The sequence below is a fragment of the Glaciecola sp. 1036 genome, assembly GCF_050306235.1.
GTDB lineage: Bacteria > Pseudomonadota > Gammaproteobacteria > Enterobacterales > Alteromonadaceae > Glaciecola.
This window is the reverse complement of record NZ_JBLWFH010000002.1, coordinates 461,371-518,419: the sequence shown is the minus strand read 5'-3', so window position 1 is coordinate 518,419 and position 57,049 is coordinate 461,371. Positions and strand designations below refer to the sequence as shown.

Below are 57,049 nucleotides of genomic sequence, written 5' to 3'. Positions count from 1 at the left end.
ACTCTTCTTCTTCAGACGAAATAGCCTTCACGTAACCGGATTCTCTTAATGTATCTTTTAAGATTTGATTGGAGATAACATCAAGCTTTTTTTGTTTCTCACCTTGTACGTTTTCAGAAAGTGTAGACCCTAACACTCCCGCTAATGCACCCTGACTCACCCGGAAAGATATTTCTTTACAAGCAGCCAACAATGTCCTTATAAGCAGTATTAATTCTAATGGCGCGCCATCCTGTTGTAATTGAGAGTTTAGCCGTTTCATGTAAGCAAGGGTCCTTTTATTTGTTAAAGATATTGAAACTCTGATTGTAAACATCCAAAACAAATTTCACAATGCAACCTTTGTTTTATCTGGATGTCCTAAGCCATTGTAGCCGTCTGAGCAATTTAATGAAATGAGTTATTCGGCTTACATATAACCTTCTGATACACTTCAGCTATAAAATTATGAATGAGAAAAAGAACAACAACATGACACACGTGCATATTTTAGGGATTTGCGGCACTTTTATGGGCGGCATTGCAGCTATTGCTAAAAGTTTGGGCTACAAAGTCACCGGATCTGATCGAAATGTGTATCCACCAATGAGTACTCAGCTTGAACAATTGGGCATTGAATTATCGGAGGGATACGATACTTCTCAATTTTCGCCTGAACCTGATATGGTAATTATTGGCAATGCCATGGCCAGAGGAAATCCTGCGGTAGAATATGTACTAAGTAGAAATCTACCCTATACCAGTGGTCCGCAATGGTTACTAGATCACCTGCTCAAAGACCGCTGGGTACTAGCCGTTGCAGGTACTCATGGTAAAACCACCACCACAAGCATGCTAGCTTGGATACTTGAAGAAGTGGGACTAAAACCGGGGTTTTTAATCGGTGGTGTACCTGAAAACTTCGGGATTTCAGCGCGTATTGGTGAAACGCCTTTTTTTGTCATCGAAGCCGACGAGTATGACAGTGCTTTTTTTGATAAGCGCTCCAAGTTTGTCCATTACCGACCTCGGACATTGGTGTTGAATAATCTCGAATTTGATCATGCAGACATTTTCGATAATCTTGATGCCATCAAACGTCAATTTCACCACTGTGTGCGCACAGTACCGGCAAATGGTTTAGTGATTTCTCGAGCCGCAGATGTAAACGTTGAAGCAGTCTTAGAAATGGGTTGTTGGAGCGAAAAACAATTTATCGGCGATGCTAAAAAAGCAGCATGGCAGGCATACCCTTCTAAATCAGATTGCAGTGTGTTCGATGTGCATCATATGCACCAATTCGCAGGCACAGTAAACTGGTCAATCATAGGTGAGCATAATATGCATAATGCTCTCATGGCTATCGCCGCGGCTCACCATGCTGGCGTTTCTGTTTCAGATGCGATTAACGCGCTTTCAAGTTTCAAAAACGTAAAACGTCGAATGGAAATTAAGGGCGTAGCAAATGGCATTACTGTCTATGACGATTTTGCACACCACCCTACGGCTATACAGACCACAATAGCAGGCTTACGCAATAAAGTGGGTAATCAAAAAATTGTCGCGGTATTAGAACCTAGATCCAATACTATGCGTATGGGTGTACATAAAAATCAGCTGTCACAATCTTGGCAACTTGCTGACGAAGTACACATTATGGAGCCTAAAAATCTCGATTGGTCACTGAATGATGCCGTAGATAACAGTGTAGCTCCGGTAGAAATTCACAGTAATACAGATGATATTGTGGCGACTTTAGTACCTAGATTGCAACCAGGAGACCACGTGCTTATTATGAGCAATGGTGGATTTGAAGGCATTCACGGTAAACTATTAACTGCTTTGGAGAATGCATAGTTATGGCTACATCTATAACGCTGGCAATCACAGGTGCTTCTGGGTCTCCTTATGCCCTAAGGTTGTTAAAAGCTCTAGTCGCCGCTGACTTCCATGTTTTTGTGTTAATTTCTTCTGCGGCCAAGGTTGTTCTTGCCACAGAAGAAAATATTAAGCTCCCCTCACAACCAGAACAAGCACAAACTTTCCTATGCGAGCTTACAAAAGCAAAACCTGATCAAATAACCTTGTGTGGAAAAGAGGAATGGTTTTCCCCCGTAGCTTCTGGTTCCGCCGCACCAAAACAAATGATCGTATGTCCATGCTCGACAGGTACTTTATCCGCCATCGCCTGTGGTGCCAGTGATAATTTGATTGAACGCGCCGCAGATGTGGTTATTAAAGAAAAAGGACAACTGATTTTAGTCCCCAGGGAAATGCCTTTTTCCAGTATTCATTTAGAGAACATGCTAAAACTGTCAAATATTGGAGTTACTATAATGCCAGCGGCTCCCGGGTTTTATCATCAACCTAAAAGTATTGACGATTTGGTTAACTTTGTCGTCGCCAGAATTTTAGATCATTTGAATATTGATCAAGGGTTAGTAGAGCGATGGGGCTATAAGCCAGCGAATAACTAACAGGAAACCTAAAAAGCATGAAAACCAGAATTTTATTACCGGCATTACTTCTATTAGTTACTTCTCAACAAGTGATGGCATGGGGATTAACCGGTCACAGAGTGACTGGCAAGATAGCGGAAAACTATCTAACACCTGAAGCCAAAGCTATGGTGCAACAAATATTACCGAACGAAAGCTTGGCGGAAGCGTCAACCTATGCCGATGATGAAAGATCAAATCCTGCAGAATTCTGGCAAAAAACAGCTAATCCTTTTCATTACGTTACCGTACCACCGGATACTCTTTATGGTGAAAGCGAAATTCCCGCTGAGGGAGATGCGGTAACAGCTTTAGCTATGTTTACCAAGACACTAAAAAAACCTACGTCTACCCTAGAAGAAAAGCAATTAGCATTACGCTTTATTATTCATCTGATTGGTGATTTGCACCAACCCTTGCATGCAGGGAATGGCTCAGACAGAGGCGGTAATGACGTCAAGTTAGAATTTTTCTGGAACAAAACCAATCTTCACAGTGTATGGGATTCAGGCATGATTGGTCGACTAGATTTATCTTATACCGAACTTAGTGAGTGGCTAATTGCCAAAATTAGTGAACAAGACGTAGTTGCTTGGACAACAGCCGATCCTTTAGTTTACATAAAAGAAAGCACTGAAATCCGTGACACTATTTATCCAGAGGGTGATCAGATATCTTGGCAATATCTCTATGACCATCGCCCGACGGTTAAACACAGACTGCAACAAGCTGGTGTGCGCATTGCAGCTTATTTAAATACTCTAGCTGCCAAATAAACTTTTTGGCAGCACGTTAATATTTTATCAGTCCGCGTCTATTGAAAGTGGTTCTGGTGATAACACTATACCTGTGCCATCTGCATAAACGAAATCTTCAGGTAAGAAGGTCACCCCAGCAAAGTTAACCGCAACATCTAGGTCACCAACTTCTCTGGCATCAGCGGCACAAGGAATAGAATTAACGGCATGTACGCCAATATCAAATTCCTCTAATAAATCAATTTCACGCACAGCGCCGTAGCATATAATGCCTTCCCAGCCATTTTCTAATGCAAGCTGCACGTTATCAGCGTCTAATAAGGCCCGTCTAACAGAACCACCGCCGTCGATTAATAGCACCTTACCTTGTCCATCTGTCGCAAGTACTTTGTCAACAAGTCCTCTATCTTCAAAGCACTTAATAGTAGTAACTTCCCCCGCATAGGAATAGCGACCACCATAACTGGTAAAAATAGGTTCGAGTACATCTATTCTATCGGCAAACAAATCACATAACTCAGATGTGTTATATTCCATAGCATGAAATCCAAAAGTTATTTAGCGCCCGTATACCCTAGTCCAAATTCATATCAAGCTCAATGACGGAAGTCAAAAATCCATGATTTTTTTGAAAAATACGAGTTTTGATACATTGTCATAATGTTTTCATAAATCTGTCGCGTTATTTTAATACTTACTGCTTAATCTTTGCTCAAATGCACAAAAGATGACAGGTAGAATATGAAGCGCCTTGCACATCTGGATCAACAGCTGTTTCAATGGATTGCTAAACAAACTACAAATCAGTATCAAACTTCTGTTATGAGACTATTTAAAACCGTCTCCAAAACAGGGGATGGTCACCTGTATTTTGTGCTCGCCGCTATTCTTTATTATTTAGATACTGAGCACGGTACAGTATTTTTTTATACTGCACTACTGGCATATAGTCTAGAAGTGCCCATCTACCTAATTTTAAAACATTGTTTTAAACGTCGACGACCTTGTGATCTGTTTACTAACTTCTCCTCTGTAATAGTACCTTCTGATAAATTTAGCTTACCTTCGGGTCATACTGCAGCGGCTTTCCTAATGGCTACAGTAATTGCTCACTTTTATCCTGCGTTGGGTTTAGTGGCATATGTGTGGGCTAGTTTAGTCGGGCTTTCACGCATTGTTCTGCGCGTACATTTCCCATTGGATGTGCTAATTGGCATGGCATTAGGCGTCACATTTGCTCTTACAAGCATTAGTATTTTAGGATAGTAGATGCGCATATTGTACGGTATTCAAGGTACCGGTAACGGACATATCACTCGCGCTCGCCATATGGCAAAGGGCTTTGACGAACGTGATGATGTGGTTGTCGACTATTTTTTTAGTGGACGACAACAAAATGGCTACTTTGATATGCAAGTATTCGGTGACTATCAAATGGGTCGTGGTCTAACCTTTGTCACTCAAAATGGTAAAATTCATTACAGTAAGACCCTTACTCAAAATAACCTTTTTACCCTAATCAAAGAAATCAAAACCATGATGGTGAATGATTACGATTTAGTGGTAAACGATTTTGAACCCATAACGGCTTGGGCTGCTAAATTAGCGGGCATACCGTCAATGTCTGTTTCTCATCAAGCAGCTTTTATGCATCAAGTTCCAAAGCATAAACAGGGGCTACTAGATAAGGTCATTACCAATTACTTTGCACCAACAAGCCATTGTTTGGGTACCCATTGGTACCATTTTGGCTATGATATTATCCCGCCTTTCGTGTCTGCAGATCTGTGCACGCATCAAACCACCAATGCATTAGATAATACCCTTTTGGTGTATTTACCCTTTGAAAATACGCAGTTAGTGCGTGAACAATTACATATTCTCAGTGAGTATTCTTTCAATTGTTATCATCCAGAAATAAAACAGCCCGAACAAGACAGAAATATTAATTGGCAACCTTTATCTAGTGAAAATTTTAAACGAGATTTAAAGAAATCCAGTGGGGTTATCAGTAATTGTGGCTTCGAACTTTCCACTGAATGCTTAAGCTTAGGTAAACCACTTTTAGTTAAACCCTTAGATCGTCAATATGAACAACTATCTAATGCCTATACCCTTAAAGAAATTGGTGCATCTCAGGTTATTCACTCTCTGGAAGCTGAAAATATTGATGAGTGGTTGCAACAACGTGAAGGGGTAAGAATACAATACCCCACCAATTGTCGATTACTCATCGATTGGATTGCTAACGGCAATTGGCAAGATAAAAAAGAGATTTGTTCGACATTATGGCAGCAAGTCACTTTTCCCTTGCCTATGAAAAGGAAACTTGAGGGAATCTAGGATTAATGCTTAGTCAATGTTTAACCGCATCGCCTTTAGGAATCTTATAAATCGACAAATGCTTTCGCTTTTGAATCTTTTTCAGAAATTGTATAGCCACCCACTGAAGGCCAATTTATATTTAAATCGGGATCATCATATCGAATGGAGCCTTCGTCAGAGGGATCGTAATAATCTGTACATTTATATTCGAAATCTGCGAAATCTGATAAAACGACAAATCCATGAGCAAACCCCGGCGGTACCCAGAATTGCTTTTTATTTTTGCCAGTTAACAAAACGCCTTCCCATTGTCCGAAAGTAGGAGAATCTTTGCGAATATCTACAGCAACATCAAAGACTTCCCCACTAACTACTCTGACTAATTTTCCTTGGGGTTTAGTAATTTGAAAATGTAGCCCTCTTAAAACACCTTTACCGGAACGAGAATGATTATCTTGTACAAACTTCAAATCGATACCGACTTGCTCTCGATACCTATCTTCTTGAAATGTTTCAACAAAAAAACCTCTTTCGTCTCCAAATACCTGGGGTTCGATAATTTTTAGATCTTTTATACTAGTTTCAATGACTTTCATAAATTGCTCGAATAATGTTTTAAGTTTTTTAGCGCCAACCTCCAATCACTAGGATATACATTAAAAGTATTTCGGATTTTACGGTTATTCAGTCTTGCATTAAGTGGTCTTTTCGCTGCTGTGGGATACTGGTCACTTTTTATGGCTCCCAATTTAGGAATTTGGTCTAGAACACCTTGTTTGTTCGCTTCGTCAAAAATGGTACCAGCAAAGTCATACCAACTAACATAGGGCTCACCTGAAAAATGATAAATTCCCCAATCATTAAACCCTTTTTCAACTACTTTATTTGCTACTAGATGAATGGCTTCGGCTAAATGTCCTGCATATGTTGGGCCACCAAATTGGTCGGCAACAATATTTAATGATGTATGGGATTGACCAAGTTTCAACATAGTCTTTACGAAGTTGCTACCGTATTCTGAAAATACCCAAGCAGTTCTAAGGATAATATATTTCGCTGTAATCTCTTGAATACTGATTTCGCCTTGCAGTTTCGAAAGACCATACTGACTGATAGGTGAAGGTAAATCAGTTTCTTTATACAGACTTTCTGAATCACCTGAAAACACATAATCAGTTGAGACATGTATCAAAGTGGCGTCATATTCATTAGCAGCCTCAGCGAGTAATGCTGGACCTGTATGATTAATTAAATCTGCTAGCTCAAATTCTTCCTCAGCTTTATCCACTGCAGTATACGCGGCAGCATTAACAATGACATCGGGGCGTATTTGTTCTATTGTAGTAAACAACAAATCTTTGTTTGTGATATCCAAACTATGTTTGTTAAAACCGTGCAACTCAACATTGTGAGGTATAACTTCAGCAATCTTTCTACCTAATTGTCCATCCCCTCCAGTTAAGAGCATTTTAATAGGTCTAGTCATTTTTTAAGTAAACCCATTAAATATTGACCATACTCATTTTTCATCATTGGGCTCGCTAACACTTCCAATTCTGAGTTTGTTAACCAACCATTTCGCCAAGCAATCTCTTCCAAGCAAGCTACCTTTAGTCCCTGAATATGTTGAACCGTCCTAACAAAAGAAGACGCATCCTGCATACTGTCATGGGTTCCTGTATCTAACCAAGCAAATCCCCTACCTAATATCTCTACATGGAGTTTATCTTGGTTTAAATAAATTTGATTTAAATCGGTTATCTCAAGTTCACCTCTAGCGGAGGGTTTTAGTGATTTTGCCATTGAAATCACGTCATTATCGTAGAAATACAACCCAGTTACTGCATAATCAGATTTAGGCTTTAAAGGCTTTTCTTCAATTGATATTGCTTTTTTATTTTTATCAAATTCTACGATTCCAAACCTTTCCGGATCCTTCACAGCATAACCAAAGACTGTGGCCCCTGAGGTTCTATTAATTGCAGATTGAAGAGTAGAGGAAAACGACTGGCCGTAATGAATATTGTCGCCAAGTACAAGGCACACATTATCGTCCTGTATAAAGTCCTCCCCTATAATAAACGCTTGAGCTAAGCCGTCAGGACTTGGCTGTTCAGCATAGCTAAAATGAATCCCAAATTGACTACCATCCCCCAGCAATCTTTGAAAAGCAAGCTTATCTTCTGGTGTGGTGATAATTAAAATCTCACGTATACCGGCTAACAAAAGCGTCGCTATTGGATAATAGATCATAGGTTTATCGTAAACGGGAATGAGTTGTTTCGATACTGCTCTTGTAATGGGAAATAAACGCGTCCCAGATCCTCCAGCCAGCACTATACCTTTACACTTGCTCAAATCAGCCTCCTTGTCCTAATCGTTCCATTTGATACTTAGAATTTAAAATGTCTTGCCACCATTGTGTATTATTTAAATACCAGACGACGGTTTTCTTTAATCCCGTTTCGAAAGATTCTTCTGGCGTCCAACCAAGATCTTTTTGAATTTTGCTAGCGTCAATGGCATAACGTTGGTCATGACCGGGTCGATCATTGACATAGGTAATCAAATCTCTATAGAAATTAACCCCTTGAGGTTTATTAGGTCGCAGTTCTTCTAACAATTCACAAATTTTCAACACTACTTCGATATTTTCTTTTTCGTTATGCCCACCTATATTGTAGGTTTGGCCAACTTCTCCTTCACAAACTACTCTGTATAGTGCTCGGGCATGATCTTCAACAAATAACCAATCCCTTATTTGTTTGCCGTCGCCATATACAGGCAAAGGTTTACCATGGATAGCGTTTAATATTATCAGTGGTATTAACTTTTCTGGAAAATGAAATGGGCCGTAATTATTTGAACAGTTAGTGACTAAAACAGGTAGATTAAACGTTCGATGCCAAGCTCTAACTAAATGGTCAGAACTTGCTTTACTGGCTGAATAGGGGCTACTGGGATCATAAGGCGTTGTTTCTGTAAAAAAGTCATCTTTACCAACCAGATCACCAAACACTTCATCCGTCGAAATATGGTGGAAACGAAAGAGTGCCTTTTCGTCATCAGAGAGTTCTGAGTAGTAGGTTCTAGCAGCTTCGAGGAGTGTGTAAGTGCCAACTATATTTGTTGAAATAAAATCAGCAGGACCGTCGATAGATCTATCAACATGGCTTTCGGCAGCCAAGTGCATGACTACATGTGGGCGAAAACTCTGAAATATTTTGTTAACTGCCTCATTGTCACAAATGTCAATTAGCGCGAATGAGTATCTTGAACTATGCTCTATACTTTGCAGAGAAGCCAAATTACCTGCATAGGTGAGCTTATCAATATTGCACACCTCATCCTTGGTGTTCAAAATAATGTGTCTCACAACTGCTGAACCAATAAATCCAGCTCCTCCAGTAATTAAAACTCTCATAATTTCCCTATCTATTTTTACATAAACTGCGTACTAACCCATTATTACATCGATAAATAAAGAATTTCTATACTGAATGTCTTAAAATTGAACAATTAATATCTCAAACTATCGCTCTTTTTGCGATTATATTTAACTTTCATTAAGGCGCAATGTGTTCATCTTATAGTTGGACTTCAAAATATTAAACTTTTGCATTGGGTAAATGCATAACTATTTACAACATCACCGCGGCCCCCCCGATCTGTTTTTTGATTATCAGCGTAACTATCAACAGCTCGCAAACGTTAAAAGTGTAGAAAAGTAAAGTTCTTATCTACACCATATTATTTTCAATTAGGTAGAAGGAGCTTTGCCATGCAAGCGAATTTTGTAAAAGGTGTTTCGTTATTTTTAATGCTTTTGATGTTAGGTGCTTGTGCCTCATCTGGTGATGGTACGCCAGCACAAAAGCGCCAAGCTATTTTAGACATGCAGGAAGAAGTTTTGGCCAAACTTTATCAGAAAAAAGCAGCGGCGAGACAAGAGATTGCGGCGTCTCCAGGCTATGCCACATTTTCTAATGCGAATTTAAATATATTTTTCATAGCAGCAGGGACAGGCTATGGTGTAGTAAATAATCAAACTACTGGGCAGAAAACCTACATGAATATGGCCGAAGGTGGAGTTGGTCTGGGCATTGGTGCTAAAGATTACCGTATTGTTATGGTTTTTCACACCGAAGAAGCAATGAACGATTTTGTCGAAAATGGCTGGACGTTTGGTGGCAATGCTGACGCATCTGCAAAAGCAGCTGACAAAGGTAAATCTATTGAAGGTGAAGCATATTATGGTGGTGTCACTGTTTATACATTTACCGAAACAGGTCTTGCTTTACAAGCGACTGTAAAAGGTACTAAATTCTGGCCTGATTCAGAACTCAACTAATTCAAATCTAACCCAACCATCATATTCTGCGCTCGGTTATTGTCTAGAAAGCAATTCGGCGCAGAATTTTTTATTCTAATCAAAGCATAGCGCTTGCATTTTCGTTGTTTGACGTGCATCTTTAGGGCATTCGTAAATCGAGAAAATTACATTGTTATGCAGTTAAAAAAACGGCTAATAGGCATTCTATTGTTAAGTGCTTTATCAGCCTGTGGACAACGTGGTCCGCTATATTTGCCCGATGAGGCACCGAGTAATCAAGAACAGACACCAGAATCAACACCCGAGCAGGAGGAGCAGTAATGGACTTTTTTAATGTAAAGGACCAAACCCTGTATGCGGAGTCTGTGGCTGTTACTGATATAGCAAATGAATTTGGCACGCCAACCTATGTGTATTCAAGAGCTACCCTTGAGCGCCACTGGAAAGCGTTTGACGATGCAGTGAGTAATCACAAACATTTAATTTGTTATGCAGTTAAAGCAAATTCGAACATAGGTGTTCTTTCTGTTCTTGCAAAATTAGGATCTGGTTTTGACATTGTTTCAGGAGGCGAACTTGCTCGCGTTTTAGCCGCTGGCGGTGATCCTCTCAAAGTAGTTTTTTCTGGCGTTGGTAAAACCGCAGACGAAATCAAATTTGCATTAGAACAAGACATTTTTTGTTTTAACGTGGAATCGATTCCTGAATTAGAACGCATCAATCAGGTAGCAAAATCTTTAGATAAAGTAGCGCCTATTTCTTTGCGTATTAACCCTGATGTTGATGCTAAAACACACCCTTATATTTCAACTGGGCTTAAAGCTAACAAGTTTGGCATTGCCCACGAAGATGCTATCGAAACTTATAAAACCGCCCATCAGATGTCACACCTTGAAGTGAAAGGCATGGACTGTCACATAGGTTCGCAATTAACAGAGCTATCACCTTTTGTAGACGCGTTAAATAAGCTGTTAAAACTCATTGATGACCTAGCTGTCCAAGGCATAAAAATAGCGCATTTAGACGTCGGTGGCGGGCTTGGTGTTACCTATAGTGGAGAAAAACCTCCTCACCCACAAGAATATGCCGAAGCTATGGCTAAATGCCTAAAAGGTCGAGAACATCTGACCCTGATTTTTGAGCCGGGAAGAGCAATAGCAGCAAACGCAGGAATTCTAATCACCAAAGTGGAATTTCTTAAACAAGGGGTTGAGAAAAATTTTGCCATTGTAGATGCTGCCATGAACGATTTGATCCGCCCTGCCCTTTATAGTGCTTGGCAAAAAATTGAAGAAGTCAATAAAGCATCTGAAGCCGAACCTGCAGTATACGACATAGTCGGGCCCGTTTGTGAAACAGGTGACTTCTTAGGGAAAGACAGAGAGCTGCGTATTCAACCCAATGATTTACTTGCGGTAAGAAGCGCTGGTGCCTACGGTTTTGTTATGGCCAGCAACTACAATACTCGATGCCGCCCCGCTGAAGTTATGGTTGACGGAGAGATTAGTAGATTGGTTCGAGCTCGTGAACGCGTTGAACAATTGTTTGAAAATGAGTTTAAGGTCGAAGACTAATGGCCCAACAACAACGTCAAAAACAAGCAAAAAAATCCACTATTCAGTTTAGTAAAATGCATGGACTTGGGAACGATTTTGTTGTCATTGATAACGTGACCCAAAATGTATTTTTTTCGAAAGAAAAAATTATTCAGTTAGCAGATCGGCATTTCGGCATTGGCTTTGACCAGCTATTATTGGTTGAACCTCCTTATGACCCTGACCAAGATTTTCACTATCGAATATTTAATGCAGACGGCTCAGAAGTGTCCCAATGCGGAAATGGCGCCAGATGTTTTGCTCGATTTGTGAAAAATAATGGTTTGATTAACAAAAATAAAATCGTGGTCAGTACTAAAGCCGGTCGCATGGTGTTGTATATCGAAAGAGATGGTTTAGTAACGGTCAATATGGGCAAACCAAATTTTGAACCGACAGAAGTACCGTTTAAAGCTCAAAAGGAAGAAAATACCTATATTATTCGCGACAATGACCAAACGTTTTTCTGTGGTGTCGTTAGCATGGGTAACCCACACTGTGTGCTTAGTGTGGACGATTTGAACAACTTTGATGTCAAAGGTGTAGGCACTATTCTAGGTCAACATGAACGGTTTCCCGAAGGCGTCAATGTGGGGTTCATGCAGATAATTGATCGTTCAAATATTAAATTAAGAGTTTTCGAACGAGGCGCAGGTGAAACTCTCGCATGTGGCAGTGGGGCTTGCGCAGCAGTCGCCATTGGTCAGAAGCAAGGTCACCTTGATGAGGAAGTTAACGTTGAATTACTCGGTGGAAAGCTTAAAATTAAATGGCAAGGTAAAGATACAAATTTAAAAATGTCTGGCCCCGCTGAACATGTTTATGATGGACAATTTCAACTATGAGTAACAACGCATCTTTAGATAAAACACTACTAGAAAAAGCAGGAATTGATGCTCAAGATGTTGCGGATTATTTGGTCGCACATCCGGATTTCTTTCTACGTCATAAAGATGTGCTCGCTGATATGCAAATTCATCATCAAAATCAGGGCATAGTGTCATTAACCCAGATTCAGCTTGAACAATACAGAGACAAAGTTAAGCATCAGAAGAAACAGCTAGAATCTTTGATTCACAATGCCAAACGCAATGAAGTGATATACACCACTTATGCAGATTTAAATTTCGCTATATCTAAATGTCAGCAACTAGCTGAACTCGAAAGTGTTTTGCAACAGCATTTATGCGAAAAGCTGGGCATGTTGGAAGTCAATTTAGTGCTCCTAAATGATAATGAGCGATTACCGGAATTGCCGCAAAAGAGTCTATTAGAGAAAAAATTGTCCAACAAAGGCTATTATTTTGGTCGCTTAGGTAAACATGAAAAGCAAATGTTGTTCAATCAGGACGAATTAGGCTCTGTGGCACTAATACGTATTGGTGACAATCCAGCCATTGCAGTCTTAGCTATCGCCAGTGACGATCCTGTGCACTTTACCCCTGAAATGGATACTACATTGTTACAATATTTAAATGAGTTTTTGGCATTTCATTTAGATCGCATTTTGAACAATAGCCAATAATTTGGAAGCCTAGCCGCATGCATACAGTCGACGAAGAAGCATTGGAACATCGCCCGATTTATGCTTCGGTGGTCGACTTCATCACTGAACTACGGATTCAACGACAACTATCTGCACACACAGTAAATAATTACCAACGACAGTTAGTGGCAACAATTGAGTTGTTAGATCTTCAAACAGTGGAAGAGTTAACTGTAGCTAAAATCAAAAAATTAATTCAACAATGTAGTTTAAGTGGTCTCGCTTCGCGCAGTATCAATTTACGCTTAACTGTGATTCGAAATTTTTGCCAACATCTTGTAAGTAAAGGTTTACTTACCAATAACCCTGCAAAATCTGTTAAATCTATCAAACAAAACAAACCTTTACCCAAGCAACTGAATGTTGACGAAATGGCTGCTTTACTGGATTTTGAAGGTGACGAATTTTTAGTCGCCAGAGACAAAGCTATTTTTGAATTATTGTACGGTTGTGGAATACGGCTTTCAGAACTTACCGGATTAAATGTAAAAGACATTCTAGATTCTGGTGATTTAAGTGTGGTCGGTAAAGGCAATAAACAAAGGCGAATTCCAATTGGTGACAAGGCAAGAACTGCTCTGAAAAATTACCTTAAAGTACGCCAAGCTTACAACCCAGACACTGATCCTGAAGCCTTATTTGTCAGCAAACAGCGCAATCGATTATCCAACCGTCAAGTTGCGAATCGATTATCCCATTGGGCTAAACAGCAAACTCTTTACCAAAAGATAAGTCCTCATACATTGCGTCATTCATTCGCCACTCATGTATTAGAATCCAGTAACGATTTACGCGGCGTACAAGAATTATTAGGCCACGCTAATTTGTCGACCACGCAAGTTTATACACATTTAAACTTCCAACATCTGGCGCAGGTATATGATAAGGCCCATCCAAGAGCGAAAAAGAAGTGATAGTTTACAAATCTCTGCCCCGTATTAGCGCCATTACCTTTGATATTGACGATACTTTCTATGACAACACACCGATTATTCGAGCGGCAGAAAAATCGTTATCCAATCACATAGAGAAAACCTATCCTGCAGCGTCTGCACTAAACAAACCCGATTGGCTAAGGTTTAAAAAGGATGCTCTAGCATCCGATCCGAGTTTACAACACGATATGGGCTCCCAAAGAAAGGCCGTTTTAACCAAGGCTTTTATGCATATTCAAATGAGTCCTGAACTTATTCCAAACGCAGTAGAAGATTGCTTTACTACTTTTTATAACAAGCGAAGTGATTTTTCAGTACGCCAAGAAATAGTTGATGTACTCTCCGCGCTTGCACAACATTTTTCATTAGTTGCTATCACAAATGGTAACGTTGATTGCGAAGCTATTGGCATCAGTAACTACTTTAAACATGTTTTACATGCGGGTAAGGATGGTCGCATGAAACCAAACCCAGACATGTTTGATAAAGCCAGTAATCTTTTAGCCGTGCCACCAGCAAATATTTTGCATGTAGGTGACAATTTAGAAAAGGATGTAAAGGGTGCAATTAATGCAGGCTACAGCTCAGCTTGGTATGCAGATGATCGAAAGATGCTAATCAGCAACGAAGTACTAACAGTGTTGCCACACATTCAACTTAGATCCCTCAGCGACCTGATTCAACTTATACCTAGTTAAAAACTGCTATTGTCTGCCCGAATAATCAATGAGTCCGCTCGTTGGGTTAATTCAAGGTAACGCAAAGCGCTCATACCCAACAGAATTTCATCTTGTGGCATACCTGGATTAATTGCAGCCTCAACGTTTCGCAGAGTAATATCTCCAAGACTAAGTTCAGATATCACGGTTCGAGCGACAGTCACCGTACCATTTGCTGTTTGGGCTTGAAAACGTTGCCCTGGCACCAATCCTAGTTCATCCGCCAAATGGGAACCTACGGTAACCGAAGTTGCTCCTGTGTCGAGTAAGAAAGTGACTTCTTTGCCGTTAATCGTGCCATTGCTGACATAATGACCATAACGATTTGCTTTTAGTGTTACTTCCGCGCTGTTACCCGATACTACGGTAGTGGGATTTTGATTGGGATTATACTGACTGTCTAACATGCCCGAAAAATACATAATTAACAGGCCAAAAATAACCACCCAAGCAGCTATAAACATGCCCTTTCCCATCTTGCTTACTTCATCTTGCATTCTGTTTCAATTCCTCTCTAATTCGCAATGCGACCTAACTTCATACGTAAGTTCTTAATTTAATGACCATGAATGTCGTATTGGGTAGTGAACTCCCTGTTTTCCTGATACCGATTCAAAAAGATGCATCATGGAAAATTTACATTCAAAGCTAGGATCAATTAAAGCGCACGGCGGATTATTTTTAACTTTTCTTACCAAGGTTACATGTGGTCTGTATTCGCCCTGACGCACGTCTATATTGCAACTTCTAGCTACGCCGCTCAGGCGCTTGGCTAAGGCCTCTAATTCAGCGGTTACAGTTTTTGTTCCCAAAAACAATATCTGTGGCTTTGACCAAAAACCAAGGGTATCTAAGATTATTTCTACTTTGGGTAACTGCAGATTATCAATGCCTAAGATTAAATTTTCCAGTTGCCTTGGTTCCACACTACCCAAAAATGCTAATGTAATATGAAAATTGGCTGCTGGCACTACTTTAGGAAATTCAGGTAAGACTTTATGACGCCAATGATCAATTTGCATTTTTGTGCTTGGTGCTAAATCTAAGCCTAAAAATAAACGCATCCATTTCTCCCGATTTGTTTCGCATTGATCACAGTATGAAAAAATTCTCAGTGTTTCAACTTCTCACTGAAAACACTAGTTACATTCTTTGATTGTAGTTTTTAGGATAAGTTGCGATAGTTACATTCGACAGAATAATCCAATAAAAGAGTATAAAATGAAAAAATTGATCGCTATCTGCGCTCTCCTTTTAAGCTGGCATTTACAAGCGCAAGTTGCCTTAGATTATCAAACCCCTCCCGAGGAAATTAATAATCTTGTGGATGTCAAATTAGCGCCCGCAACTTTGATCGACGATAAACGCGAATACATGGTCTTACTCTATCGTAATACCTACAAGTCTATCGCAGAATTATCAGAAAAAGAGATGCGTCTCGCAGGTTTACGCATTAATCCTAAAACCAATATTGGAAGCCGCGTAACATTTTATAACGATGTGCAAATTCAAAAAGTAGGTGAAAGTAAAGCAATCGATGTTAAGGGCTTACCAGAAACACCTAGGTTGACTAATTTTAGATGGTCACCTGACCAACGTTATATAGCATTGACCAACACAACATCAACCGGCACTGAGCTTTGGTTGCTTGATATTCATAACGCTAAAGCCAAGCGACTGTTAAAACAAGCCGATATCAATGCAAATATGGGAGACACCATTAATTGGTTTGCCGACAGTAAAGCATTATTAGTTAAACGTATTCCAGCTAAAAAACAGGGATTGATTGACACTGCTGAGTCAGTTCCTCAAGGCCCAACAATCTCCGTAAGCGATGGTAAGAAAGCGCAAAACCGCACTTATCAAGATTTGTTGAAAAATAAAGATGATGAATTTAATTTTGAGCAACTTGCACTTTCAGAATTACATCGCGTTACGCTTAAAGGTAAAAGCAGTAAATGGTTAGATGTGGGAATGTATGGTGATGTCAGTGTGTCTCCTGATGGGGAATATGTGTTGGTCACCCAATATAAAAAGCCTTTTTCTTACTTGGTACCTTACCGACGTTTTCCTCACGATATAAACGCTTACACCAAAAATGCAAAAATGGTCAGTACCATTGAATCTGTGCCACTTCTTGAAGATTTACCCAAAGGCTTTATGGCTACCCGCCAAGGAAAACGCAATATTCAGTGGCGACAAGATATGCCAGCAACATTGGCTTATGCAGTAGCTCTGGACGAGGGCGATCCTGAAAAGCAAGTTGATTACCGAGATGAGTTTTTTATTCTTGAAGCACCTTTCAATCAAGCACCCACTAGTTTGTTTAAAACCATTAATCGGTTTTACAGCGTGACTTGGGGTAACGACAACAATGCCATAGCCTATGATTATTGGTGGAATACCCGTAATACCAAAACTTATTGGTTTGATCCTTCAACGCCTGAAACCCCGGTAAAAGTCATTAATGACCGTAATTATCAAGACAGATACAGTGATCCTGGTAATTTTGTTACTTCACCCAATAATTTTGGTCGTGATGTTCTAGCAATGAAAGATGAAAATCTGTTTCTACTTGGAGATGGATATTCTGAAAAAGGCCAATTTCCCTTTGTCGATAAATTCAATTTGGACAGTGGTGAAACAACAAGGTTATATCAATCAAGCTATTCCGATAAAATTGAAAATCTGAATGATTTTGATGTTGAAAATCAGCAATTGTTGGTGCGAATTGAATCTAAGAACGAATATCCTAATTACTACTTCCGTAATCTAGAAAAAGGTACCCTAGTACAATTAACCGATTTTGAGAATCCGTTTGAAAGCCTAGAAAGCGTTAAAAAAGAAGTGATATCTTATCAACGCGAAGATGGCTTAGACCTATCGGCTACCTTGTATTTGCCGTTGGATTATGAAGAAGGTAAGCGTTATCCAATGATATTGTGGGCTTATCCTCGCGAATATAAAGATAAATCAAGTGCTGGCCAAAACACACAAAATCCAAACGAATTTACTTATCCATTTTGGGGGTCGCCTATTTATTGGGTAACTCGTGGATACGTTGTACTGGATGACGCTTCATTTCCTATCGTCGGTGAAGGTGACGAGGAGCCCAATGATAGCTTTAGAACCCAGTTAGTTGCCAACGCCAAAGCCGCTATTGATACTCTAGATCAACGAGGAATTATTGATCCCGAGCGTGTAGCGGTTGGAGGACATAGTTATGGCGCTTTCATGGTTGCAAATTTGCTCAGCCATTCAGATTTATTTGCCGCAGGCATAGCCCGAAGCGGTGCTTATAACCGTACCTTGACCCCCTTTGGTTTCCAATCTGAAGAGAGAACCTATTGGGAAGCCCCCGAAGTCTATTACAGCATGTCTCCTTTCATGCATGCGGATAAAATGAAAACGCCTTTACTATTGATTCATGGCGAAGCAGACAATAATTCTGGCACTTATCCACTGCAAAGTGAGCGTTACTTTAATGCTCTTAAAGGATTGGGTGCAACAGCACGTTTGGTGATGCTACCAAAAGAATCCCATGGCTATAGAGCCAAAGAAAGTATCTTACACCTGTTATGGGAACAAGATGCTTGGTTGGAAAAATATGTGAAGAACAAGGACAAAAAGGACGATTAAATTTGAGCTATAAAGTCCCTGATGTAGCCAATGAAATACTATTTGAAGAGAAAAAAAGTAAATTTCATGGCTATGCCAGTTTAGCTAAATCGCGCGCTGAGGCACTTAATGCAGTGTCTCTCTGCCAACAGAAATATCCAGACGCCCGACATCATTGTTGGGCGTATTTGTTGGGCGATCCTAAACAGCCTAAAAGTGTCGCAATGTCAGACGATGGCGAACCCTCTGGCACAGCGGGAAAACCCATTTTAAATGTGCTCCAACACAATGACGTGGGTGATATCGTTATTGTTGTAAGCCGATATTTTGGTGGCATCAAATTGGGTGCCGGCGGCCTAGTGCGCGCCTATTCGAACACTGCAAACCAAGTACTACTGAGTTTATCTACCGCCAACTTTGTGGCCACAGAACTCACAAAAGTCGAGGTGGATTTTAGTCATGAAAATGATCTTCGCCACTGGTTACAACAACATAATTGTGAAATTGATCAGGTAAATTATTCATCTAAAGTACAAATCGCAGCGTATATACCTGTAGATTTAGTTAAGGAGTTCAATGCTTTTGCCCAGTTTCACCACCGATAGAAATCTTTTATTCAAATTCCTTTGTTTGGTCACTTTAATTGTTTTAGCTTTATCACTCTCATCTTGTGCAAACAATGATTGGCAAACAGCCTCCAGAGAGCCCGCTGGAATCGCACCAGATCCAGAGAAAGTGAAAGATGCAGTGATCGAATTCTATGCCGCAGATGCCTTTAGTTGGCGTGGTTGGTTCGCGATGCATACTTGGGTTGCAATTAAGCGAAAGAATGCAGAAGAATACAAGGTCTATGAAGTAGTAGGCTGGCGAGTTGATCGAGGATTGCCAGCGTTGCGGGAATATACGACGAAATATCCAGATAGATATTGGTATGGTGCAAAACCAGAAAAGTTTGTATCAATCATAGGTAAAGATGCAGAAATTTTATTACCTCAGATTGAAAAATATGCCGCAGAGTATCCTTGGGCCAATGAATATACCCTAGTACCCGGCCCAAATAGCAATACTTTCCCTGCTTGGTTGGGTTTGAAAATTCCCGCCTTAGCCGTAGATATGCCGTTTAGTGCTATCGGTAGTGGCTACGCAGATTCAGAAGAATAAATGGAGAAAATTTAAAAATGTCGAATGATACTTATACCCCACCTAAAATTTGGACGTGGGATAAAGCCAGCGGTGGAAAATTTGCTAATATCAATCGCCCCATATCAGGCAGTACTCATGAACAAGAACTGCCCAAAGGAGAGCATAAGTTTCAACTTTATTCTTTGGCGACCCCTAACGGTGTAAAAGCCACCATTATGTTTGAAGAGCTATTAGAATTAGGCATTTCAGAAGCTGAATATGACGCCTGGCTAATCAATATCTCCGAAGGTGATCAATTTGGTTCTGGTTTTGTTAGCGCCAATCCGAATTCTAAAATTCCAGCATTGTTTGATTACACATCAGGAACAGCTGTAAGAGTGTTTGAATCAGGTAGCATTTTAATGCACCTGGCAGAAAAATTTGGTCAATTTTTGCCTACTTCAGGGCCTCCGCGAACAGAAACTATAAACTGGTTAATGTGGCAAATGGGCAGTGCTCCCTTCCTAGGTGGCGGATTCGGACACTTTTATGCTTATGCACCAGAAAAATATGAATACCCGATAAATCGATATGCCATGGAAGTAAAACGCCAACTTGATGTGTTAGATAAACAACTTGCGAATAACGAATTTATCGCCGGTGATCATTACAGCATAGCGGATATGGCGATTTGGCCATGGTACGGTCTAATGGCCCAAAGTAAGCTGTACGAAGCAGGTGAATTTTTACAAGTTCAGGAATATACTCATCTTAAACGCTGGACCGATCAACTAGCCGCTCGACCTGGCGTCAAACGCGGAAAGCTGGTGAATAAAATATGGGGCGATGATGAGTTTCAACTTAAAGAGCGACATAGCGCAAAAGACTTTGAAGGCAAGGTCTAGTTCGATACAATTGAATACGCTGGTGATCACCAGCGTTGGCTTTGCGAGTAACCCAATATGAAGTTAATTTTAATTCCAATCAGCTTGTTGTTTTTATTTGCATGCTCGCAAAATACCGAAACATCCAAAAAACCTTTAAGCGTTGACGAAAAAGATTTAGCGCTATACTGGATAGCCGACAACAACGGCCACTTCCTCATAGACCGTAACGCATTATCAAATATAAGCTCGCCCGGCTGGGTTGAAGTCAGCTATGTCATAGACGAACAGGGCAACGTGCAGGAATTAACGTTAATTGCGTCTGATGAAAAACAGCAATGGAATAGTATCGCATTACAGGGCATCGAATCTTTGCACTATCAAGCAACCGAACAAAACCCCGAGCAACGGCAGGTTCAAGTTACTCGCAAATTAGTCTTTAACATGGCGTCGAAGTAGTTTTCCGCTATCCCTAGAGAACTATTCGTAATCCGTTGCTTAGCAGGGGATAGCGGCATTCGCCGCTATGACGTTTGGTATGATATTTCGTCTCCCCGTGTGAAACAGCCGTCATCCCGTGCGAATCAATCGTCATCCCGTGCGAAATAGCCGTCATCCCGTGCTCGACACGGGAACTCCCAACAAGACATTAGCAAATTACAAATTACGTGCCGTACCTGAAACCGACACCGGACTACCTTTCTCATCGGATAAACTTACATGGATGATAGACGGAGCACCCATATCTTCTCCTTGGCGAATAGTAAACTTGCCACCATGAGGCCAATCTATGTCTCGCAGGTAGCCAGCAAAAGCTGCCGCTGCTGCGCCAGTTGCGGGATCTTCCAATACGCCACCCGAGGCAAACGCATTACGCACTATAAATTCTTGGGGATTTTCTATGTAGACCAACATCACAGTTACAAGTCCTAACTTATCCATTAACAACTTACCCGCTTGCAACGAATAATCTATATTGGCTAGTGTACTTCTGTCGTTAAGTGCAAGCACAATATGGTTAGATCCACCGTGAATAAAAGCAGGGGATAATGTTTCTGATAAATCAGTCGTTGTAAGAGAGAATAATGCTAAAACTTCAGTCAATTCTTGTTCAGTGACATTTCGACTGTTAGTCGGGGGAGAGGTTAGCGTGGCAGTAATTCCACTTGACGTTTTTTCAGTAGTAACCGAAATTTGTGCATCGTTGATGGTCAGCTGATATTCACCAGGACCAGCTTCTTCACCGAGCGCCGCGCCCAATGCAATAGTAGCATGACCACAAAAAGGCACTTCAGATTCAGGCGAGAAATACCTTACCCGCCACGCAGATTTATCTTCGTTTATCGGATATGCAAATGCAGTCTCGGAATATCCTACCTCGGCAGCAATCTTGCGCATACTCGCTTCATCAAGCGCTTCTTTACCTAAAACCACACCGGCGGGGTTACCTCCTTCCGCTCCATTACTAAATGCTGCTACACGTTGTACGTTCATCGCCTGTCCTCAAAAAAGTAAATAACTTAACAAGTTGACCTACGCAGAGTATCTAAACTTTCAAAAAGTTAAAAACATTGCTTCTATTTGCACCAGTTAGGAACAAAATCTTGATTTTAATTGAACCAAATTGGACCAGTTGGTCTGCTTTTTATTTGGTTTTTAAATTAAGCTATTGATTTATATTGAATTTAAATTTTGGCTTGTTTTGTGCGTGATTAATTTTTACTCGCATCACTTAGTAAACAAAGTAATGCAAAAAAATTCCTGACTAGATTACATTCAAAATAAGCGAGGAAGTATATGGATATAGGTGTATTTATTCCCATCGGTAACAATGGTTGGCTAATTTCCAAAACTTCACCTCAATACAAACCCACTTTCGACCTGAACAAAGAAATAGTCATCAAAGCAGAAGAATACGGCTTAGATTTTGCGCTTTCTATGATCAAGTTACGTGGTTTTGGCGGTGAAACCGAGTTTTGGGATTACAATTTAGAGTCATTTACCTTAATGGCAGGACTTGCCGCGGTTACTTCAAAAATCCAACTTTATGCAACTGCCGCTACCCTAGTTATGCCACCGGCAATTATGGCGCGAATGGCGACTACCATAGATTCCATTTCCCATGGGCGCTTTGGAGTAAATCTTATTACTGGATGGCAGCGTCCTGAATATTCTCAAATGGGTATGTGGCCTGGAGACGAATTTTTCGGTAATCGATATGAGTATCTGGACGAGTATATCCAAGTAGTCACCGAGCTATGGGAAACCGGTCAAAGCGACTTTAAGGGTGATCATTTCCAAATGGATGACTGCCGAATGTTGCCTAAGCCGTCACGTAAAATCCCCATTATCTGTGCAGGCCAAAGTGCTGCGGGCATGGCATTTACCGCTAAACACGCGGATTATAATTTTTGTTTCGGCAAGGGATTAAACACTCCAACAGCTTTTGCGCCTACGGCAGAAAGACTTATCGAGGCTGCTGATAAAGCGGGACGCAAAGTAGGTTCTACAGTGCTTATTATGATAATCGCCGACGAAACCGACGAAAAAGCTATGGCGAAATGGCAAAGCTACAAAGATGGTAAAGATCAAGCGGCATTAGATTGGATGGCTGAACAAGGCGCAGTAGATAAAAAGTCGGGGAAAGATACCAATGTGCGTGATATGACCAATCCAACGTCTGCGGTTAACCTGAATATGGGCACCCTTGTGGGTTCTTATGAAAGTGTGGCAGCTATGATGGATGAAATTGCCACTGTGCCTGGTTGTGAAGGCGTGCTACTTACTTTTGATGATTTTATTCAGGGCATGGATGATTTTGGCAATAAAATTCAGCCGTTGATGAAATCAAGACAACATCTGTATAGTTCTTCGGGAGCGGCTTAATGTCTGTAGGCAAGCCGTTAGATGTTGCGGGTTATTTTGCGGATGAAAATAAATCAAATGCTGAGGCATTGGTACTTCCCGCTAAACCAGAGCCCCTGTTATTCACTGCGTCTGAAACTGCATTAATCGTGGTCGATTTACAAAATGCCTATGCCAGTAAAAATGGGTATCTTGATAAAGCAGGCTTTGATGTATCCACTACTGGGCCCGTAATTGAAAGTACCTTAAAGGCTATTCAAAAGGCCCGAGAAGTAAACATACCCGTGGTATTTTTTCAGAATGGATGGGATCCGCAATATCAAGAAGCCGGCGGGCCTGGATCGCCCAACTGGTATAAATCAAACGCATTGAAAACCATGCGCAAACAACCTGAACTAGAAGGAAGTTTATTGGCCAAGGGTACCTGGGATTATCAACTTGTGGATCAATTAACGCCGCAACCCAATGATATGGTGATCCCAAAGACTCGCTACAGTGGTTTTTATAACACCAACCTCGACAGCATGTTACGCAGTCGAGGAATTCGCAATTTGGTGTTTACCGGTATCGCCACTAATGTTTGCGTGGAATCAACCATAAGAGATGGCTTCTTTTTAGAGTATTTCTGTGTGATTTTATCAGATGCTACCTATCAAGCGGGTCCTCCGGAGATTCATCTAGCTTCACTTTTTAACATCGAAACCTTTTTTGGCTGGGTCGCCAATGTTGAAGATTTTTGTCGCACTCTAACTAATTCGCATTAATATCAATTACAAATAAGGACAACGGATATGAGCAAAAAATCCATCATTCCAGAAGGTACAAGTAAACCTATTGCCCCTTATGTACCTGGCTCTATGGCTGATAATATTTTGTATGTTTCGGGCACTTTACCGTTTGATAAAGACAACAACGTTGTCCATGTCGGGGACGCCGAAGCCCAAACACGTCATGTGTTAGAAACTATTAAAAGCGTGATTGAAACCGCTGGCGGTACAATGGACGATGTTACCTTTAACTCTATTTTCATTACTGATTGGGCAAATTATGCCGCAGTAAACAAAGTCTACGCGGAGTATTTCCCCGGAGAAAAACCCGCTCGCTATTGTATTCAATCTGGTTTAGTTAAGCCCGACGCGCTTATCGAAATTGCAAGTATTGCTCACATTGGATAGAGGATATTTTATAGGTTGGCTAAATGTATTTTGAATGGCATGGCGTAAATGATCCTAAGGCGCCAGTATTAGCTTTTAGTTCTGGCCTTGGTGGGTCTGCAAACTTTTGGAAACCCCAATTAGATTCATTTAAAAGCCGTTTTAGAATATTGCTTTATGATCATTTAGGTACGGGCAGAAGTCCAGCTAAGCTACCCTCCGACTACAGCATAAAACATATGGCCAATGAATTTATTGGTCTTGTTGACAAGCTTGAGGTAGATAACTGTCATTTTGTAGGACATGCGGTTGGGGGGTTAGTAGGATTAGAAGCTGCCCTTTTGCGTCCCGAAATGATAAAAAGTTTAGCACTGGTCAACGCGTGGAGTAGTCCAAATCCTCATACTCTGCGTTGTTTCGATATTAGAAAAGCTATTTTGGCAAATTGTTCTCCATCAGTATTCTTGCAGATGCAAGCCCTATTGCTATACCCACCTGATTGGATATCAGAAAATATTGAGATGCTCCAAGAAGAAGAAAAGCATATGCTAACAAAGTTTCCTGACACTGATAATTTGTTGGCAAGAATTCACGCACTAAGTATATTTGATGTTGAAAATCAGTTAGAAAAAATCAATATAGACTGTTTGGTCTTAGCCAATAAAGACGACCTGTTGGTCCCTTGGCAGCGTTCACAAATTTTGGCCAATAAATTACCAAACGCCAAAATGATTGTAATGGAATATGGTGGCCATGCATCATCGGTGACTGTACCCGGATTATTTAACCCTATTATCGAATCTTATCTGGTTTCGCATGTAGCAAACCAATAAAGTTAAACTAAGAGAAATTTAGAAATGACAGAACCACTAAATGACGCAGCATTAGCACAATTATTCACTGAAGCGCATACTCATACCAGCTGGCTTGATAGAGCCATTCCTCAACAAATACTGACACAACTTTATGACTTAACCAAACTCGGGCCGACGTCTGCTAACTGCTGCCCTGCCCGTTTTGTTTTTCTACTATCCGAAGAATCCATCGAAAAACTCAAGCCCTGTTTGTCCAGTGGTAATCTTGAACAGACAATATCTGCACCTTGCACTGTGATAGTGGCATACGATAGCGAGTTTTATGAACAATTACCGACCTTATTTCCTTATGCAGACGCAAAAAGCTGGTTCACTTCAAGTCCAGAGGCGGCTCATGAAACCGCAATGCGCAATAGTTCATTACAAGGTGCCTACTTTATTTGCGCTGCAAGAGCGCTAGGTCTTGATTCAGGCGCCATGTCAGGATTTGACGCCGAGTTATTAAATAAAACCTTTTTTTCCGACAGTACTTGGAAAGTTAACTTCTTGATAAATTTGGGATATGGAGATAATGAAAAGGTGCATAAACGATTACCACGACTTAGTTTTGATGAAGCCTGCCAGATTTTATAACTGCCAGATATTATAAGTAATACAGAGATTTATTATGCCAAAAACCCTATTAACTGATGTAAATGAAACGCCTAAGAGCATATCACCAGAAGCCTTTCGAGATGGCATGGCCGGACTAGCTGGTGCGGTAAACATAGTCACGACTCAATGGGAAGGAACACCTGCTGGTTTTACTGCCACAGCCGTTTGTAGCGTTAGTGACAATCCTGCCACCTTGTTAGTGTGTTTAAATCGAAGTGCTTCTGTGCATCAGGTATTTAGCCAGTCTACACACCTTGCAATTAACACCTTAACCAAGGGCCAACAAGCGCTATCAAACGTATTTGGTGGCAAAGCTCCGATGCCAGACAGGTTTGCTTTAGGAAGTTGGGAAACCCTTGAAACAGGTTCACCTGTATTAGCCGATGCTGCGGTGACGTTCGATTGCATCATAACCGAGATTAAAAGTGTTGCTACCCATGACGTAATTTTCTGCCAAGTACAGGCAATAAAACAAAATCCCAGTGCCGGCGCCCTGCTCTACTTTCAGCGCAGCTATCGAGAGTTAGATTAAGCTTTAATCTCCACTATCCTGTAACACATTTTGTTGCATGGATTCACATGGCATAGTGCAATGGGGTTTGCCAACGATTTTCGCCGGTACACCTACCACGGTTACGCACGCAGGCACATTGTTTAGTACTACACTACCCGCGCCAACTTTTGAGCCTCTTCCAATCTCAATATTACCCAGTAGTTTAGCGCCTGAACCTATCATTACGCCTTGACGTACTTTCGGGTGTCTATCCCCTTGTTCGTTACCTGTACCACCAAGTGTTACATTTTGCAGAATCGACACATTGTCTTCTACCACTGCCGTTTCCCCGATAACGATACCTGTAGCGTGATCAAGCATTACCCCTTTGCCAATTTTGGCTGCAGGATGAATATCTACGGCAAAAACCTCTGAGCTTCTACTTTGTAGAAATAACGCAAGTTCTTTACGTCCCTTTTGCCACAGATAATAGGCTAATCTGTGTACTTGAAGCGCTTGATAGCCTTTAAAATGTGAGATCACTGGAAGATAGGTAGATACCGCAGGGTCACGCACCACAGAAGCCTGCGCGTCGATAATAGCAGCTTCTACCATTTCAGGATTGAGCAAGTAAGCTTCATCAAACATCTCACTTACCGCCATGGCTGGCATTACATCGTCACTTATTTTGTTAGATAAAATAAAACTCAGCGAGGTCTCGAAATTGTGGTGGCTCAACACACAAGCATGTAAATAACTGGCTAAAAGGGGTTCTTTGTCTGCAACTTCCTTTGCTTCGCTTTTTAAAGCTTTCCAAAATTCTTCACTACTGAGCGGCTGAGGCATATTGATCTTCCGATGGCGCGGTTTTACTGTTTAACCTTGACTAATAGTAGGCATATAAGGGTAAAGATCAAATTTTCAATGAGAATTGCGATGTTTAATAATCAATAAAAGATAAAACGCCAAGCATTATCTGATGGGATAATGCTTGGTTAGGAAGGAATTAACTTTTACTTTTATTCAGCTTCTGATTCACTTTTACCAAAAGTTGTTGAATCTCTTCACGGCGGTATTTGTCTGCTAAAGGACGAGTGGCTCTGTCTGGCGCAGCTAGCGCATTGGTGAGATGCTTAAGAGCTTTATCATATTGCTTTTCGTCAAACAAATATTCACCGTAAAAATAATTAGGGTCAATACCATCAGGATTTAATGCAATAGCTTTTTCTAGCATTTCTTTAGCTTCATCATCATCACCAAAGCCCAATGGCCATCCTGGAACCTTGTGATAAAGTGTACCTAAACTTGTATAAGCAGAACCATCTAACGCCTTTTCATCTAATTTAAGGGCTTTTTCTAGAGAATCTCTTGCGGCCTTCGCTAATGAAAGCGCGCCAAGTCCTCCTTTGGCCCCAGCATAACTAGATTGAATAATCCCTTGCCAAATAAGGGGTTCAGATTTGTTTGGATAATTCGCTACAAAACTTGAAGCTTGGGCTAATAGTTTTTCAAATGCTTGTTCTTGTGCATCATCTTGTAAGGTGTAATTCACCTTTGCCCATTGATGCTGAATGGTCAATAATTCATCGTCAAACGACACTTGCAATGAACCACCCTCGGTAGCTATCGCTGACAACGATAACCCAATTGATACAATAAACAAACTCAATAATTTTACAATTTTCATAAGTCTTTCCTCTTTCAAAACCTTAAACGATTTGGAGGTTTAAGGGTGCATGTATTGTTTGATAGTGGCTAATTTAGCCCCTATAGCGTTGTCGACGATTTTCGGTAACCAGGTGTTTACTTTCACAAAGAGTTTTTCAGGCCAACCGACAACAGCTTCGCGTTTTTTGGTGCGTAAAAAGTCAATAAATTGCTCAGCAACGTATTCCACAGAATCTACAGAGTTACCAAGTGCCTTATTCATCTCATCTACTTGCTTTGAATTTATGTCGGTACGAGTGGCTCGAGGCGCAAAATAACCAAAGGTAAATCGTGATCCTGAATATTCTCTGGCAAGGGATTCGGTAAATCCTCGTAGACCAAATTTTGTAGCACAATAACTGCTAAAACCTGGATAGCCGATATAACCGAATGCAGAACCCAAATTAATAATTTGCACCTTATCGCTGCTATCGTCATATGAAACTTTGTTGGCATGCTCAATAAAGCCTTGAGTAAATAGCATAGGTGCCAACAAGTTGGTTTCTAGCATTTGCTGCAATTGTTGATTCGAAGTAGTTTCAAACGCTGAGAATAAAGAAATACCAGCGGCATTAACTAACAAATCCACTGCCCCTTGTTTAAACACTTCTTGCAGCACTTTTTCTCTTTCAACTAAATCAGTTAAATCACCTGCGACGATTCGAGTTTCAGGGCCTAGCTGTTGCTTTAAAACACCCAATTTACTTTCGTTTCGACCTTGTAAAATAACCTTGTAGCCTTGCTTGTCCAAAGCTTTTGCGATGGCAGAACCTATACCACCAGAAGCGCCAGTTACTAAACATGTTTTGGTTTTCATAATCTTGGTCCTAAGCGGCCTGACTAACAGGAGCTGACGTTTCAAGGGTTCTAAAAATATTGCCGTAAAGTACATAGAATTTTTTAGCACTCTCAACAATAAAATCTTGCTCAGCAGGGTCTGTAATTTTATCCATTAAGGTTTCAAAAAATTTAACGTGCTCAATATCTAACGAACCATGAGAGCGTAAATAGCTAAATGCTTTTTTAGGTAAACCACATGCATTTTGAATCATGTCAGCGGCGTTATCAGCCATTGCTATGCTGGTGCCTTCCAACACGTGCACCATGCCAAAGAAACCTAGAGGGTTTACGCGATTAACTAAATCATAGGCATAGGCAACCATTAGTTCAGTGGCCATATTAGGCGTTGAATTGCGTGCGACTTCTTTATCAAAACCACAAGCCGCAATGTCATTTAACACCCATTCTTGGTGCCCAATTTCTTCTTCGATATATTCAGCAACGGCTTCGCGCAACCACTCCTTACTATCTGGCAATCGAGTACCTACAGCCATTAGCAAAGGCACTGTATGTTTTACGTGATGAAAAGCTTGGGTCAAAAATGCTGCGTAATTATCAACTTTAATGTCACCGGTAAAACATCTTTTAATAATAGGTGATGACAATAAATAGTCTCTTTGCTCTGTAGTTTCAGTTAATAAACGTTGATACAAACTCATAATATTCACTCCTATGCGCATGCTTTTGCATAAATTTGCGCAATTTGATGCTGAAAATGTTGTTGAATGGCGCCTCTACGTGGTCTGTGATTTGCTGTGTACAAACCGCTTTGGGTATCCATAGGCGCTGTTAACAAAATGGGATTTTTTACCTGCGCGTAGTCAGGTAAATTTTGATTCACTTGGTACAATGTTTTTTCAATTAAAGCTGCTGGAATGTTTGCTTCTACGGGTACAAGAATAGCTGAGCAAAATGGCTTAGCATCGCCAATAACAACGGCTTGGCTGAACATGCCTGTGGACAATAATTCAGATTCAATCCACTCTGGTGAAATATTGCGACCAAAGGAATTAATAATGGTGTTTTTAATACGACCTTGAATATACAGGTTACCATCTCTCACTTCCGCGATATCACCTGTGTGTACTTGACTTTGGTGCCAGGTTTCCGGCATATCTACATAGCCTAAGAAGCTATTACCTGACACTACCAATTCTTTATTGACCGTTTTCACTTGAACTTGTGGCAAAATTCGCCCCACGCTATCAATCTTATCTTTTGGCGTACATAAGCTGACTACAGAACCGCATTCGGATAGACCATAACCTTGAAATACGGGCAGGTTTAGTTCTCGAGCTGTTGCTAATAACTGGGGCGCAACCAAGCTTCCACCAACCGCAATAAATTGTAATGACGCGGGTGGCTGCCAACCTTTGTTCACCATAAATATCAATAACTGCAACAACTCAGGTACCAAAATCAAGGTGTTAGGTTGATGCTTTGAAATTGTGGCTACTAATGCTTGTGGTGAAACCAATCGGCTACCGCTAAAGCCTCTAGCTTCATCATTCTCTAATACAACTGTGCCTTCCACTAACAAAGGAGCGTAAACACCGGCAATATTTTCAAGCAGGGTGGGAAGTGGCAATAAACAAAGATGCTTAGGTTTTTGAATACCTATGGTTTGAACCAAAGCACTAGCCACTGCCAACTGATTTTGCGCACTTAAACACACACCTTTAGGCTCACCTGTTGAACCCGATGTATAGGTTATTTTTACCGTCAGTTCCGGTACCTCTGGTGATGAGATTAATTTCGTTTTTTGAACATCAAGGCTTATCCCGCAATCAGATACAGATAAGGCTTCACCTTTGTTTTGATCATTGAAGATAAGTTGCGGTTTTGCAGAATCGACTACCCTTTGTTTTTGGGTCCGAGTAAAAAATAATGGGATAGGTGTCAGCAAAATACCCTGTGCCTGACAAGCCAAATCTAAAATTACCCAGTCAATGCTGTTTTGGGCTTGCAATGCAACAGAAGAAACATTTTGCTTAGATAACCAATCTCTCAATTTGCTGATTCTAGCGTGTAATTCACCGTATGAAATAACTTCTTCACCTGATACCAATGCAGGGAAATCTCCCCTTGTATTGGCAATTTGTTGGATAAGGTTCATAGGGAAGATGCCTTATTCAGTTTCTCAGTAGTACGCGCAATTTTTTCATCTAAATCAGCGAATACTGAAGCTAAGCCTTTGTCATTGCTGATAGCCTGAACCACATCATAAAGAGAAACCGCTACTACAACCGGATTAGTGTCGTAGTAGCTTCCCCAATTATCGACGGGAGGTGTCAATTTTGATACATCAGCTTTTGCAATTTGTGAACAATTGATGCCTGCACGAGTAATTAAACTTAATACGTGCTCAGTGGCTGAAAACACCATGTACTCATAGTTGTTACAAAGTAAAGATATCGCAGTTACCATGAAAAGTGGGATGGTGAATCTATTAGAGTTACTGTACAAGTGGCCAATTTCAGCAATTTGATGTCGATTAACGTCTGGTGCAAGTACACTAATTGCCTGCTCAATGGGAACATCAATGTACTGCTCAATAAAAAGAGTAGATGTTGCAGGGCGAATACCTAATGCAGCTTTCAGGTCACCTTTACTAATAGACAATAGCCATGGCATAGAAACATTTACTTCAGCTCCGTAGGCTTTTTTAAAGCCCTGCTTAATGAAGTCTTCTACTCTGTCTCTGCCAATTTCATTGGCTAGGTGCAAGGCAATATCAAAGGCAAACTTAGTCGCATTCGCACACTTAGTCTTATTGCCAATCTGTATTGCTAAATTTGTATTCTGAAGCAACTGCATCATTACGTCTCCGCTCAGTTAATGATTTCAGAATACAATGTCAACCTTAGGCTAAACTTAAGACTAAAATTAAATTTAGGTTTTTTGCAACTTTTTCACTCTTCTGCGAGTAAATTTTTCACAATAGTGCAAATTTTTTCATTACTTAACCTGTCTAATATATTGAAATATTTAGATTTCTGTTCTGGTTTGGTCTTTGCATTGTCATTTCTAAGATGGATTTCTACATATCATGATTTAAAAGAGGCATCGGAAAATGGATAACGTCAGCAAATTAAAAAAAGAAGCAAAATCTCAAACTCATAACGAAGAGCAGTTAGGCAGTTACAATGAGAAATACGAGGAATACATTGATGATATTGCTGACATGATCGCCATTGCCAGCGGACATAAACATGATCCAATGTTTACTAAAAAGTCTTATAAAGAAAAGCAATCTTTAGTGTCTAAAATTGTTAACTACTTTAAGTCTGAGTTTAAGTTCAGCTAGTTTTTAACCGCGTTTTTACTTTTATTTATAGGTCACTAAATGAAGTCTCTTTTTTTGAAATCAGTTTTGTTATCACTTTTTCTTTTCAGGCACCTAGTTCAGACCATGCGTTTAGCCAATACTTAATAACTTTAAAGCAATTGGGAATTAATACACTCTTGCAGGAAGTTGTTGGGTCCAATAAAGTATCGCTAAACTAAAAGAATAGATAAGTACAATGGAACACAATTTTTGGCATGATAAGTGGGAAAAAAATCAAATTGGCTTTCACCAAAAAGATATCAACCCATTTTTAATTGAATTCTTACCGACACTTATACAAGCAGAAGCGATTAACTCGCCTACAGTTTTTGTGCCCCTGTGCGGTAAAACACTGGATATTGGCTGGATACTCAGTAAAGGATACGAGGTTGTTGCCTGTGAATTAGTTGAATCAGCAGTAATTGAACTATTTTCATCTTTAGATGTAAATCCAGAAATTATCCAACTTGATAATCATAAAAAATACTCTGTCCAAAGTCTCACCGTGTATGTTGGCGATATTTTCCAATTGGACGCAGAACTCTTAGGGCCTGTGGATTTCACCTATGACCGAGCCGCATTTGTTGCTATGCCTGAAAGTATGCGTGATGATTATGTGGTTCAGGTTGTCAAACTAACAAAAGCTGCCCCTCAGTTATTAATTACCTATGATTATGATCAAGAACTTATCCAAGGTCCCCCTTTTTCTCACAGCAAAAATTCAATACATGACAGCTATCAAGAATATTTTGCGCTCGATTTACTCACGGAAGTTGATGCCGATGGCGGCGTGAGGGGTGTACCTGCTAAAGAACACATTTGGTATTTAAAGCCCAATACATAAAAGCCTAGGTCACTTGGTGGCCTTAGAAAAGCTCTGCACTAAATTAATAATCCGCACTTTATCGCTAACTAAACTGACGATCGTCAGTTTAGTTACCTTTGTTATTTATCTATGACTTATTTGAACTATAAGTTATACTTATGGGTAACTAATTCTATATAACCAAATATTTATATTACATAAGAATCAATTCTTTCAACTTATTTAAATTATTTGCAATATTGGGCCTTAGCAGAGGTCTTTCCATACAAAAATAACGATAAACGGAAAATTACGTAATTATCAGGTATAAACAACGCTTATAGTACTTTATCCTTTCAATTATGTAGTAAATAGATCAAAAGCACCTATCGGTTAAAACAGAAACCCTTAACTGCCTTTATTGGCAGTTAGGATAATATTGCCCAATGGAAGGAGGATGCTTTTGAATCTCTTAGTATTAAATGAAGCAAATCACGCCAATAACGACAATTTCGTTGAGAAGCGTTGCGCGGTAACACCCGCTACTGTTATGCGGTTTAGCCGAATGGGATTAAACGTGCAAATTGAAAAAGGCGCGGGAGTCCTATCAGGTTATTCAGACCAGGAATATGCAGATCAAGGTGCAACCCTTGTCGAAGCTTCCAATAGTGTGATGTCTGATGCAGACATAGTTTTCTACGTCAACCGTCCCGCACCTGAGCATCTGGAACAATTTAAAAAAGAAGCCTTGGTCGTCGGTCATATAGATCCCTTCTTCCAACAAGAATTGGTTGAAACTCTAGCTCATAAGGGAGTTTCTACACTCTCGGTTGAAATGATCCCACGTTCTTCACGAGCACAAAAGATGGATGCCTTAAGTTCACAGGCTAGTTTGGCTGGTTATGTAATGCTAATGCAGGCGGCTAATAAGCTCCCCAGTATACTACCCATGATGATGACGCCATCTGGCACCATTAAACCTGCAAAAGTGTTTGTGATTGGCGCTGGTGTTGCTGGACTTCAAGCTATCGCAACAGCTAAACGTTTGGGAGCTAATGTGTTGGCCTATGATACTCGTGAAGTGGTGGCTGAACAGGTTGAATCTTTAGGCGGTAAATTTCTTAAAATCGACATAGGTGAAACCGGACAAACCAAAGACGGTTATGCCAAAGAACTAACCGAAGAGCAAAAGATTAAACAGCAAGAAGCTCAACAAGACGCTATCGCGGATTCAGATATTGTCATCACTACTGCTCAATTATTTGGTAGAAAACCACCGGTTTTAATCAGCAAAGAAACACTTTCTAAGATGCGACCCGGCAGTGTAGTGGTCGATATGGCGGCACTTTCTGGAGGCAACGTAGAAGGCTCAATTCCTGGTCAAACCGCGATAGTAGAAGGCGTAACTGTCGTTGGTGATGGCAATTGGAGCCAACAAGTAGCCAGAGATGCTACAGATATGTATGCCAATAACCTCTTAAATCTTATCGATGAGTTTTTTGATGCAGAAAATAAATGCTTTGCATTGAACCTTGAAGACGAAATATTAGCGCAGAGTGTTATCACTCACCAAGGGCAAATATCAAATGAAATGCTTAAAAAAGCCTATGGCAAGGAGTAAGTTATGGAAACTATTTATCTAATTTTTATCATTCTTTTAGCGGCATTTTTAGGTTTTGAATTAATACGCAAGGTGCCCGCTACTCTGCATACGCCTTTGATGTCAGGGTCAAATGCCATATCAGGCATAACCCTTGTGGGTGCTTTAGTAGCCTCCGGTGCTGATAACGACATACTCACAACCATTCTTGGCACCGCAGCTGTGGCATTAGCAAGTATCAATGTGGTCGGTGGTTATATGGTCACTGACCGTATGCTAAGTATGTTTAAAAAGAAACAAGGCAAGTAAGGGGACTATGCTGTGAATGATAACGCATTGATCATTAATCTTGCCTACGTTTTGGCAACTACATTATTTATTATTGGCTTAAAGTTACTCAGCCACCCATCTAGCGCAAAAAAAGGCAATCTAGTCTCTGCAATCGGGATGCTAATCGCAGTAGTAGTCACCCTTATCGACCAGCAAATTATTAGCTATCACTGGATCCTTCTAGGGTTTGTGATAGGTGGTGCTTATGGTGCTTGGAAAGCAAAGACAGTTGAAATGACCCAAATGCCCGAAATGGTATCCCTATTTAACGGTTTTGGTGGTGCAGCCTCTTTATTACTTGGATGGGCAACTATTTCAGGAATGAACACCATTAGCCTGCTTACGACGGATAAATTGGTATTTGTTACAGTCTTTTTGACCATCTTAATTGGCGGTGTAACCTTTTCAGGTTCTGTTGTCGCTTGGGGTAAGCTATCAGGCAAAATGTCGTCGAAAGCTCTTATATTTACGGGTCTAAGGGAACTCAGTGTATTGCATCTAATCGCGTTTATTGGGATCGGCTACCTCTTTGTAACAGACCCAAGTAACCCAATTTGGCTTTATATTGCTATTGCGCTTGCCCTAAGTTTTGGTATTTGGGCGACAGTTTCCATTGGTGGTGCCGACATGCCTGTGGTTATCGCGTTGCTAAACTCTTATTCGGGGGTTGCAGCTTGCGCTGCTGGTGTTGCAGTGGGAAATACCATCTTGATCGTTACTGGCCTGCTGGTTGGCGCATCAGGACTAATATTGACCAATATCATGTGTAAAGCCATGAATAGATCCCTGATGAACGTATTACTCTCTGGTTTTGCTAAACCTGTAGAAATGGGCGAAGCGATCGAAGGTGAAGTAAAGATCATGTCAGCTCAAGACGCCTTTTATGTGCTTGAAGCCGCTCAATCTGTTTTAGTTGTGCCCGGTTATGGTATGGCTGTTGCTCAAGCACAGCATGCAGTACGTGAAATGCAGACGCTACTTGAAGAAAATAATTGTACCGTTGAATACGCTATTCACCCAGTAGCGGGAAGAATGCCAGGGCATATGAATGTTTTACTAGCAGAAGCGGATGTGCCTTATGAGCTATTGTGTGAAATGGATGCTGTAAATCCTCGTATGGAAAACTACGATGTTGTTATCGTTATTGGCGCCAACGACGTTGTTAACCCTGCTGCCAAAGAAATGAAGGGAAGTCCAATTTACGGAATGCCGGTGATTGAAGTGTATCGCGCTAAAACCGTATTCGTCCTGAAGCGATCAGCAAATGCAGGTTTTGCTGGGGTCGATAATCCACTCTTCTTCAAGGATAACACTCGCATGGTGTTAGGTGACGCGAAGGATACTATTAACAGTATCATTCGGGAGTTTAGTGACGATTAATCTGAAGTATTATCTTAGGAAATCCCGCACAAAGTGCGGGATTTCCTAACCTTAAATATAGGTAGTCGAGCTTAATCAAACAATGCTTCAATATCACAACTAGGTTGTTTCCCTAATTTATCACCGTTTACTTGCAACCATTCTTCGGTAGTTTGCTCCCCAGCTTCTTTTAATTTTTTCAAAAAGCTTTGTCTATTGTCGTATTTAGTGGCACTTTCTAATTGGATGAAAAATAACCACTCAAAAAATGAGAAATGAGCAGGATACTCTTGAATTTTGAGCACAAAGGCGCCATTGTTGGGCTAGTTGGAAAGGCGAACCTATATTCTATGATCAAGATAAAGTTAACAAAACAACTGATGTTATGTGGCGTATCAGCTCTGGTTTTCGCCTGGCTTAGTTTTTTTGTTAGTCACTACCAGAATCACCAATATTCACACGAATCTTGGTCAAACTTTTCTCAATTAAACAATCAAGTTGAAGAATCACAACCTTTACTAAGCTCAATTGCGTCTGCTCATAAATTTGAACATCGAAAACAACAACCAAATTGGATATTTGATGACTTCATTCAAATAATTGACCAACCTGTAATGATGCTTGGTTTGGAAGTAGTTAATACCCCGCCAGACTGGCAATTAAATCGTAGTCGACATCAATATCGGCTCACCCACAATAAACAAGCCAATCTACTGTATAAAATAATCAACGCCTTTGACTAATGCTTTCGTTGCGTTTTATTTGTCTTAATCGCTTCTATAAAGAAGCGCTATCTCATTAATTTTTTCAAAGGTTTTATATGTATACACGAAATAACCAACGAGGCGCGTTTTTACGCTATTACTTTTTATTTGTTATAGCTTTGGTGAGCTTAAGTTTTACCGTTTTCAGTCAACAAAAGGGGATAAAATACATCGCAATTGGCGATGTGCCAAACCACACTATTCAACAAGTCAGTTCCATCGTAGAAGCAAACAACGAGCGCATTTTAACCCGTTACGAAATCCAAAATATGCCTCAAGTCACCATAAAGATCTGGCAAGATCGCCACTCGTTTGAGGCAAGTTATGGTGACAACGCACAATTCGTACAAGGCTATGTGGTACCTAAAGATTGGGAAGCTCGATTTTTCAATGGCAGGCCCGATATTGGTCTTGGCGTTGTGCATGAATATACACATTTAGTAACTTTAGCCATAAATAGCCAGTTTAATAACAACCCAAGATGGCTTTGGGAGGCTATTGCGATATTTGAATCTGAACGACCACCTGTGCCTAAAATCAATACGTTAAAGTGTCTAGCAGAAGACGTTTTTCCCACTCTACAAAATTTGGAAGAGCATCCATTTAATATCTATAAACTGGGTTATTACATAACGGATTTCATACTTTCCACTTGGGATAAGCAAAAATTGATCGAACTAGTCAAGACAAATGCCAATTTAGAGGCTGTTCTTGATGTAACCACCGCAGAATTTGAATCAATGTGGATTGATTTTTTGCGGCATCGCTATGGGATGGCGTTTGTGGAAAACGCTAGTCAGGATTGTTAAAACCAGGTATTTCAAAAGGAGTGATGTTTTCGAGTAGTGTCACTCCTTTTATTATGGTTATCCAGTTTGTTCGTCAACTTTGCAATTTAACGTCATTTCAGCCTCGTCAAAAAGATGTACAAAATCTTCTTTTGCGTTGGGCTTTATCCAAATAGAAAAGTAGACACTTTCGCCACATAGTTCATCATAAACAGATGCAGGTACTTGATCATTTGTTATCAAACTTAGATTAACTGAAACATCAAAGCTAGTTTTACCTTTATCTGTTCGATTGAGTATTTGTTTTTGCAAATTTTGTAAATCAAGCTTTCCTTCTTCAGATAGCTTAAAAAGAGCTTCATGCATATAACTAGCGCTACTAAACCAGCCCGCCTCAATTTCAGAAAACTCTTGTTCCAACAAACTCAAACTAAATGCAAATACTTGTTCCCCGTTTTCATCTTCAGAGGTTAAAACCATTCGCGTTTTATCCGGATTGATCATATAGCCGCCTAACAACTGAGCTTTAACCCTCATGTCTTCATGACTGAGCTCTTGCAATAGTGACTCATCGGCATTTCTATATTTGAGCATTGTGCTTATTGGAATACTGGTACAGCTGGCACAAAAGACTGACACCAGGAAAAAGAAAAATATCTTTGAAAAATTATCCATTTAAATAAGAACTTTCTAACTAAATTAAAAATTATTAGTACCACAATTAATCAAAAAGTGCATTCATGCTATCAATTGGCTGATTATTTATACACTGTTGGATACGCGAAGATAAGCGGTGTGCTGCATTATCTAAATACTCTGGTAAAAGTTTTTGCTCTGCCAGTGGTTTCAAAAGCTCCTCAGCTTTGATCAAACTCGTGCATGTATCTGCAATGTTATCTACATCTCTGTATAAATACGCCAAAATTATGTGGGAAAAAGCCAAGCTAGAAACTGACGAATTAATTGCTCCCTGCTCAACACTTTGAGTTATTTCCTCCACTACGCCTTGTTGAATCTCAATTGCTTTTTCAAAATCACCCGCATTTGCTAAGGTTTGTGACCAAGCTTCTCGCAGGTGCAAAGAAAAAACATATAACGAAATATCCCGTTCCTCCAATGCTTTTAAACGCTCGATATATTCATCGGTTCGAATCAAATATTGATTCACTTGTACTGCTTCTAAAAATCTTGTGGCTGATCCAAAAGCTAAATAATTGGTCCAAGCGAGTTGATATAAAAGCTTAGGGTCATTTTTTTGCTCAGTTTCAAGCTGTGAAAGTGCAGTATGAGCGCAATCAAAGGCGGCGACGGCCTGTTCGAACTCCTCTGCAACATAGTGAGCGACACCAATCCAATAAAAATAGATATTTTCATCTTGTTGTTTAATGTAACTTTGCTTTAGCTCGTCAGGCCATTGTTGGATATCTGCTAACCAAGCGTTGGCGTATCGATTAATTTCTTTCGCATCACTCGCTTGATCAGCATGTTCAAGCGATGCATTACGTAATTCTCTTAAGGTTTTGAACCAGAGTTGGTCGCGCTTATTATTCGGTATTGAATCTAGTGTCTGGTAGCTTTGTTCAATTACTTCTTTAGCGGCGCTTAAATCATTATCGTTATGAATTAGCATCATAGCTTGAGCAGCCAGTATCCCTGCTTTTACCGTTTTTAATGATGTATTTTCGGGAAAGACTAGTTCCAAATCTGATGCCAGCTTTTTAGCAGTTTGTAAGTGTTTTTTAGCGGTATCAAAGTCACCTAAATTTGGTTGTGCAGGAACGCCGTATATGTATGCTAATCTGAGATACCCTTGAACCGTCTCTAATTTAACTTCAAATGATGCTAGTGGCTGTTCTGCAAGTATTTTTAAGTAACCATGTGCATTATCTGCTAACTCAGACCTGGCTTGTGTAGTACCGGCTACGCGACTCAATTCATCGTACAGATCAAATAACTGATAGCCAGCTAATGTTCTAACTTGTTCAAATCGTTGATTGGCTTGAGCAAAATTCTTTTCTGCACGCTGGTATTGGGTTAATGAAATTATCAAGGCAAGAATAATAGCGGTTAGCGCGGCAAAAGATAAAAACACCGATTTTTTGTGTCGCTGACTGAATTTTTTAAAGCGATAGCCTGGACTAGAAGAGAATGCGTCTACGGGAAAGTGGCCTAAGTAATGTTGGATATCTTGCATTAGGGCGTTTACCGTTTTGTAGCGGCGTTCAGGTTTATCTGCACTGGCGGTAAATATTATTGAGGCAAGCTCATCGTCAATATCCCTTTGCTTGAGCATAAATTCTAAAAGCTTACCTAGAGAATAAATATCGCTTAAGGTATTGCTGATACCTTGCTGACTTCTTTCAGGGGCGGCAAATCCCGGGGTAAAACTCAAGCCTTGCAAACTTGGATGTTCACTTGCTGTTGGTGATGGTTGAGTTTCTAAAGGTTTAGCGATACCAAAATCAATGAGTTTTATTTGGCCTTCTCGTGTGACCATAACATTTGAAGGCGTAATATCTCGATGAATAACGAGATTTTGATGGGCATAACGAACAGCATCGCAAATATCTACAAACATTTTAAGCATCAATTCTAAATCTGGCTTCTCATTTTGAATCCAGCTCGATAAAGAACAGCCATTGATGTATTCCATTATGAAATAAGGTGTACCCTCTGGCGTTTGCCCACCATCATATAGTCGCGCGATATTGGGATGGATTAAATTGGCTAAAGTCTGACGTTCATGCTCAAAGCGTTGGATGATGGGGTCAGATAAAACTCCTTGGCGAATCAACTTAATGGCAACCACTAAGTCGAAATCAGCAGTCGCTCTCTCGCCTTTGTAAACAGCGCCCATGCCTCCCTGCCCGATGAATTCTGTCACATTATAATTACCGATTTTTTCGGGGTGTTTTACGTCACTGTCATCATGCAAATGTGAATCTTGATATGCTTGCCCTGTAATAAGTTGACCTGAAAGAATCTGGTCTTTGTCATACAACCGCTTAACCTTGTCAAATAATGCAGGATTGTCATTAGTTTTATCTTTAAGCCATTGTAGACGTTCGTTTTCAGGTAGATCCAATGACGCCTCAAACAACTGGATGGCTTCCAGATCCAGCGTATTTTTATTAGTCACAGATGGCACTCCTGATTTGCACTTTGCTTATTAACGCCAAATGATTTTACCTGACACTTAAAGTTAGACTTTCTTTGTTTATTCCGTTTTCTTTGTTTATACAATAATGGCATACTTAAATCATCGTTTATTTTTCAACCTACTTTTTAGGGACTTATCTGGTGCAGTCAGGGAAATCAGAATTAGATAAAGACCAAATAGAACAATGGTTGATTGAATGGCGTAACGGTAACGAAACAGCTAAACAACATCTGTTTTCCTCCTTATACGGCGAATTAGCTAAAATTTCTGCTGCTATGCTATCCCATGAAGATAACCTCACCTTGCTAACTACAGGCGACCTAATCAACGAAACTGCATTAAAGTTGCTCAATCTCAATCGCATTCAGTGGCAAGACCAAAGCCATTTTTTAGCGCTTTCAGCAAGAGTTATGCGCCAAGTGTTAATTGACCATTATCGCGAAAAAAACGCTAAACGCAGACAGCATCATAAAGTACAGCTAGTGACCAATTTTGCACCGGATATAGACGAATCTATCGATTACGAAAAATTGGAAACTGCACTGCAACAACTTCAACAAATCAAACCTGAAAGTGTCGAAATTGTTGAGATGCGATACTTTGGTGGCCTTTCTTTTGCCCAAATTGCCGATGTCACTGGTGTTTCAGAATCAACGGTAAAACGCAGTTGGCGAGCATCCAGAGCTTGGCTACTAGATGCTCTTGATGACCAAACTTAACACCGACGTCGTTTTAACCCTAACATAAAACATGCCATGCCAAGGCCAAGAATTCCAAGTCCAGCTGGACTTGACACATTGTTAGGGGCTGGCGGTGGTGTACGCAGTCCGAGAAATTCTCCAGAACTTGAAAATGCTTCTACCCCAGAATCAAAACTTTGACCGTAGGTTGCAGTGTGACTAAAATCAGATACGTAAGATTCAACACCACTTCCTAACGCAGGATCTACGATCATGTTTGTATAGGCAAAGATGTCAAATTGTTCGTAGTTCGATTCTAAGGTAATGCTTCCGAAGACTTCAGCAAATGCTTCAATGTAGCTGTAACCTTCATTACCATCTAAATAATCTATAGTATCTATGACATCAAAAAACACAGGATCATAGTCGGGGTTGTTGACAAAATTATCATAATTTACCTGACCGGCACGATACACAGCTATCCCGACGTTATAATAAAGGTAGGGATTTGAAGCAGCATCATTTATCGGACCTCCTCCATATACATCCAGATATCCCTCAACTGCGAAACCAAAATTCCAATCAGTACCTGCACCATTGGTGATTGTAATGCGCTCACCAAAGCTACCGAAGGTTTGCAAGCTTTGGTCGGTGTTATACCCCTCTGAATACATTTTCACCGTGCCATCTACCAGGCTCACCGTTGATTCAGAATAGCCAACAGCGCCCTGTAGCATGGTTCTTTCAGTACCACCATTAACTGCTAAACCATCAATAAATTCGCCAACACCTATTCTTAATCCGGGTCTAACAAAATAATTTGATTCTGTTGTTACCAAAGCGGCACTCACCTGAGTAGCCGCAAATAAGGATGCAAGTAAACTCAATCCTATGGTTGTTTTCTTAATTAATTCCATAATAACTTCCCTTCAATCTAGATTTTTCATTTTTACGGGCAAGCTGAGCAAATTAACTTGGTATTGCCCGCTACATAGAAAGGCGTAAGAAAGATTTAAAAAGGGTCAAAACTGGTTAAAATTTTTTAACTACTGGTGATTAAACCCTGATAAGCTGAATTTTCGGTGCAAAATTCGGTATTCTGCTAGGGCAGTGAAAAACGAACAATTTATAAATGAGACTGCTAAAGGAAAAGGATAATGGGTAAATTCGGTATATTTTCAGTACTTTTGATCATTGCAGTTTTCTCATATGGACTATTTTCTAAAAATAGCACCCTGTTACCCATTTGGGATGGAGCAATACCTAATTACAAACCTTCGAACGAAAAAGAAGAATCCGTTGTTTCTGATATATTAAGAATCCATAAAGTACAAACCCCAACCATTGAGGTATTTCTTCCCCCAAAAAGAAATGCTACTGGTCAAGCGGTCATTATCTGTCCTGGCGGCGGTTACGGTATTTTAGCTTACAATTGGGAAGGTGTTGATGTTGCAAAAGCCTTGAATGCTAAAGGCATAGCGGCAATTGTCCTTAAATATCGCCTTCCATCACCTCAAAGCAGTTTAGAATTACATAAATCTCCCCTTTTAGACGGATTGCAAGCGATAAAGAAAGTTAGGGAAAATGCCACAGAATGGGGAATTGATAAACAAAAAGTGGGCATTATGGGGTTTTCAGCCGGCGGGCATTTAGCATCAACGATTGGAACCCATTATGATAAAGATTCTCGACCAGACTTTATGATTTTAATCTATCCGGTCATTTCGATGCAAAAAGATATAACACATTTAGGTAGTCGAAATAACCTATTGGGTGAGACCCCTTCAACAACCTTAATTAACCAATATTCAAACCATTTACAGGTAAATTCATCTACTCCGCCAACATTTCTGCTGCATGCGGCGGATGATCAAGTGGTGGTAGTTGAAAACAGTATAAGGATGTATCAAGCCTTGGTAGAACACAAAGTACCGGTAGAAATGCACTTATACCCTAAAGGCGGGCATGGTTTTGGTCTAGCCATTGGTAAAGAACCTCTTCAAAAATGGCCAGACTTATTGACTGATTGGATGGCTCAACTTGACTAAGCTGAGCTTAATACTCTATTGCTCGTTAACTTGGGAAAGGCTGGCAACTCTTGAAGATATGTCTTCAGCGCCTTTTTGAATACTGTCCATAACATCAGCCACTTGTTGGATTTTTGCATTTCCGTTGCGCACAGCTTCTGACATTTCATCCATTTGCCCGGTAACTTTAGACGTCAGCTGACTATTGTCCCCGACCACTTTTGTTATCTCGGCAGTGGAAGCGGCTGTTCTGGAAGCCAACTGTCTAACTTCATCCGCCACAACCGCAAACCCTCGCCCATGCTCACCTGCCCGGGCCGCTTCTATTGCAGCATTTAAGGCTAGGAGATTGGTTTGTTCCGCAATACTGGTAATTGTTGCAACTATAGCGCCTATACTTGAAGAGCGTTCATTTAACACTTCAACGCTTTGCTGGGCAGAGGTAACTTTCTTAAATATTGCATCAGAAAATGCCACAGACTCTTGTAATAAATTGCTGGCATCTTGTGCCGTAGTAACGGTTTCAATTGCCGTTTTGTTAGCTAATTCTGAAACTTTCTCAACCGCAAAATTGTGCTTTACTCGGTCAGTAATATCTGATGCAAATTTAATTATTTTATCTACTTTACCATTTCTGTCGATAATCGGCGTGTATGCAGCTTCAATCCAAACTTCATTTCCTGAGGAGGTTTTACGTTTGAACCTACCGGTTTTATTATTTCCTGCCGCAAGTTCCTGCCAAAAATGAGGATTCTCTTGATAAAATTGATCAAAACAAAAGAGCTTATGATGCTTTCCTTTTATCTGTTCAACCGACTTATAACCCAGCACAGATAAAAAATTCTGATTGGCCGTTAATATGTTCCCTTGAGTATCAAATTCAATTACCGCAAACGAATGATCTAATGCCGTTAGGATTGCTCGTTTATCTTTGTCTTTTTCATAAAGTTCGGTGATGTCAGACGCTATTTTAGCGACACCTACTACCTTACCTCTTTCATCTTGTATAGGAAAGTAGGTCGCTTCAAGGATTATTTTTTCACCCGATTTATTGATTCTCTCAAAGACATCTTGTTTAGTGTGGCCGGCCGCTAGTTCTTGCCAAAAGTTGGTATATTCAGACGAATTAGCAATTGCAGGGGAGCAAAAGATTCGATGATGTTGACCGATAACCTCGCTTCGAGAATATCCAACGACGTCTAAAAATAGATTACCGACATCAACAATAATGCCCTCAAGTGAAAACTCAATCCAAGCTGTATTACTTGTAATAGCATGGAAAACATTTTCTAAATGACTGTTTTTAGCCGGTTCTTCTGATTTCTTTTTAGTGAAAAACATTTATGTCCCCAAGGATAAATTCTAAGCAACGTTAAGCCAGTTTTTCCCTACACATTCAAACCAGCTTATTTTTTGTCCAACCTATTATATTATCGGACGAATTCCACAAAAAATAAGAATAATTCAGCTTTAAAAGGGTTTATCCTATAGACGTGCTCCTCACCGACTTACCTGAATGTGTTTCGATTACCCTTATTTTCTACTGTTATGAATAAGTTAGATACATAGGTTACAGGGCAAAAAAACACTTCATTAACTGGTGATTAGTCTAAAAACTGCTTCGATGATAGAGGTGGCCTTTTTTACAAATGTTTTAAAGAATGACCTATACGTTCAACTAAAAAATCAATGAATACTCTCATTTTTACTGGCATTTGTTGGCTATTGGCAAAGACGGCATTTATCGGTAGGCCAGCCGGCTGCAAAGTATAATCAGTTAAGATAGCTTGCAGTTTGCCACTGTGAAAATCTTGGCGGACAAGCCATTCAGGCACCATGATAATACCTTGCCCCAATAACGCTATGTTACGAATAAAGGATAAGTTATTAGCGTAGACTCGCCCTGCAACCTCTACATTGTAGGTTTGATTATTATCCTTAAATTGCCAAATACGTTTTCCTGCATCGATTTTGAAAGATAAACAATTATGATGAGATAAATCATCTGGTGTCTGCGGGATACCATGCTTATGCAAATAATCTGGACTAGCACAAACCAAGGATTGACTCTCTCCAATTTTTCTAGCAATTAAAGAAGAATCTTCCAAATGCCCCAATCGTATCGCCATATCAACCCCACCATTTATTAAGTCCAATAAATGGGTATTCATCATCAGGCGAATTTGTATATCGGGATAAATAGCTAAAAAATCCTGCAAAATCGGGGCTAAAAACACAGTCGCAAAGTCAGCCTCAGCTGTCACTTTTAAAACACCAGAAGGGCTTTTGGCGAGCTCCTGTAACCTGGTTTTAACTGAAGCAAGTTCATCAATAATACTGTGCGCATGATCGAGATAGAGTTTCCCAGCGTCGGTTAACTGTTGTTTCCGCGTGGTTCGGCTGAAAAGACGAATACTCAACTCTTTTTCTAATTGGGAAATCTGGCGTGATACAGCAGATGGCGAAATACCTAAAACTCTAGCAGTGGCTGAAAAGCTTCCTTCTTTCACTACGCGCATAAAGACCTGCATGTTAGATAGCTCATTTATTTGTGACATTTTTTCATAAATCCTTTGCCTGAAGACCTGTTTTTCTTGGATATCGCTTACCCGATAATGAATTTGTAATTACTTACATAACTACAGACCCTTAGCGTCGTTATTTTTTATTCAATTAAAGGAAAATTATTATGTCGAAAATTGTATTGATCACTGGTGCCTCTTCTGGTTTTGGTCGAGACACAGCTTGTACTTTATCTGCAAAAGGCTTCACCGTTTTTGCTTCCATGCGAGATATTGCAGGTAAAAACAAAGCGTCTGCGGATGCATTAATGCAACAAGGTATTAATGTTGTCGAATTAGATGTTACCGATACCTCTTCTATTGACAAAGCGGTAGCGCAAATTATCCAACAAACTGGCCGCATTGATGTACTGATTAATAATGCAGGTGTTGCAAGTGCAGGCGTATCTGAAGCATTTACAGATGAACAAGTACAGGCGTTATTTGATGTAAATGTGATTGGTTTGCACAGAGTCACCCGCGCTGTATTGCCAAATATGAGAGACAATAAAAACGGTCTAATAATCAATATCGGCTCTATTCTAGGTCGAGTGACTTTTCCGTTTTTTGGGCTTTACGGCGCAAGCAAGTTTGCAGTTGAGGCTATCTCAGATAGCTTAGGCTATGAACTATCTCAGTTTGGTGTAGATGTTACCTTAGTGCAGCCAAGCGCGTTTCCCACTCAAATGTACGCAAGTGCAGATCAACCAGAAGATTTAATGCGAGTAGTTGATTATGGTGATGTGGGCAAAATCCCAACAAACATGTTTAGCCACTTTATGCAGCTCTTTGAATCTGAAGATAGCCCGAATCCTCACGATGTATCTGAGGCGATCACCAAGGTTGTTCAGTTACCTAAAGGAACACGCCCAGCTAGATTAGTGGTTGGAGGAAGTTTTGGCGCAGATGTGATCAATGATGCTACTGCCCCTGTTCAATATGCAACAGTTAAGGCACTAGGTCTTGAACATTTGGATCCTCAAAACAAAACTGCGAAAGAGATTGCATAGTGTTTTGAGATGAGTTCTTGATGAAATTCCGCCAGAAATCCAGTGCTTTTTTAGCGCCCTCTGGCGGATACCAATGCCTGCCAATCAACCGCCATTTTTCCGATTTCCCTCGTGGTATCAGCAATTTGATTTGAGTTTTCTTCCACCTCTTTAGAACTATTTTTATTGGTAATGTTGGCTGGAAGAAAAAAGCGATAAAATTCTTTCATCAGTAGTTAATCTTTTTCCACTGGCTAAAAGGGTTTCCCTAAATTAAACAGCTTGTCTTTTCTCCCTGACACGTCCATGAAAAATTTTAGTCGTTTGCAGTTGTTCATTTCTTTATAACCGAAAATATCAATTACTAAAATTTAATCATTTTCAGCAGGTAAACTTCCAAAGCCAGGTTATAAAAACGCAATTTTACTTCTGTGAAAGTCGGCTAATCTGCTTATTTAGCTCGTAAGAGGGTTCTGTCACTATTGTCTCAAGAGTGGCGATACGCTCTTTTAATGTTTTTATTTCCGAATCGATATTGTTGCTTTCTTCGCTGACTTTTTCAGTGTTTTTGATAAAGGGGTTTTCTACCTCTCCGTTACACCAGGCACCAAATTGCATTTGATACTTTGCATCCAAAAAATAGCTTATTATTCCAAATGTTACTACTGTGCCCAATAGTAAAAATAACTGAAATTCTGACATTTACTTACTCCTTGAATTGGAAAAAATTATAATCTTCACCTCTGTAGTCTTAGCAAAAACGAATTTGTTACATTAAAAACAACCGATTGAAAACTACACTTTGACGCTTTAGCGCTTTCTTTATCAAATTCCCTGCGCTACATTGAATAAATAATGTCCAATTAAAGGTATGTCTATTAATGAGTCGTTTTATCGACGAACTAAAGCGACGGGAAATGATTAAACCCTTGCTGGCGTATATTGGTATTGCATGGCTTGTACTACAAATTATTTCTGTATTGAGTGGAACATTCGCTCTACATCCCTTAGTTGGATCGGGTGTATTCTTACTCTTTGTGTTTGGGTTTCCTATCCTTTGTTTTCTCACTTGGCATTTTGATATCAGCCTTTCAGGTATCACAAGAACTCCAAGCTCTGGAAACTTAAAGCATCAGCCTTTTGGCATTTTTAATTGGCTGGGGCTTGTGGTCATTGTAATTATTAGCGGCCTTGTGAGTATCAGGCTGTTTTACACCATTTATGACAGTCATTTATCGCAAAAAACTCAAGTAATACAAACAAATAGCATTAAATCAATTGCGGTATTGCCATTTGTCGACGAAAGCCCGAATAAAGACCAAAATTACATCGCCTTGGGACTATCTGAGGAAATCACCAGCTTACTAGGCGGCCTAGACAGCTTTCAGGTATCAGCTTCTCGTTCTAGCCAAATTTTAAGCGAAAAAGGCCTTTCGAACACTGAAATAGGTCAACGGCTAAATGTAGATGCTATTTTAACTGGAAGCGTTATCAATGACGGACAACGAATTAATATTCGCACAGAACTAATAGAAATAACTACTGGACGTGTGTTATGGAATGAAAGTTTTCAGCGTGATATGACGGATATTTTTGAATTGGAAAGTGAAATAAGCCGGACAGTGGTCAATTTACTGCAAGATAGCTATACCCAAAGTGGTGAACTAAGTGCCCTTTCGAAAACCAAAAGTGTAGACGCATTAGTGCTGTATCTTAAGGGTCGAGAAGCCTACCGTAAACAAACGACCGAATCCATGCAACAAGCCCGCTCGCTTTTTGAACAAGCGATTGCGATAGATCCAGAATACGCCCAAGCTTATGTGGCCTTGGCGGATACCCTGACACTATTAGCAGAAGGTGGTGGGCGCTTTGGCATAATAGATACCAACATTGCAGCCAATTTGGCAGAAGATAACCTAAATAAAGCCATGGTAAGAGAGCCCAAAATCGCCGATATTTATGCCGTCATGGGCCAAATTAATAAATTGAGAAATCAATATGAAGAATCTCTTAAAAATTATGATAAGGCTACTGAAATAAACCCTAGTTTAGCCATAGCATATATGTGGAAAGCTAACGCATTATATGCCTTGCAAAGGTTCGACGAAGCCATTGAAACACTTAAAGAATCTATAAAACTAGACCCGTTGTTTTCTGGAAGTGCATATAATTTAGGTATGATGCTCTCTTGGCAGGCTAGATTTGACGAAGCCGAAATAGTGTTTGAACAACTTAAAATTGATCACCCTGATTCAACCTATGCCTATCAAGGTCTTGCTGACATGTATTTTAGCCAAGGCAATTTTGTAGCTTCTATTGCACAAGCCAAAAAAGCTATTGCGCTATCTCCAGATAATCCAGAGCTGATATATAAACTGGAAGGACCTCTGATTCAGTTAGGGCTAGTCGATATTTTACAAAATATGGACTATGACCCAAGTTTAGAAGCCACGATTTTGATTTTCGAAGGAAAATTTAAGCTATTGTTTGAAAAAATGGATTTTGATACCGCGGCAAATCCTGACGACTATTGGACTGCTTTTGAGGCAGGTTGGTATCACGCAATGTTCGGCGATCAAGCACGGGCGCTTGAGCTTATTATTAATAATAGTCAACAACTTGATGATGCAGATAAATATTATATGCCTTATTGCTCTCCCGCCATAGAAATAGCCTGGTCTTATCAACAACAAAAAAAGCTTGATGACGCTGAACAAATATTAACGACCTGTGCTTCTTTGTTAAAACAACAGGAAGCATCATCCATTGCACAATCTGAACTTTTTTACCTTGGTGCGCGACTTAACGCACTAAATGGCAACAATGAAAACGCGATGACATATTTAAAGCAAGCTGTGGATTTTGGCTGGCGAGAATGGTGGACCAAACATGATCCTCTGCTCACCTCTTTACATAATGAAAATGACTATATAGAAGTTATTGACTTTATAGAGAAAGATCTGCAAAACCAAGCCAATGAGGCTCGAAAGATATTTCAAGAATAAGCTAAATAGATTTATGTCTAGGGGCTACACGCCCCTGACAGTTATGCAATTATGCTGCAGATTTCATACGCCGGCGCATATATAAAACACCGAGTCCAAATAGCGTCAATGATGTCCCCACCGGGGCACTCACAAAATTAGGGTCATTGGCTGCCGCGGTAATGCGCAATATCTCGTCTTCTGATCTGAATAATGTTTCTGTTGTTGGAATGTAATCAAACTCACTTTCATTCCTATACCCCACTATCGTCATGGGAGGTTCAGGAGTTGTGAATACCGGCTCTGGGCCAATTTCACCGTTATCTAGCCAAGGAAAATAAACCGTTTCTTCCCATTCAATGTATTCGTCCACCCACGCATCATATGCAGGGTTAAATTCTTCAAAACGAGTTAAAGTGACAACCTCCGCGGAATTACCTGTGCCCGTGTTAGTGCGCTCAAAAAAGAACTCGCCAAAATTACTGCTTATTTGAGCAGTCACATTTACATTGTAATCTCCAAGATCTAGTGCTGGTTGTGGAGTATTTAAAAAAACATTTCCATAACTTATCAATCCGTCCGGTGTTGTTATATCACCACCGTCATTAACTTCCCCCATCAAAATTTCGTTCCTGCCATTACCGCTAATTTCCCAAGTAATCATAGTGTCAATTAACGGGGAGTCAAAAAAGACGCTGAAAGGTCCAAACATCAAGAGATCTTCGTTTTGAGCAAACTCCCAAACGCAAGGATCTCCAGTTTCCAACTCGGCCAAAGCATCTTCAGCCAATGCTAAATTTTGTATGGCTTCTGGCGTGCCTATACTTGACCAGTAATCTATCAGATCTTGGGCAGCTTCTAGCTCTGACGTATCGTAACTTCCGTTACAATTTGTATCTTGTGTAGGTCCGGTAGTAGGAACCGCTGATATCCCCAAACCGGCACCGCCTATTATATTGGAAAAAGTATTCCGATTTAGATAGGCAGATTCGCTCATGCCAATAGTATTGTCGGAAAACCTCACTATATCAGCGTCTTCAATAAAAAAATAACGGGTCTCGACCTGTTCAGTGAGAGAACCTCGCCCCGAGCTTCTAACTAAACGAGCAGAGGCAATTTCGACAAACACAAACATTGATAAGACTGCTAATGTAAGCAGCGTAGTTAAGCGAGTCATACAAGTTCTCCTATGGTGTTATTTTAGTTCTTTAGTATTTTCTGGCCCAAGAACAAGAACAGCGGTGACTTGAGTTAGTTTTGATCGAGCATGGCTGAAGCTTGTATGCAAAATATACACCTCAAAATTTTTTAACTATTTTTCAGATAGTTAAGAAGCATTGTTTAAGTAAGACGCCAAGATGTGTAAAAATTCCTGACATTTTATTCACAATTGTTATTGCTCGAAACTCCTTCAATTTTTACAACTAAGGTTGTTGCAATTTATGGAAACATTCGCCTTGTAACTGTTGTGCTTTTCCGCCATTATTTATTTCAGTTTAAAAGGAATACAAAAAAGGAATTTTTGTATGATGTTTCCCCATTCGAGTGAATCCCGAATTCACTCCTTAGATGTCATTAGAGGATTTGCCGTATTAGGTATTCTCGCCATGAACATTCGTGCTTTTGGACTACCTGAAGGTAGCTATTTAGATCCATTTTCTTATGGTAACCCTAGTTTCTTAGATTTAATCATTTTTACTGTTACCGACGTGGTTTTTCGCGAGAAATGCATGGGTATATTCAGTTTACTTTTTGGCGTCGGGGTTTTGATTTTTACCCAAAAACCCGAGCAAAAACAATTAAATGCTTGGCAACTCCATAAGAGACGTTGCCTTTGGTTACTGTCTTTTGGTTTATTCCATAGTTACTTCATTTGGTCAGGCGATATTCTTACTCTTTATGCCGCGTGTGGATTTTTGATTTACGCCTTTCGTCACCAAAGCGTCAAACATCTTTTTATAATTGGCACTGCCTTTATTCTATTAGAAACCTGTTTAACCTTGCTTTTTGATCTAATTTTCATGTTTGCCGATGAGGCACTTCAAGGAGAGTTACAAGCTGAAATTTCGCCATCTAAAGAAGCTATTCAAATAGAGTTAGACGGCTATGAAAGTATGAGTTGGTTGGAAAAATTTTGGGTTAGGGCTGACAATTCTCTACAAATGCAACTTGGTTATATTATGCTAATTTTGGGCCGGACCACAGGCTTAATGTTATGGGGAATGGCGTTATATAAACTTGGTTTTTTCAATTTGACTTGGCAAGCATCTCGTTATTTCAAAATTGCAATCACTTCTCTTGTTATCGGACTGAGTTTAGAAGCAATTCACGCACAATTTGTGTTTTCCGATGGCGGATTTAGATACCTCCAATTTGTCGTATCCTTGTGGGCAAGTCTGGCTATGTTGTTGGCTTATATGAGTATATTTCTTTGGGTATTATCAAAAGGCTATTTAAAAACGCTTACCCTCATTTTAGCGAGCTGTGGTCGCATGGCGTTTACTCTCTACATAATGCAGAGTTTGATATGCACAAGCTTATTCTGGGGTTTAGGTATGTTTGCAGAATTTACTTATAGCCAGTTATTTTTAGTCGTAATGACAATTTGGGTACTGCAAATCACTTTTGCTCACTTTTGGTGGCAAGGATTTAAGCAGGGCCCACTTGAATACATGTGGCGCCGCCTCACCTACTTAAAATAATCTCGCTGTAAACAATGGAGCCGTGGTTCATTTAAACAATGGAGCCGTAGTTCATTCTCACCCTCAACCCGAGAACTTCCAAAAAAGGATGGGGTTAGTGAGAATGAACTACGGCTCCATTGTTTAAATGAACTACGGCTCCATTGTTTACGGTGGCATTGTGCAAACCGAGTAACCAGATTTAGATGTCCGCAATTTTTACAACATATCAACCTTCATTTCCCAAACTACACAAACAAGCAGATAATATATTGAAATATATAGAATATTAGTTTAGGCACGGTTTATGCTTTTACGAAAATTGATACAATTTGTGATTATTTATTCGTCGATGTAAAGGAAGTAACGTTATGTTAAAAATCATAGGAAAATCAGCGGCTGTAGCATTTCTCGCTTTAAGCTTCGCTTCTCAAGGTTCTGTCATTGTTGATACGGCATTATGGTCGTTAGAACGATCACCTGCTCGAAATAGCGGTCCATCTGGATTGACAAGTGCAGGTGGAAATCAAGCTGTTCAAAACAACAATTCTAATGCCTCTATAATAAGTGATTTCTCATTCACTGGAGATTTCAACTTTACCGGCTCAATGACACCTACCATTGTTGGTTTTAATGATGATGATATTCTTGGGCTTGTATTTGGATGGCAAGACTATCAAAACCATTATCGCTTAGGTTGGGAACAAGGGGGATATAATGATATCTCTAGCGCTAGCGGTATGTTTTTAGTGCGCGAAGTTGCAGGCGTTAGCACTATATTGTTCCAACAAGAAATTTTTTGGCAAGACAATGTTGACTACAACTTTGTTGTTGGCAGAAGCGGTAATAATATTTCATTTTTGTTAAATGGCATTTCCCAATCTTTTACCGACACCAGCTTTATGTCAGGTAAAGTAGGTTTTTATACTGAAAGTCAAACTGCAAGATTCGGCGGTTTAGCCAGTGCACCTCAGGCACCTTCCAATTCAGTTCCGGCACCAGCACCCTTAGCATTATTAGGTCTTGGCGTATTAGGTTTAGCCTACCGAAGAAAAAAGTAATCTAACTAAATATTGATAGAGGGGAAGCATATTTATGCTTCCTTTTTTAGTTGCCTTACCCTCAACAATTACGAGAAATCCTCAAATCACATACATTAAAATAAAATTCAATTCACTTAAAATTTCCTAACGTCGAGACTGATTCCTCACTTTTTATTGAAATGCACTTTCCAAATTAGTGCAATGATAATCACGGTTAAAAATAGTAAACCATTTCCCTTCACCCATAAATAATAAAGCACAAAGAGATAGTATGCACAAACTTACAGATCCTACCTCGTATACAAACGCACAGTTCTAGCGCCAATTTCGTCAGAATATTTTACATAGAAAATAGTACAATCTTCATTTTTAATAAATTTGCATCATTTAGCGTCAAATTTTTTAACATAAAAATAAATGTAAATTTAACTTATTGTTTTTAATGAGGATATTTAGCGGTTCGATTATTGCTTACAAATTATCGGCTAGTTAATAGCTAAATCCTGATGTGTGAGTATCAGGTAATTTTCTAAAAACAAAAAGGAATGTAGTTATGAAGAAATTTTCACTCTTCTCCAAACTTTCATTGGGCAGCTTGTTTTTTGCTGCCAGTATGATGGCGGGCACAGCGTCAGCATCATTAGTGACAATGGAGTTTAACAATGGAGATTCACTCGCTGATTGGAATGTGGATCGAGCAGCTCCACAAGGATTTGAAATCATCAACAACGAATTAGTAATGACTGTTGCTGGTGAATTAAATCAAGATAATTTCCGCAATACTCAGGGAATGATCATGGATATTGGTGAGTCCAATTACTTGAGTATCGATATGTATGTTGACTCAGCTTGGAACCAAGATGGTCGATATGGTGGTTTATGGGGTGTTGCCAATTTAGCCAACGGCGACAGAGCAAATGAATACCCGATACTGGAATTCCAACGCGACTCAACTGGCGTTACTGGAATCGCAAAGTGGGAATCTGGTCCAGGCTGGATAATTCCACCAAGCAGCTTATTTAATTTAGATGCTTTTAATACCCTAGTACTCTCTATTAATAACGGTATGTACGAGTACTTTGTAAATGGCAATATGATTCACCAAGCAGCAGCAACTGCAGATCATCTTGGTAGCGTCATTTTAAATGGTTATAACACGTTGTCTGCGCCTAACAATGATGGTTATCAGGTTCGTTATGATAATCTAACATATGGCACAACTTCTGTTTCCGCGCCATCAATGTTTGCTTTGTTATTAACCGCATTTGCGTTTGTAGCAAGCCGTCGTTTTTTAAGAAAGTAAATACATATATATAAAAGCCAGTTTTGACTGGCTTTTTTTTGCGTCCTCTAAAATCAAACTGTTATTGTGCGGTAGCCAATTGTCCTTCTATGTATTCATCCACTAACTTTTCTAGAATATCCAATGGCACAGCGCCATTTTTTAACACCACATTATGAAATTCACCTAGGTCGAACTTGTCGCCTAGGGCAGCTTTGGCCTTTTCGCGTACTTCTAATATTTTCATCATGCCGACCTTGTAGGCAGTAGCCTGCCCAGGGGTTACTATGTAACGTTCAATTTCGGAGGTAACGTCAGATTTCACCATACCTGTATTGGCCAACATATAGTCGATAGCTTCCTCCCGGGTCCAGCGTTTAGCATGAATGCCAGTATCAACAACTAAGCGCACGGCTCTAAATAGCTCAGCTTGCAAGCGTCCAATATTGTCGTAGGGATCGCGTTGAAATCCTAATTCCCAAGCGACACGCTCGGCGTACAACGCCCAACCTTCGATATAAGCAACAAAAGGAGCGACTGTACGAAATATAGGTAAGCCCTCTAATTCCATGGCGATGGCGATTTGGAAGTGATGCCCAGGAATGCCTTCATGGTAAGCAAGTGTTCGCATACTATAAGTTGGCGTTGCCTTTATGTCGTATAGATTGGCGAAGAAAACGCCTGGCCGAGAACCGTCAAATGCCGGCGGCTCATAGTAAGCCCCAGGTGCAGTTTTTTCCTTAAACACCGGAATACGTTTAACATCTAAACTAGCTTTCGGACGGAGTAAAAACGCATCGCCAAGGCCTGATTCCACTTCTTCAATGATGCGCTTATAATCGGCTAATATTTGCTCTCGGCCTTCATCAGAATCAGGATAATAAAAACCTTCTTGTTCTGCGAGAGCGTTTATTGCAACAGTAAAGCCTTGGCTAATATCAAAGCCTTCATCGGATAGAATCTGTAAAATTTCGGCCTGAATTCTATCGACTTCTTGCAACCCAACAGTATGAATATAGTCAGCGGAATAGTCAGTAGTGGTAAAAAAACGCAGCGCTAATTTATAAGCTTGATCTCCGCCGTCTAAACGCCATAACCCATCATCGGTCCCCGCCATTGCTTTGAGTTCTGTGAAATATTCAATTAGCATTTCATAGGCTGGATAAACTGTATTTTCAATCTCTGCTTGGGTTTGCGCTAAATAATCCGCGTACACAGACTCTGGTATTTCGACAGCCTCCTGCATGCGTTTTTCTAATGAGGTATAAAGAATATTTTCTGTCGCCGGCGTATCAACAAAACCTTGCATCTCATCAATAATGCGTTCGATTACAAATAAAGGGGGAATAATTTTTTTATATTCTCTTATTCTCATTCCTTCTAACATTTGGGTAAAGTAACGATTCGACTGACTTAAACGACTAATGTAATGCTCGACATTTTCAGTTGTTCGAATAGGGTGTTGCGCGTCCATGAAACTTGGAAAGTTGCTTTGGGCTCCTGACTGCTGATTGAAGGGATAACTATGGTATTGATAGGTTTCGAACTCTTCGGCAGTATTTAACAAATACAGCGCTATATCTTTTGAAAGTTGCTGTTCTTCGGATAAATCTTCATATTGCAGTAGAATCCGTTTGGTTTCTCGTAAATCTTTAAACATCTGGGCAGTGGCGGCTTCACTGGCATCATCCAAATAAGCATTGTGGCCAGTTATTCCAATACCATCAAACACACCTATTGAGGTCAGTGTTTGAGGACTATTCAGCGCCTGTTTGATTAATGCTCTATCTAAAAATATGCGAAATGAAAAGGGCTTTTCCGCTTTCCA

62 protein-coding genes (2 of these 62 running past the window's edge) are annotated in these 57,049 nt (G+C 40.1%); 37 read left to right on the top strand and 25 right to left on the bottom strand.

The features are described 5' to 3' along the window. Positions 1-262: the start of a class 1 fructose-bisphosphatase gene (locus ACNKW3_RS04955; protein ID WP_427398160.1), read on the bottom strand. 719 nt of this gene lie to the left of the window's left edge; 262 of the gene's 981 nt are visible here — the first part of the coding sequence; it begins with the start codon at positions 260-262; its stop codon lies beyond the left edge, outside the window. A 185-nt stretch (positions 263-447) separates the two neighbouring features. Here ACNKW3_RS04955 and mpl point away from each other — a divergent pair, with 185 nt between their 5' ends. From mpl to ACNKW3_RS04940, 3 genes are read left to right on the top strand one after another with little or no spacing between them, the layout of a single operon-like run. Further along, on the top strand, positions 448-1,836 hold the full coding sequence (gene mpl, locus ACNKW3_RS04950; protein ID WP_427398159.1) for a UDP-N-acetylmuramate:L-alanyl-gamma-D-glutamyl-meso-diaminopimelate ligase: 1,389 nt from the start codon (positions 448-450) through the stop codon (positions 1,834-1,836). Between the two features lie 2 nt (positions 1,837-1,838). Then, the gene (locus tag ACNKW3_RS04945; RefSeq protein WP_427398158.1) at positions 1,839-2,456 is read left to right on the top strand and encodes a flavin prenyltransferase UbiX; all 618 of its coding nucleotides are present in this window, start codon (positions 1,839-1,841) and stop codon (positions 2,454-2,456) included. Between the two features lie 17 nt (positions 2,457-2,473). Then, complete coding sequence (locus ACNKW3_RS04940) at positions 2,474-3,253, top strand: S1/P1 nuclease (protein WP_427398157.1); 780 nt, start codon at positions 2,474-2,476, stop codon at positions 3,251-3,253. Positions 3,254-3,280: 27 nt separating this feature from the next. On the opposite strand, the gene rraA is transcribed toward ACNKW3_RS04940, so the two are convergent. Further along, the gene (gene rraA / locus ACNKW3_RS04935) at positions 3,281-3,772 is read right to left on the bottom strand and encodes a ribonuclease E activity regulator RraA (RefSeq protein ID WP_427398156.1); all 492 of its coding nucleotides are present in this window, start codon (positions 3,770-3,772) and stop codon (positions 3,281-3,283) included. A 204-nt stretch (positions 3,773-3,976) separates the two neighbouring features. Between rraA and ACNKW3_RS04930 the strand changes: the two genes are divergently transcribed. Together ACNKW3_RS04930 and ACNKW3_RS04925 are read left to right on the top strand one after the other, a co-directional pair. Further along, on the top strand, positions 3,977-4,501 hold the full coding sequence (locus ACNKW3_RS04930; protein ID WP_427398155.1) for a phosphatase PAP2 family protein: 525 nt from the start codon (positions 3,977-3,979) through the stop codon (positions 4,499-4,501). A gap of 3 nt (positions 4,502-4,504) precedes the next feature. Beyond that, on the top strand, positions 4,505-5,578 hold the full coding sequence (locus ACNKW3_RS04925) for an MJ1255/VC2487 family glycosyltransferase (protein ID WP_427398154.1): 1,074 nt from the start codon (positions 4,505-4,507) through the stop codon (positions 5,576-5,578). Between the two features lie 44 nt (positions 5,579-5,622). Here ACNKW3_RS04925 and rfbC read toward each other — a convergent pair whose 3' ends face one another. From rfbC to rfbB, 4 genes are read right to left on the bottom strand one after another with little or no spacing between them, the layout of a single operon-like run. Then, on the bottom strand, positions 5,623-6,156 hold the full coding sequence (rfbC, locus tag ACNKW3_RS04920; protein WP_427398153.1) for a dTDP-4-dehydrorhamnose 3,5-epimerase: 534 nt from the start codon (positions 6,154-6,156) through the stop codon (positions 5,623-5,625). After that, positions 6,153-7,046, bottom strand: coding sequence for a dTDP-4-dehydrorhamnose reductase (gene rfbD / locus ACNKW3_RS04915; RefSeq protein WP_427398152.1), 894 nt, complete (start codon positions 7,044-7,046; stop codon positions 6,153-6,155). Before rfbD ends, rfbC begins: the two co-directional genes overlap by 4 nt. Then, positions 7,043-7,918 carry a glucose-1-phosphate thymidylyltransferase RfbA gene (gene rfbA, locus ACNKW3_RS04910; protein WP_427398151.1) on the bottom strand — a complete coding sequence of 292 codons (876 nt, stop codon included), beginning with the start codon at positions 7,916-7,918 and terminating at the stop codon, positions 7,043-7,045. The genes rfbD and rfbA overlap by 4 nt, the downstream gene beginning before the upstream one ends. Before the next feature lies 1 nt (position 7,919). Beyond that, positions 7,920-8,984 (bottom strand): dTDP-glucose 4,6-dehydratase, encoded by a 1,065-nt coding sequence (gene rfbB, locus ACNKW3_RS04905; protein ID WP_427398150.1) that lies wholly within the window; start codon positions 8,982-8,984, stop codon positions 7,920-7,922. A 357-nt stretch (positions 8,985-9,341) separates the two neighbouring features. Between rfbB and ACNKW3_RS04900 the strand changes: the two genes are divergently transcribed. The 7 genes from ACNKW3_RS04900 (at position 9,342) to ACNKW3_RS04870 (ending at position 14,667) form a co-directional block, all read left to right on the top strand. Next, a complete protein-coding gene (locus ACNKW3_RS04900; RefSeq protein ID WP_427398149.1) occupies positions 9,342-9,911 on the top strand; it encodes a YSC84-related protein in 570 nt (189 codons plus the stop codon). Positions 9,912-10,067: 156 nt separating this feature from the next. Continuing rightward, positions 10,068-10,214: an LPS translocon maturation chaperone LptM gene (gene lptM, locus ACNKW3_RS04895; RefSeq protein WP_427398148.1), complete on the top strand. Its 147-nt coding sequence runs from the start codon at positions 10,068-10,070 to the stop codon at positions 10,212-10,214. Continuing rightward, the gene (lysA, locus tag ACNKW3_RS04890; RefSeq protein ID WP_427398147.1) at positions 10,214-11,467 is read left to right on the top strand and encodes a diaminopimelate decarboxylase; all 1,254 of its coding nucleotides are present in this window, start codon (positions 10,214-10,216) and stop codon (positions 11,465-11,467) included. The genes lptM and lysA overlap by 1 nt, the downstream gene beginning before the upstream one ends. After that, positions 11,467-12,333 carry a diaminopimelate epimerase gene (dapF, locus tag ACNKW3_RS04885; RefSeq protein ID WP_427398146.1) on the top strand — a complete coding sequence of 289 codons (867 nt, stop codon included), beginning with the start codon at positions 11,467-11,469 and terminating at the stop codon, positions 12,331-12,333. The genes lysA and dapF overlap by 1 nt, the downstream gene beginning before the upstream one ends. Beyond that, complete coding sequence (locus tag ACNKW3_RS04880) at positions 12,330-13,013, top strand: DUF484 family protein (RefSeq protein ID WP_427398145.1); 684 nt, start codon at positions 12,330-12,332, stop codon at positions 13,011-13,013. Before dapF ends, ACNKW3_RS04880 begins: the two co-directional genes overlap by 4 nt. Positions 13,014-13,030: 17 nt before the next feature. Next, the gene (locus tag ACNKW3_RS04875; RefSeq protein ID WP_427398144.1) at positions 13,031-13,948 is read left to right on the top strand and encodes a tyrosine recombinase XerC; all 918 of its coding nucleotides are present in this window, start codon (positions 13,031-13,033) and stop codon (positions 13,946-13,948) included. Then, positions 13,945-14,667 (top strand): HAD-IA family hydrolase, encoded by a 723-nt coding sequence (locus ACNKW3_RS04870; RefSeq protein WP_427398143.1) that lies wholly within the window; start codon positions 13,945-13,947, stop codon positions 14,665-14,667. Before ACNKW3_RS04875 ends, ACNKW3_RS04870 begins: the two co-directional genes overlap by 4 nt. On the opposite strand, the gene ACNKW3_RS04865 is transcribed toward ACNKW3_RS04870, so the two are convergent. Both ACNKW3_RS04865 and thpR read right to left on the bottom strand, forming a co-directional pair. After that, entirely contained in the window at positions 14,664-15,185 is a 522-nt protein-coding gene (locus tag ACNKW3_RS04865; RefSeq protein ID WP_427398142.1) for a retropepsin-like aspartic protease family protein, read from the bottom strand. The genes ACNKW3_RS04870 and ACNKW3_RS04865 overlap by 4 nt on opposite strands. Positions 15,186-15,239: 54 nt before the next feature. Next, on the bottom strand, positions 15,240-15,752 hold the full coding sequence (thpR, locus tag ACNKW3_RS04860) for an RNA 2',3'-cyclic phosphodiesterase (RefSeq protein ID WP_427398141.1): 513 nt from the start codon (positions 15,750-15,752) through the stop codon (positions 15,240-15,242). A gap of 157 nt (positions 15,753-15,909) precedes the next feature. Between thpR and ACNKW3_RS04855 the strand changes: the two genes are divergently transcribed. Genes ACNKW3_RS04855 through ACNKW3_RS04835 form a run of 5 tightly spaced genes read left to right on the top strand, consistent with a single transcriptional unit; the run spans position 15,910 to position 20,771 of the window. Next, complete coding sequence (locus ACNKW3_RS04855) at positions 15,910-18,327, top strand: alpha/beta hydrolase family protein (RefSeq protein WP_427398140.1); 2,418 nt, start codon at positions 15,910-15,912, stop codon at positions 18,325-18,327. A 2-nt stretch (positions 18,328-18,329) separates the two neighbouring features. After that, a complete protein-coding gene (locus ACNKW3_RS04850; RefSeq protein WP_427398139.1) occupies positions 18,330-18,911 on the top strand; it encodes an IMPACT family protein in 582 nt (193 codons plus the stop codon). Then, positions 18,883-19,467, top strand: a complete 585-nt coding sequence (locus ACNKW3_RS04845) for a DUF3750 domain-containing protein (protein WP_427398138.1) — start codon at positions 18,883-18,885, stop codon at positions 19,465-19,467. Before ACNKW3_RS04850 ends, ACNKW3_RS04845 begins: the two co-directional genes overlap by 29 nt. Before the next feature lie 17 nt (positions 19,468-19,484). Further along, entirely contained in the window at positions 19,485-20,333 is an 849-nt protein-coding gene (yghU, locus tag ACNKW3_RS04840; RefSeq protein WP_427398137.1) for a glutathione-dependent disulfide-bond oxidoreductase, read from the top strand. Between the two features lie 57 nt (positions 20,334-20,390). Beyond that, a complete protein-coding gene (locus tag ACNKW3_RS04835) occupies positions 20,391-20,771 on the top strand; it encodes an energy transducer TonB (protein WP_427398136.1) in 381 nt (126 codons plus the stop codon). Positions 20,772-20,969: 198 nt separating this feature from the next. Here ACNKW3_RS04835 and ACNKW3_RS04830 read toward each other — a convergent pair whose 3' ends face one another. Further along, positions 20,970-21,806: a PhzF family phenazine biosynthesis protein gene (locus tag ACNKW3_RS04830; protein ID WP_427398135.1), complete on the bottom strand. Its 837-nt coding sequence runs from the start codon at positions 21,804-21,806 to the stop codon at positions 20,970-20,972. 303 nt (positions 21,807-22,109) lie between these two features. Between ACNKW3_RS04830 and rutA the strand changes: the two genes are divergently transcribed. From rutA to ACNKW3_RS04800, 6 genes are read left to right on the top strand one after another with little or no spacing between them, the layout of a single operon-like run. Then, complete coding sequence (gene rutA, locus ACNKW3_RS04825; protein WP_427398134.1) at positions 22,110-23,198, top strand: pyrimidine utilization protein A; 1,089 nt, start codon at positions 22,110-22,112, stop codon at positions 23,196-23,198. After that, complete coding sequence (gene rutB / locus ACNKW3_RS04820; RefSeq protein ID WP_427398133.1) at positions 23,198-23,941, top strand: pyrimidine utilization protein B; 744 nt, start codon at positions 23,198-23,200, stop codon at positions 23,939-23,941. Before rutA ends, rutB begins: the two co-directional genes overlap by 1 nt. A gap of 27 nt (positions 23,942-23,968) precedes the next feature. Next, positions 23,969-24,352 carry a pyrimidine utilization protein C gene (rutC, locus tag ACNKW3_RS04815; RefSeq protein WP_427398132.1) on the top strand — a complete coding sequence of 128 codons (384 nt, stop codon included), beginning with the start codon at positions 23,969-23,971 and terminating at the stop codon, positions 24,350-24,352. Positions 24,353-24,375: 23 nt separating this feature from the next. Next, a complete protein-coding gene (rutD, locus tag ACNKW3_RS04810) occupies positions 24,376-25,164 on the top strand; it encodes a pyrimidine utilization protein D (RefSeq protein ID WP_427398131.1) in 789 nt (262 codons plus the stop codon). Between the two features lie 24 nt (positions 25,165-25,188). Continuing rightward, entirely contained in the window at positions 25,189-25,779 is a 591-nt protein-coding gene (locus ACNKW3_RS04805) for a malonic semialdehyde reductase (protein WP_427398130.1), read from the top strand. A gap of 34 nt (positions 25,780-25,813) precedes the next feature. Further along, positions 25,814-26,332 carry a flavin reductase gene (locus ACNKW3_RS04800; RefSeq protein ID WP_427398129.1) on the top strand — a complete coding sequence of 173 codons (519 nt, stop codon included), beginning with the start codon at positions 25,814-25,816 and terminating at the stop codon, positions 26,330-26,332. 3 nt (positions 26,333-26,335) lie between these two features. Here ACNKW3_RS04800 and cysE read toward each other — a convergent pair whose 3' ends face one another. The 6 genes from cysE to ACNKW3_RS04770 form a co-directional block, all read right to left on the bottom strand. Next, on the bottom strand, positions 26,336-27,139 hold the full coding sequence (cysE, locus tag ACNKW3_RS04795; RefSeq protein ID WP_427398128.1) for a serine O-acetyltransferase: 804 nt from the start codon (positions 27,137-27,139) through the stop codon (positions 26,336-26,338). A 160-nt stretch (positions 27,140-27,299) separates the two neighbouring features. Further along, complete coding sequence (locus ACNKW3_RS04790) at positions 27,300-27,980, bottom strand: tetratricopeptide repeat protein (protein ID WP_427398127.1); 681 nt, start codon at positions 27,978-27,980, stop codon at positions 27,300-27,302. Between the two features lie 39 nt (positions 27,981-28,019). Continuing rightward, positions 28,020-28,817, bottom strand: coding sequence for an SDR family oxidoreductase (locus tag ACNKW3_RS04785; protein WP_427398126.1), 798 nt, complete (start codon positions 28,815-28,817; stop codon positions 28,020-28,022). Positions 28,818-28,827: 10 nt separating this feature from the next. Then, a complete protein-coding gene (locus ACNKW3_RS04780) occupies positions 28,828-29,499 on the bottom strand; it encodes a TenA family transcriptional regulator (RefSeq protein WP_427398125.1) in 672 nt (223 codons plus the stop codon). 11 nt (positions 29,500-29,510) lie between these two features. Continuing rightward, on the bottom strand, positions 29,511-30,956 hold the full coding sequence (locus ACNKW3_RS04775; protein WP_427398124.1) for an AMP-binding protein: 1,446 nt from the start codon (positions 30,954-30,956) through the stop codon (positions 29,511-29,513). Beyond that, positions 30,953-31,660, bottom strand: a complete 708-nt coding sequence (locus ACNKW3_RS04770; protein ID WP_427398123.1) for a thermostable hemolysin — start codon at positions 31,658-31,660, stop codon at positions 30,953-30,955. Before ACNKW3_RS04770 ends, ACNKW3_RS04775 begins: the two co-directional genes overlap by 4 nt. Before the next feature lie 253 nt (positions 31,661-31,913). Here ACNKW3_RS04770 and ACNKW3_RS04765 point away from each other — a divergent pair, with 253 nt between their 5' ends. The 5 genes from ACNKW3_RS04765 to ACNKW3_RS04745 all read left to right on the top strand — a co-directional run bounded on the left by ACNKW3_RS04765 (position 31,914) and on the right by ACNKW3_RS04745 (position 36,283). After that, entirely contained in the window at positions 31,914-32,147 is a 234-nt protein-coding gene (locus ACNKW3_RS04765) for a hypothetical protein (protein ID WP_427398122.1), read from the top strand. 217 nt (positions 32,148-32,364) lie between these two features. Further along, positions 32,365-33,012: a thiopurine S-methyltransferase gene (gene tmpT, locus ACNKW3_RS04760; RefSeq protein ID WP_427398121.1), complete on the top strand. Its 648-nt coding sequence runs from the start codon at positions 32,365-32,367 to the stop codon at positions 33,010-33,012. 424 nt (positions 33,013-33,436) lie between these two features. Next, positions 33,437-34,594 carry an NAD(P) transhydrogenase subunit alpha gene (locus tag ACNKW3_RS04755; protein WP_427398120.1) on the top strand — a complete coding sequence of 386 codons (1,158 nt, stop codon included), beginning with the start codon at positions 33,437-33,439 and terminating at the stop codon, positions 34,592-34,594. A gap of 3 nt (positions 34,595-34,597) precedes the next feature. After that, a complete protein-coding gene (locus tag ACNKW3_RS04750) occupies positions 34,598-34,882 on the top strand; it encodes an NAD(P) transhydrogenase subunit alpha (RefSeq protein ID WP_427398119.1) in 285 nt (94 codons plus the stop codon). Positions 34,883-34,894: 12 nt separating this feature from the next. Then, on the top strand, positions 34,895-36,283 hold the full coding sequence (locus ACNKW3_RS04745) for an NAD(P)(+) transhydrogenase (Re/Si-specific) subunit beta (protein ID WP_427398118.1): 1,389 nt from the start codon (positions 34,895-34,897) through the stop codon (positions 36,281-36,283). Positions 36,284-36,354: 71 nt separating this feature from the next. On the opposite strand, the gene ACNKW3_RS04740 is transcribed toward ACNKW3_RS04745, so the two are convergent. Continuing rightward, complete coding sequence (locus ACNKW3_RS04740; RefSeq protein WP_427398117.1) at positions 36,355-36,567, bottom strand: hypothetical protein; 213 nt, start codon at positions 36,565-36,567, stop codon at positions 36,355-36,357. Between the two features lie 45 nt (positions 36,568-36,612). Here ACNKW3_RS04740 and ACNKW3_RS04735 point away from each other — a divergent pair, with 45 nt between their 5' ends. Then, positions 36,613-37,005 (top strand): hypothetical protein, encoded by a 393-nt coding sequence (locus tag ACNKW3_RS04735; RefSeq protein ID WP_427398116.1) that lies wholly within the window; start codon positions 36,613-36,615, stop codon positions 37,003-37,005. Positions 37,006-37,082: 77 nt separating this feature from the next. Next, entirely contained in the window at positions 37,083-37,835 is a 753-nt protein-coding gene (locus ACNKW3_RS04730; RefSeq protein WP_427398115.1) for a hypothetical protein, read from the top strand. 57 nt (positions 37,836-37,892) lie between these two features. Here ACNKW3_RS04730 and ACNKW3_RS04725 read toward each other — a convergent pair whose 3' ends face one another. Further along, positions 37,893-38,489 (bottom strand): hypothetical protein, encoded by a 597-nt coding sequence (locus tag ACNKW3_RS04725; protein ID WP_427398114.1) that lies wholly within the window; start codon positions 38,487-38,489, stop codon positions 37,893-37,895. A gap of 46 nt (positions 38,490-38,535) precedes the next feature. Beyond that, entirely contained in the window at positions 38,536-40,953 is a 2,418-nt protein-coding gene (locus ACNKW3_RS04720; protein WP_427398113.1) for a serine/threonine protein kinase, read from the bottom strand. A gap of 161 nt (positions 40,954-41,114) precedes the next feature. On the opposite strand from ACNKW3_RS04720, the gene ACNKW3_RS04715 reads away from it, so the two are divergent. Then, positions 41,115-41,693, top strand: coding sequence for an ECF-type sigma factor (locus ACNKW3_RS04715; protein WP_427398112.1), 579 nt, complete (start codon positions 41,115-41,117; stop codon positions 41,691-41,693). On the opposite strand, the gene ACNKW3_RS04710 is transcribed toward ACNKW3_RS04715, so the two are convergent. Beyond that, complete coding sequence (locus ACNKW3_RS04710; RefSeq protein WP_427398111.1) at positions 41,690-42,571, bottom strand: hypothetical protein; 882 nt, start codon at positions 42,569-42,571, stop codon at positions 41,690-41,692. The two genes, ACNKW3_RS04715 and ACNKW3_RS04710, sit on opposite strands and share 4 nt — an antisense overlap. Positions 42,572-42,811: 240 nt before the next feature. On the opposite strand from ACNKW3_RS04710, the gene ACNKW3_RS04705 reads away from it, so the two are divergent. Next, positions 42,812-43,702 (top strand): alpha/beta hydrolase, encoded by an 891-nt coding sequence (locus ACNKW3_RS04705; RefSeq protein WP_427398110.1) that lies wholly within the window; start codon positions 42,812-42,814, stop codon positions 43,700-43,702. Positions 43,703-43,717: 15 nt separating this feature from the next. Here ACNKW3_RS04705 and ACNKW3_RS04700 read toward each other — a convergent pair whose 3' ends face one another. Together ACNKW3_RS04700 and ACNKW3_RS04695 are read right to left on the bottom strand one after the other, a co-directional pair. Next, positions 43,718-45,022 carry a methyl-accepting chemotaxis protein gene (locus tag ACNKW3_RS04700; protein WP_427398109.1) on the bottom strand — a complete coding sequence of 435 codons (1,305 nt, stop codon included), beginning with the start codon at positions 45,020-45,022 and terminating at the stop codon, positions 43,718-43,720. A 302-nt stretch (positions 45,023-45,324) separates the two neighbouring features. Continuing rightward, entirely contained in the window at positions 45,325-46,239 is a 915-nt protein-coding gene (locus ACNKW3_RS04695; RefSeq protein ID WP_427398108.1) for a LysR substrate-binding domain-containing protein, read from the bottom strand. A 131-nt stretch (positions 46,240-46,370) separates the two neighbouring features. On the opposite strand from ACNKW3_RS04695, the gene ACNKW3_RS04690 reads away from it, so the two are divergent. Next, positions 46,371-47,252 carry an SDR family oxidoreductase gene (locus ACNKW3_RS04690; RefSeq protein WP_427398107.1) on the top strand — a complete coding sequence of 294 codons (882 nt, stop codon included), beginning with the start codon at positions 46,371-46,373 and terminating at the stop codon, positions 47,250-47,252. Positions 47,253-47,302: 50 nt separating this feature from the next. Here ACNKW3_RS04690 and ACNKW3_RS04685 read toward each other — a convergent pair whose 3' ends face one another. After that, on the bottom strand, positions 47,303-47,461 hold the full coding sequence (locus ACNKW3_RS04685; RefSeq protein WP_427398106.1) for a hypothetical protein: 159 nt from the start codon (positions 47,459-47,461) through the stop codon (positions 47,303-47,305). A 193-nt stretch (positions 47,462-47,654) separates the two neighbouring features. Further along, entirely contained in the window at positions 47,655-47,933 is a 279-nt protein-coding gene (locus tag ACNKW3_RS04680; protein ID WP_427398105.1) for a hypothetical protein, read from the bottom strand. A gap of 179 nt (positions 47,934-48,112) precedes the next feature. Here ACNKW3_RS04680 and ACNKW3_RS04675 point away from each other — a divergent pair, with 179 nt between their 5' ends. Beyond that, complete coding sequence (locus ACNKW3_RS04675) at positions 48,113-50,236, top strand: tetratricopeptide repeat protein (RefSeq protein WP_427398104.1); 2,124 nt, start codon at positions 48,113-48,115, stop codon at positions 50,234-50,236. A gap of 49 nt (positions 50,237-50,285) precedes the next feature. On the opposite strand, the gene ACNKW3_RS04670 is transcribed toward ACNKW3_RS04675, so the two are convergent. Then, the gene (locus tag ACNKW3_RS04670) at positions 50,286-51,392 is read right to left on the bottom strand and encodes a hypothetical protein (protein WP_427398103.1); all 1,107 of its coding nucleotides are present in this window, start codon (positions 51,390-51,392) and stop codon (positions 50,286-50,288) included. Positions 51,393-51,741: 349 nt separating this feature from the next. Between ACNKW3_RS04670 and ACNKW3_RS04665 the strand changes: the two genes are divergently transcribed. From ACNKW3_RS04665 to ACNKW3_RS04655, 3 genes are all read left to right on the top strand, one after another. Beyond that, complete coding sequence (locus tag ACNKW3_RS04665) at positions 51,742-52,917, top strand: DUF418 domain-containing protein (RefSeq protein ID WP_427398102.1); 1,176 nt, start codon at positions 51,742-51,744, stop codon at positions 52,915-52,917. Positions 52,918-53,267: 350 nt separating this feature from the next. Next, complete coding sequence (locus ACNKW3_RS04660; protein ID WP_427398101.1) at positions 53,268-53,957, top strand: PEP-CTERM sorting domain-containing protein; 690 nt, start codon at positions 53,268-53,270, stop codon at positions 53,955-53,957. A gap of 535 nt (positions 53,958-54,492) precedes the next feature. After that, entirely contained in the window at positions 54,493-55,242 is a 750-nt protein-coding gene (locus ACNKW3_RS04655; RefSeq protein ID WP_427398100.1) for a hypothetical protein, read from the top strand. 61 nt (positions 55,243-55,303) lie between these two features. Here the strand turns inward: ACNKW3_RS04655 and ACNKW3_RS04650 are convergent, their stop codons facing one another. After that, on the bottom strand, positions 55,304-57,049 hold the 3' portion of the coding sequence (locus tag ACNKW3_RS04650; protein WP_427398099.1) for a DUF885 domain-containing protein. Its footprint extends 78 nt past the window's final position; the window shows 1,746 of its 1,824 coding nt (coding positions 79-1,824); its start codon lies beyond the right edge, outside the window — the gene reads right to left on this strand; the stop codon is at positions 55,304-55,306.

Coding starts and splice junctions, on each gene's coding strand:
- lysA (WP_427398147.1), top strand. CDS start 10,214: ATGGACTTTTTTAATGTAAAGGACCAAACCCTGTATGCGGAGTCTGTG.
- ACNKW3_RS04845 (WP_427398138.1), top strand. CDS start 18,883: ATGCTTTTGCCCAGTTTCACCACCGATAGAAATCTTTTATTCAAATTC.
- thpR (WP_427398141.1), bottom strand. CDS start 15,752: ATGCGTTTATTTTTAGGCTTAGATTTAGCACCAAGCACAAAAATGCAA.
- tmpT (WP_427398121.1), top strand. CDS start 32,365: ATGGAACACAATTTTTGGCATGATAAGTGGGAAAAAAATCAAATTGGC.
- ACNKW3_RS04680 (WP_427398105.1), bottom strand. CDS start 47,933: ATGTCAGAATTTCAGTTATTTTTACTATTGGGCACAGTAGTAACATTT.
- ACNKW3_RS04670 (WP_427398103.1), bottom strand. CDS start 51,392: ATGACTCGCTTAACTACGCTGCTTACATTAGCAGTCTTATCAATGTTT.
- rraA (WP_427398156.1), bottom strand. CDS start 3,772: ATGGAATATAACACATCTGAGTTATGTGATTTGTTTGCCGATAGAATA.
- ACNKW3_RS04695 (WP_427398108.1), bottom strand. CDS start 46,239: ATGTCACAAATAAATGAGCTATCTAACATGCAGGTCTTTATGCGCGTA.
- ACNKW3_RS04770 (WP_427398123.1), bottom strand. CDS start 31,660: ATGATGCAGTTGCTTCAGAATACAAATTTAGCAATACAGATTGGCAAT.
- dapF (WP_427398146.1), top strand. CDS start 11,467: ATGGCCCAACAACAACGTCAAAAACAAGCAAAAAAATCCACTATTCAG.
- ACNKW3_RS04835 (WP_427398136.1), top strand. CDS start 20,391: ATGAAGTTAATTTTAATTCCAATCAGCTTGTTGTTTTTATTTGCATGC.
- ACNKW3_RS04900 (WP_427398149.1), top strand. CDS start 9,342: ATGCAAGCGAATTTTGTAAAAGGTGTTTCGTTATTTTTAATGCTTTTG.
- ACNKW3_RS04805 (WP_427398130.1), top strand. CDS start 25,189: ATGACAGAACCACTAAATGACGCAGCATTAGCACAATTATTCACTGAA.
- ACNKW3_RS04790 (WP_427398127.1), bottom strand. CDS start 27,980: ATGAAAATTGTAAAATTATTGAGTTTGTTTATTGTATCAATTGGGTTA.
- ACNKW3_RS04785 (WP_427398126.1), bottom strand. CDS start 28,817: ATGAAAACCAAAACATGTTTAGTAACTGGCGCTTCTGGTGGTATAGGT.
- rfbB (WP_427398150.1), bottom strand. CDS start 8,984: ATGAGAGTTTTAATTACTGGAGGAGCTGGATTTATTGGTTCAGCAGTT.
- rutB (WP_427398133.1), top strand. CDS start 23,198: ATGTCTGTAGGCAAGCCGTTAGATGTTGCGGGTTATTTTGCGGATGAA.
- ACNKW3_RS04725 (WP_427398114.1), bottom strand. CDS start 38,489: ATGGATAATTTTTCAAAGATATTTTTCTTTTTCCTGGTGTCAGTCTTT.
- ACNKW3_RS04830 (WP_427398135.1), bottom strand. CDS start 21,806: ATGAACGTACAACGTGTAGCAGCATTTAGTAATGGAGCGGAAGGAGGT.
- ACNKW3_RS04765 (WP_427398122.1), top strand. CDS start 31,914: ATGGATAACGTCAGCAAATTAAAAAAAGAAGCAAAATCTCAAACTCAT.
- ACNKW3_RS04855 (WP_427398140.1), top strand. CDS start 15,910: ATGAAAAAATTGATCGCTATCTGCGCTCTCCTTTTAAGCTGGCATTTA.
- ACNKW3_RS04730 (WP_427398115.1), top strand. CDS start 37,083: ATGTATACACGAAATAACCAACGAGGCGCGTTTTTACGCTATTACTTT.
- ACNKW3_RS04750 (WP_427398119.1), top strand. CDS start 34,598: ATGGAAACTATTTATCTAATTTTTATCATTCTTTTAGCGGCATTTTTA.
- ACNKW3_RS04775 (WP_427398124.1), bottom strand. CDS start 30,956: ATGAACCTTATCCAACAAATTGCCAATACAAGGGGAGATTTCCCTGCA.
- ACNKW3_RS04675 (WP_427398104.1), top strand. CDS start 48,113: ATGAGTCGTTTTATCGACGAACTAAAGCGACGGGAAATGATTAAACCC.
- rfbC (WP_427398153.1), bottom strand. CDS start 6,156: ATGAAAGTCATTGAAACTAGTATAAAAGATCTAAAAATTATCGAACCC.
- cysE (WP_427398128.1), bottom strand. CDS start 27,139: ATGCCTCAGCCGCTCAGTAGTGAAGAATTTTGGAAAGCTTTAAAAAGC.
- ACNKW3_RS04685 (WP_427398106.1), bottom strand. CDS start 47,461: ATGAAAGAATTTTATCGCTTTTTTCTTCCAGCCAACATTACCAATAAA.
- ACNKW3_RS04945 (WP_427398158.1), top strand. CDS start 1,839: ATGGCTACATCTATAACGCTGGCAATCACAGGTGCTTCTGGGTCTCCT.
- lptM (WP_427398148.1), top strand. CDS start 10,068: ATGCAGTTAAAAAAACGGCTAATAGGCATTCTATTGTTAAGTGCTTTA.
- ACNKW3_RS04800 (WP_427398129.1), top strand. CDS start 25,814: ATGCCAAAAACCCTATTAACTGATGTAAATGAAACGCCTAAGAGCATA.
- rfbD (WP_427398152.1), bottom strand. CDS start 7,046: ATGACTAGACCTATTAAAATGCTCTTAACTGGAGGGGATGGACAATTA.
- ACNKW3_RS04940 (WP_427398157.1), top strand. CDS start 2,474: ATGAAAACCAGAATTTTATTACCGGCATTACTTCTATTAGTTACTTCT.
- ACNKW3_RS04690 (WP_427398107.1), top strand. CDS start 46,371: ATGTCGAAAATTGTATTGATCACTGGTGCCTCTTCTGGTTTTGGTCGA.
- ACNKW3_RS04875 (WP_427398144.1), top strand. CDS start 13,031: ATGCATACAGTCGACGAAGAAGCATTGGAACATCGCCCGATTTATGCT.
- ACNKW3_RS04700 (WP_427398109.1), bottom strand. CDS start 45,022: ATGTTTTTCACTAAAAAGAAATCAGAAGAACCGGCTAAAAACAGTCAT.
- ACNKW3_RS04930 (WP_427398155.1), top strand. CDS start 3,977: ATGAAGCGCCTTGCACATCTGGATCAACAGCTGTTTCAATGGATTGCT.
- ACNKW3_RS04865 (WP_427398142.1), bottom strand. CDS start 15,185: ATGCAAGATGAAGTAAGCAAGATGGGAAAGGGCATGTTTATAGCTGCT.
- ACNKW3_RS04925 (WP_427398154.1), top strand. CDS start 4,505: ATGCGCATATTGTACGGTATTCAAGGTACCGGTAACGGACATATCACT.
- ACNKW3_RS04780 (WP_427398125.1), bottom strand. CDS start 29,499: ATGAGTTTGTATCAACGTTTATTAACTGAAACTACAGAGCAAAGAGAC.
- rutA (WP_427398134.1), top strand. CDS start 22,110: ATGGATATAGGTGTATTTATTCCCATCGGTAACAATGGTTGGCTAATT.
- yghU (WP_427398137.1), top strand. CDS start 19,485: ATGTCGAATGATACTTATACCCCACCTAAAATTTGGACGTGGGATAAA.
- ACNKW3_RS04735 (WP_427398116.1), top strand. CDS start 36,613: ATGATCAAGATAAAGTTAACAAAACAACTGATGTTATGTGGCGTATCA.
- ACNKW3_RS04660 (WP_427398101.1), top strand. CDS start 53,268: ATGTTAAAAATCATAGGAAAATCAGCGGCTGTAGCATTTCTCGCTTTA.
- mpl (WP_427398159.1), top strand. CDS start 448: ATGAATGAGAAAAAGAACAACAACATGACACACGTGCATATTTTAGGG.
- rutC (WP_427398132.1), top strand. CDS start 23,969: ATGAGCAAAAAATCCATCATTCCAGAAGGTACAAGTAAACCTATTGCC.
- rutD (WP_427398131.1), top strand. CDS start 24,376: ATGTATTTTGAATGGCATGGCGTAAATGATCCTAAGGCGCCAGTATTA.
- ACNKW3_RS04665 (WP_427398102.1), top strand. CDS start 51,742: ATGATGTTTCCCCATTCGAGTGAATCCCGAATTCACTCCTTAGATGTC.
- ACNKW3_RS04655 (WP_427398100.1), top strand. CDS start 54,493: ATGAAGAAATTTTCACTCTTCTCCAAACTTTCATTGGGCAGCTTGTTT.
- ACNKW3_RS04880 (WP_427398145.1), top strand. CDS start 12,330: ATGAGTAACAACGCATCTTTAGATAAAACACTACTAGAAAAAGCAGGA.
- ACNKW3_RS04710 (WP_427398111.1), bottom strand. CDS start 42,571: ATGGAATTAATTAAGAAAACAACCATAGGATTGAGTTTACTTGCATCC.
- ACNKW3_RS04705 (WP_427398110.1), top strand. CDS start 42,812: ATGGGTAAATTCGGTATATTTTCAGTACTTTTGATCATTGCAGTTTTC.